The sequence below is a fragment of the Nonlabens sp. genome, assembly GCF_965660805.1.
Classification (GTDB): Bacteria; Bacteroidota; Bacteroidia; order Flavobacteriales; family Flavobacteriaceae; genus Nonlabens.
In genome coordinates, this window is sequence record NZ_CBFIBE010000008.1 from 1 (window position 1) to 57,671 (window position 57,671).

Annotated in this window: 55 protein-coding genes (1 of these 55 running past the window's edge); 27 read left to right on the forward strand and 28 right to left on the reverse strand. The window is 36.5% G+C overall.

Annotated features, from left to right (window positions below):
- Positions 1-483 precede the first annotated feature (483 nt).
- The 10 genes from ACTF48_RS03520 (at position 484) to ACTF48_RS03565 (ending at position 11,475) form a co-directional block, all read left to right on the forward strand.
- Complete coding sequence (locus ACTF48_RS03520; RefSeq protein WP_438961757.1) at positions 484-2,598, forward strand: hypothetical protein; 2,115 nt, start codon at positions 484-486, stop codon at positions 2,596-2,598.
- A gap of 12 nt (positions 2,599-2,610) precedes the next feature.
- Complete coding sequence (locus ACTF48_RS03525; protein WP_438961758.1) at positions 2,611-3,420, forward strand: PoNe immunity protein domain-containing protein; 810 nt, start codon at positions 2,611-2,613, stop codon at positions 3,418-3,420.
- 117 nt (positions 3,421-3,537) lie between these two features.
- Complete coding sequence (locus ACTF48_RS03530) at positions 3,538-4,032, forward strand: hypothetical protein (protein WP_438961759.1); 495 nt, start codon at positions 3,538-3,540, stop codon at positions 4,030-4,032.
- Positions 4,033-4,139: 107 nt separating this feature from the next.
- Entirely contained in the window at positions 4,140-4,964 is an 825-nt protein-coding gene (locus ACTF48_RS03535) for a hypothetical protein (protein ID WP_438961760.1), read from the forward strand.
- Positions 4,965-5,060: 96 nt separating this feature from the next.
- Positions 5,061-6,515, forward strand: a complete 1,455-nt coding sequence (locus ACTF48_RS03540) for a lipopolysaccharide biosynthesis protein (protein WP_438961761.1) — start codon at positions 5,061-5,063, stop codon at positions 6,513-6,515.
- Entirely contained in the window at positions 6,515-6,949 is a 435-nt protein-coding gene (gene dut, locus ACTF48_RS03545; protein ID WP_438961762.1) for a dUTP diphosphatase, read from the forward strand. Before ACTF48_RS03540 ends, dut begins: the two co-directional genes overlap by 1 nt.
- A gap of 149 nt (positions 6,950-7,098) precedes the next feature.
- A complete protein-coding gene (locus tag ACTF48_RS03550; protein WP_438961763.1) occupies positions 7,099-8,115 on the forward strand; it encodes a sugar phosphate nucleotidyltransferase in 1,017 nt (338 codons plus the stop codon).
- A gap of 19 nt (positions 8,116-8,134) precedes the next feature.
- Entirely contained in the window at positions 8,135-9,514 is a 1,380-nt protein-coding gene (locus tag ACTF48_RS03555) for a tetratricopeptide repeat protein (RefSeq protein WP_438961764.1), read from the forward strand.
- Positions 9,515-10,270: a DUF4292 domain-containing protein gene (locus ACTF48_RS03560; RefSeq protein WP_438961765.1), complete on the forward strand. Its 756-nt coding sequence runs from the start codon at positions 9,515-9,517 to the stop codon at positions 10,268-10,270.
- Positions 10,270-11,475, forward strand: a complete 1,206-nt coding sequence (locus ACTF48_RS03565; protein ID WP_438961766.1) for a murein hydrolase activator EnvC family protein — start codon at positions 10,270-10,272, stop codon at positions 11,473-11,475. The genes ACTF48_RS03560 and ACTF48_RS03565 overlap by 1 nt, the downstream gene beginning before the upstream one ends.
- A 70-nt stretch (positions 11,476-11,545) precedes the next feature.
- Here the strand turns inward: ACTF48_RS03565 and ACTF48_RS03570 are convergent, their stop codons facing one another.
- The 3 genes from ACTF48_RS03570 to hemA all read right to left on the reverse strand — a co-directional run bounded on the left by ACTF48_RS03570 (position 11,546) and on the right by hemA (position 14,496).
- Positions 11,546-12,112, reverse strand: coding sequence for a CvpA family protein (locus ACTF48_RS03570; RefSeq protein ID WP_438961767.1), 567 nt, complete (start codon positions 12,110-12,112; stop codon positions 11,546-11,548).
- Positions 12,113-12,290: 178 nt separating this feature from the next.
- Positions 12,291-13,244, reverse strand: a complete 954-nt coding sequence (hemC, locus tag ACTF48_RS03575; protein ID WP_438961768.1) for a hydroxymethylbilane synthase — start codon at positions 13,242-13,244, stop codon at positions 12,291-12,293.
- Positions 13,234-14,496, reverse strand: coding sequence for a glutamyl-tRNA reductase (gene hemA / locus ACTF48_RS03580; protein ID WP_438961769.1), 1,263 nt, complete (start codon positions 14,494-14,496; stop codon positions 13,234-13,236). Before hemA ends, hemC begins: the two co-directional genes overlap by 11 nt.
- A gap of 190 nt (positions 14,497-14,686) precedes the next feature.
- Here hemA and ACTF48_RS03585 point away from each other — a divergent pair, with 190 nt between their 5' ends.
- On the forward strand, positions 14,687-15,562 hold the full coding sequence (locus tag ACTF48_RS03585) for a helix-turn-helix transcriptional regulator (protein WP_438961770.1): 876 nt from the start codon (positions 14,687-14,689) through the stop codon (positions 15,560-15,562).
- Between the two features lie 95 nt (positions 15,563-15,657).
- On the opposite strand, the gene ACTF48_RS03590 is transcribed toward ACTF48_RS03585, so the two are convergent.
- From ACTF48_RS03590 to metG, 3 genes are all read right to left on the reverse strand, one after another.
- Positions 15,658-16,209, reverse strand: a complete 552-nt coding sequence (locus ACTF48_RS03590) for a hypothetical protein (protein ID WP_438961771.1) — start codon at positions 16,207-16,209, stop codon at positions 15,658-15,660.
- Positions 16,210-16,301: 92 nt separating this feature from the next.
- Positions 16,302-17,564 (reverse strand): cystathionine gamma-synthase family protein, encoded by a 1,263-nt coding sequence (locus ACTF48_RS03595; protein WP_438961772.1) that lies wholly within the window; start codon positions 17,562-17,564, stop codon positions 16,302-16,304.
- Positions 17,565-17,753: 189 nt separating this feature from the next.
- Complete coding sequence (gene metG, locus ACTF48_RS03600) at positions 17,754-19,835, reverse strand: methionine--tRNA ligase (protein WP_438961773.1); 2,082 nt, start codon at positions 19,833-19,835, stop codon at positions 17,754-17,756.
- A 156-nt stretch (positions 19,836-19,991) separates the two neighbouring features.
- On the opposite strand from metG, the gene ACTF48_RS03605 reads away from it, so the two are divergent.
- Complete coding sequence (locus ACTF48_RS03605) at positions 19,992-20,882, forward strand: S66 peptidase family protein (RefSeq protein WP_438961774.1); 891 nt, start codon at positions 19,992-19,994, stop codon at positions 20,880-20,882.
- Between the two features lie 2 nt (positions 20,883-20,884).
- On the forward strand, positions 20,885-21,247 hold the full coding sequence (locus ACTF48_RS03610) for a YraN family protein (protein WP_438961775.1): 363 nt from the start codon (positions 20,885-20,887) through the stop codon (positions 21,245-21,247).
- An 84-nt stretch (positions 21,248-21,331) separates the two neighbouring features.
- Here ACTF48_RS03610 and ACTF48_RS03615 read toward each other — a convergent pair whose 3' ends face one another.
- Positions 21,332-22,396 (reverse strand): endonuclease/exonuclease/phosphatase family protein, encoded by a 1,065-nt coding sequence (locus ACTF48_RS03615; protein WP_438961776.1) that lies wholly within the window; start codon positions 22,394-22,396, stop codon positions 21,332-21,334.
- Between the two features lie 125 nt (positions 22,397-22,521).
- On the opposite strand from ACTF48_RS03615, the gene ACTF48_RS03620 reads away from it, so the two are divergent.
- Together ACTF48_RS03620 and ACTF48_RS03625 are read left to right on the forward strand one after the other, a co-directional pair.
- Positions 22,522-25,359 (forward strand): carboxypeptidase regulatory-like domain-containing protein, encoded by a 2,838-nt coding sequence (locus ACTF48_RS03620; RefSeq protein ID WP_438961777.1) that lies wholly within the window; start codon positions 22,522-22,524, stop codon positions 25,357-25,359.
- A gap of 32 nt (positions 25,360-25,391) precedes the next feature.
- A complete protein-coding gene (locus ACTF48_RS03625; RefSeq protein ID WP_438961778.1) occupies positions 25,392-26,843 on the forward strand; it encodes a DUF5689 domain-containing protein in 1,452 nt (483 codons plus the stop codon).
- A 274-nt stretch (positions 26,844-27,117) separates the two neighbouring features.
- Here the strand turns inward: ACTF48_RS03625 and ACTF48_RS03630 are convergent, their stop codons facing one another.
- Entirely contained in the window at positions 27,118-27,297 is a 180-nt protein-coding gene (locus tag ACTF48_RS03630; protein ID WP_438961779.1) for a hypothetical protein, read from the reverse strand.
- Positions 27,298-27,495: 198 nt separating this feature from the next.
- Between ACTF48_RS03630 and ACTF48_RS03635 the strand changes: the two genes are divergently transcribed.
- Positions 27,496-29,445: a tetratricopeptide repeat-containing sensor histidine kinase gene (locus ACTF48_RS03635; protein ID WP_438961780.1), complete on the forward strand. Its 1,950-nt coding sequence runs from the start codon at positions 27,496-27,498 to the stop codon at positions 29,443-29,445.
- A 132-nt stretch (positions 29,446-29,577) separates the two neighbouring features.
- Here the strand turns inward: ACTF48_RS03635 and ACTF48_RS03640 are convergent, their stop codons facing one another.
- The 3 genes from ACTF48_RS03640 to ACTF48_RS03650 all read right to left on the reverse strand — a co-directional run bounded on the left by ACTF48_RS03640 (position 29,578) and on the right by ACTF48_RS03650 (position 33,674).
- Complete coding sequence (locus ACTF48_RS03640; RefSeq protein ID WP_438961781.1) at positions 29,578-31,455, reverse strand: OmpA family protein; 1,878 nt, start codon at positions 31,453-31,455, stop codon at positions 29,578-29,580.
- Positions 31,456-31,477: 22 nt separating this feature from the next.
- Positions 31,478-32,395, reverse strand: coding sequence for a PorP/SprF family type IX secretion system membrane protein (locus tag ACTF48_RS03645; RefSeq protein ID WP_438961782.1), 918 nt, complete (start codon positions 32,393-32,395; stop codon positions 31,478-31,480).
- A 289-nt stretch (positions 32,396-32,684) separates the two neighbouring features.
- The gene (locus ACTF48_RS03650; protein WP_438961783.1) at positions 32,685-33,674 is read right to left on the reverse strand and encodes an endonuclease/exonuclease/phosphatase family protein; all 990 of its coding nucleotides are present in this window, start codon (positions 33,672-33,674) and stop codon (positions 32,685-32,687) included.
- A 144-nt stretch (positions 33,675-33,818) separates the two neighbouring features.
- Between ACTF48_RS03650 and hflX the strand changes: the two genes are divergently transcribed.
- Positions 33,819-35,042 (forward strand): GTPase HflX, encoded by a 1,224-nt coding sequence (hflX, locus tag ACTF48_RS03655; protein ID WP_438961784.1) that lies wholly within the window; start codon positions 33,819-33,821, stop codon positions 35,040-35,042.
- 195 nt (positions 35,043-35,237) lie between these two features.
- On the opposite strand, the gene ACTF48_RS03660 is transcribed toward hflX, so the two are convergent.
- From ACTF48_RS03660 to ACTF48_RS03710, 11 genes are all read right to left on the reverse strand, one after another.
- On the reverse strand, positions 35,238-36,179 hold the full coding sequence (locus ACTF48_RS03660) for a DUF3078 domain-containing protein (RefSeq protein ID WP_438961785.1): 942 nt from the start codon (positions 36,177-36,179) through the stop codon (positions 35,238-35,240).
- A gap of 89 nt (positions 36,180-36,268) precedes the next feature.
- Positions 36,269-36,778, reverse strand: a complete 510-nt coding sequence (locus ACTF48_RS03665; protein WP_438961786.1) for a DUF2480 family protein — start codon at positions 36,776-36,778, stop codon at positions 36,269-36,271.
- A 3-nt stretch (positions 36,779-36,781) separates the two neighbouring features.
- Positions 36,782-37,102, reverse strand: coding sequence for an iron-sulfur cluster assembly protein (locus ACTF48_RS03670; protein WP_006796533.1), 321 nt, complete (start codon positions 37,100-37,102; stop codon positions 36,782-36,784).
- Between the two features lie 2 nt (positions 37,103-37,104).
- The gene (locus tag ACTF48_RS03675) at positions 37,105-37,530 is read right to left on the reverse strand and encodes a SufE family protein (RefSeq protein WP_438961787.1); all 426 of its coding nucleotides are present in this window, start codon (positions 37,528-37,530) and stop codon (positions 37,105-37,107) included.
- On the reverse strand, positions 37,530-37,922 hold the full coding sequence (locus ACTF48_RS03680) for an META domain-containing protein (RefSeq protein ID WP_438961788.1): 393 nt from the start codon (positions 37,920-37,922) through the stop codon (positions 37,530-37,532). The genes ACTF48_RS03675 and ACTF48_RS03680 overlap by 1 nt, the downstream gene beginning before the upstream one ends.
- Positions 37,923-37,958: 36 nt before the next feature.
- Positions 37,959-39,176, reverse strand: coding sequence for an aminotransferase class V-fold PLP-dependent enzyme (locus ACTF48_RS03685; RefSeq protein WP_438961789.1), 1,218 nt, complete (start codon positions 39,174-39,176; stop codon positions 37,959-37,961).
- A gap of 9 nt (positions 39,177-39,185) precedes the next feature.
- Positions 39,186-40,499, reverse strand: a complete 1,314-nt coding sequence (sufD, locus tag ACTF48_RS03690; protein ID WP_438961790.1) for a Fe-S cluster assembly protein SufD — start codon at positions 40,497-40,499, stop codon at positions 39,186-39,188.
- A gap of 116 nt (positions 40,500-40,615) precedes the next feature.
- Positions 40,616-41,368, reverse strand: coding sequence for a Fe-S cluster assembly ATPase SufC (gene sufC, locus ACTF48_RS03695; RefSeq protein WP_438961791.1), 753 nt, complete (start codon positions 41,366-41,368; stop codon positions 40,616-40,618).
- 31 nt (positions 41,369-41,399) lie between these two features.
- Complete coding sequence (locus tag ACTF48_RS03700) at positions 41,400-41,801, reverse strand: component of SufBCD complex (protein WP_438961792.1); 402 nt, start codon at positions 41,799-41,801, stop codon at positions 41,400-41,402.
- A gap of 25 nt (positions 41,802-41,826) precedes the next feature.
- Positions 41,827-43,275, reverse strand: coding sequence for a Fe-S cluster assembly protein SufB (gene sufB, locus ACTF48_RS03705; RefSeq protein ID WP_438961793.1), 1,449 nt, complete (start codon positions 43,273-43,275; stop codon positions 41,827-41,829).
- Positions 43,276-43,327: 52 nt separating this feature from the next.
- Positions 43,328-43,657 carry a HesB/IscA family protein gene (locus ACTF48_RS03710; protein ID WP_438961794.1) on the reverse strand — a complete coding sequence of 110 codons (330 nt, stop codon included), beginning with the start codon at positions 43,655-43,657 and terminating at the stop codon, positions 43,328-43,330.
- Between the two features lie 187 nt (positions 43,658-43,844).
- On the opposite strand from ACTF48_RS03710, the gene thiL reads away from it, so the two are divergent.
- Positions 43,845-44,888 (forward strand): thiamine-phosphate kinase, encoded by a 1,044-nt coding sequence (gene thiL / locus ACTF48_RS03715; protein ID WP_438961795.1) that lies wholly within the window; start codon positions 43,845-43,847, stop codon positions 44,886-44,888.
- On the opposite strand, the gene ACTF48_RS03720 is transcribed toward thiL, so the two are convergent.
- Both ACTF48_RS03720 and ACTF48_RS03725 read right to left on the reverse strand, forming a co-directional pair.
- Positions 44,885-45,124: a hypothetical protein gene (locus tag ACTF48_RS03720; protein WP_438961796.1), complete on the reverse strand. Its 240-nt coding sequence runs from the start codon at positions 45,122-45,124 to the stop codon at positions 44,885-44,887. The genes thiL and ACTF48_RS03720 overlap by 4 nt on opposite strands.
- A gap of 93 nt (positions 45,125-45,217) precedes the next feature.
- Positions 45,218-45,961: an alpha/beta fold hydrolase gene (locus ACTF48_RS03725; protein ID WP_438961797.1), complete on the reverse strand. Its 744-nt coding sequence runs from the start codon at positions 45,959-45,961 to the stop codon at positions 45,218-45,220.
- Positions 45,962-46,106: 145 nt separating this feature from the next.
- On the opposite strand from ACTF48_RS03725, the gene ACTF48_RS03730 reads away from it, so the two are divergent.
- Complete coding sequence (locus ACTF48_RS03730; protein WP_438961798.1) at positions 46,107-46,700, forward strand: TetR/AcrR family transcriptional regulator; 594 nt, start codon at positions 46,107-46,109, stop codon at positions 46,698-46,700.
- 78 nt (positions 46,701-46,778) lie between these two features.
- On the opposite strand, the gene ACTF48_RS03735 is transcribed toward ACTF48_RS03730, so the two are convergent.
- Positions 46,779-47,195: a hypothetical protein gene (locus ACTF48_RS03735; protein ID WP_438961799.1), complete on the reverse strand. Its 417-nt coding sequence runs from the start codon at positions 47,193-47,195 to the stop codon at positions 46,779-46,781.
- A 125-nt stretch (positions 47,196-47,320) separates the two neighbouring features.
- On the opposite strand from ACTF48_RS03735, the gene ACTF48_RS03740 reads away from it, so the two are divergent.
- Entirely contained in the window at positions 47,321-48,244 is a 924-nt protein-coding gene (locus ACTF48_RS03740) for a histone deacetylase family protein (protein WP_438961800.1), read from the forward strand.
- A 1-nt stretch (position 48,245) separates the two neighbouring features.
- On the opposite strand, the gene ACTF48_RS03745 is transcribed toward ACTF48_RS03740, so the two are convergent.
- Both ACTF48_RS03745 and ACTF48_RS03750 read right to left on the reverse strand, forming a co-directional pair.
- The gene (locus tag ACTF48_RS03745) at positions 48,246-48,674 is read right to left on the reverse strand and encodes a hypothetical protein (protein WP_438961801.1); all 429 of its coding nucleotides are present in this window, start codon (positions 48,672-48,674) and stop codon (positions 48,246-48,248) included.
- A gap of 211 nt (positions 48,675-48,885) precedes the next feature.
- A complete protein-coding gene (locus ACTF48_RS03750; protein ID WP_438961802.1) occupies positions 48,886-49,989 on the reverse strand; it encodes a TolB family protein in 1,104 nt (367 codons plus the stop codon).
- A 36-nt stretch (positions 49,990-50,025) separates the two neighbouring features.
- Here ACTF48_RS03750 and ACTF48_RS03755 point away from each other — a divergent pair, with 36 nt between their 5' ends.
- Positions 50,026-51,267, forward strand: a complete 1,242-nt coding sequence (locus ACTF48_RS03755; protein WP_438961803.1) for a M28 family peptidase — start codon at positions 50,026-50,028, stop codon at positions 51,265-51,267.
- A 427-nt stretch (positions 51,268-51,694) separates the two neighbouring features.
- Positions 51,695-53,902 (forward strand): TonB-dependent receptor, encoded by a 2,208-nt coding sequence (locus ACTF48_RS03760; protein WP_438961804.1) that lies wholly within the window; start codon positions 51,695-51,697, stop codon positions 53,900-53,902.
- Between the two features lie 126 nt (positions 53,903-54,028).
- Here ACTF48_RS03760 and ACTF48_RS03765 read toward each other — a convergent pair whose 3' ends face one another.
- Positions 54,029-54,457: a Rieske (2Fe-2S) protein gene (locus ACTF48_RS03765; protein WP_438961805.1), complete on the reverse strand. Its 429-nt coding sequence runs from the start codon at positions 54,455-54,457 to the stop codon at positions 54,029-54,031.
- A 196-nt stretch (positions 54,458-54,653) separates the two neighbouring features.
- On the opposite strand from ACTF48_RS03765, the gene greA reads away from it, so the two are divergent.
- The 5 genes from greA to ACTF48_RS03790 all read left to right on the forward strand — a co-directional run.
- A complete protein-coding gene (gene greA / locus ACTF48_RS03770; protein WP_438961823.1) occupies positions 54,654-55,133 on the forward strand; it encodes a transcription elongation factor GreA in 480 nt (159 codons plus the stop codon).
- 74 nt (positions 55,134-55,207) lie between these two features.
- Positions 55,208-55,600 (forward strand): HIT family protein, encoded by a 393-nt coding sequence (locus ACTF48_RS03775; protein WP_438961806.1) that lies wholly within the window; start codon positions 55,208-55,210, stop codon positions 55,598-55,600.
- Between the two features lie 128 nt (positions 55,601-55,728).
- Complete coding sequence (locus ACTF48_RS03780; protein WP_438961807.1) at positions 55,729-56,139, forward strand: BrxA/BrxB family bacilliredoxin; 411 nt, start codon at positions 55,729-55,731, stop codon at positions 56,137-56,139.
- 150 nt (positions 56,140-56,289) lie between these two features.
- A complete protein-coding gene (locus ACTF48_RS03785; RefSeq protein ID WP_438961808.1) occupies positions 56,290-57,039 on the forward strand; it encodes a lysophospholipid acyltransferase family protein in 750 nt (249 codons plus the stop codon).
- Between the two features lie 99 nt (positions 57,040-57,138).
- Positions 57,139-57,671: the 5' portion of an acyl-ACP desaturase gene (locus ACTF48_RS03790; protein ID WP_438961809.1), read on the forward strand. Its footprint extends 472 nt past the window's final position; the window shows 533 of its 1,005 coding nt (coding positions 1-533); it begins with the start codon at positions 57,139-57,141; its stop codon lies off the right edge, out of view.

Here is a 57,671-nt window from a genome sequence, read left to right on the forward strand (position 1 = left end):
TAGTATCTTTAGCAGTAATCGCTATGATCATCATAAATCAAGTGGTGAAAGAGCGTCGTTTTTTAAAACAGCTTTTACGATAATTAAATCGGTTATGCTGAATTTATTTCAGCATCTTCTATTAGAATAATTAAAAGTCTTTCAGTAATGAAGGGCTTTTTCATGTTTACAAAACGTAGTGTATTTTTTATATGAGATCTAACTGAAGTTTGGAACGATTTAAATATTTTATTTACCTAATCTGTTTTCTTAATTCTAAAATTAATTCATCTTTTTCATCAATTCTCTTCTCGTATTGCTCTACAATTTTTTCTGAAAGAAAATTTATAGTATCTGCGTTATAAACCTGTCCGTTATTATTTTCAAGATGATTGATATAGCTCATTTCTTTTACTGTCCTTTTTTCTTTTTCAAAGTTGTGAAAAGGAAGAGGTTCTACAATTAGAAAAGGAGAGCTTAAACTTCCCTAAGTTAAAAGGTAAGGTGGTAAGTGTTGAAGAGCTACTTAGAAAACCTGAGTTAGAAAATAAAATTCTTAGTTTATCAAATAGCTTTTCTAGGAAATCTACTGGCTCTAACTCAATTCAAATTGATACGACCCATATAGAAATGATACAGTCTGACCAATTCACGGCATATACGTTTCCGATTGTACAAGACAGTATTGAAAAGCAATCTGTTTTGAGTAATTATATGTTGACTATAGTTAATGACAGCTTGCAAGTACAGAGTCTAGTCAGTTATCCAGTGTTGTCCAATCGAGAGTTAGATATGCAAAATATTCATTTTGAACAGGTTTGGGGCGACTCTTTAATTTCTCAAACTAGGTTCAAATGTGGTGGCACCCAAACTATGTGGTATTCATATGAAGATTGCTATGTGGTTAGATGTGGGCTGTCAGGCAATCATGGTCCTGGTGAACCTTGTGACGATGGTGAACAGAGAGGTGGTGTAAACTGTGTCACAAGATGGGCGTCTTTCACTGTATTAGAAGCTCCATGTGGCGGTGGTGGTGGCGGTTCAGGCGGTGGCGGTGGTAGTTCTTCCGGAGGCACAACAAACCCACCTAGAAATAATCCTCCTATCGATTTATTGATTCCAGTAAATCCTGTGGGATATATTGAACTGATAGATGACGCCTTTAGTAGAATCAATAACCAACTGATATTGACACCAGAGCAAATCACTTTTTTACGTGATGATGAAAACGCTCACATTACGGACGCTATTGACGAATACTTAGATGAGCAAAGCCTCACTATCAATCAAGAGGGAAAGGATGCAATTTTAAATGCGATTGATGTGTTGAGCGGTGAGAAAACGGTAAATGATCTCTCATCAATTCAAGATCACCGAACTTTTAATGAAATAGCGGGAAAGTCACTTAGTAATCTAGAAACAGAAGAATTTAATGATTTTGGAGAAGCAATGTCAAATTATGATGCAGAAGACGAACTGGATCAAGCAGAGTGGCTGCAAGTAAGTACTAAGGTTATTAACATTTATGAGCTTGTGAATACTCAAAAAAATGATTTATCCTACGATCCTGCTATTGGAGACCTTAATTTCTCATTTGCCCAACAAGATCAAATGCAACAGCATCTTCTTTTCATAGGACTCTTACCTGAATTAAAATCCTTGATAGATGAGTACCTTCCACAAACTGCCGAAGAATGGAAAGCATTATTAGAAATAATGGAACCTATTTTATGGGAAACCTTAATTGAATTTATACCTGGTGGTGGAATTGCTATAGCTGTAAACGATATTGTTAATGAAATGCAGCTTACTCCACCAGATTATACAGTCATAACACTGTCTGTAGCATCTATAGTGGCTGAGTTTATTCCATGGGCAAAGGTAGGAAAAGCAACAGTTAAACTGTTTAAAAATATTGCTAAGGCTGCAAAAATCTTTAGGAAAGTAGCTAATATCCTACCATCATTTAGAACGTTGTACAGTCGTGGTTTTAAAATTGACTTAGATGGTGATGATCTCAAGTTAATTAATTCTAATCCCGATCCTGGTCAACTTATTCCTATTAGTTCTACAACACCTAGTGGCGGCGTTATTATTGCAAAAGGTGATGATGTCGAACGAGTCGTTATAAATATAGCTGACGAAGTAAATGATAGGCAGCGCACAATAACTAATCAATGGGAAAGTACAATAGGATCTCAAAGTAATAAAAGAAAAGGAAATTTTGGAGAAATGTCTACAGATCTAGATCTAGCTGAAAAAGGTTACATACCTTTACATACTAGAATAGATGATATAGATGCATCGGGTCATAATGGTATAGATGCTGTTATGGAAAAAGATGGACAGTTTTTTATTGTAGAAAGTAAATTTTCATCTACAACAACACCATCACTTAATCCACCTAATACAAACACAGGTCTACCGAAACAAATGAGTGATGCTTGGATACAAAGACCAGGTGAATTAGCTAGTGCTTTGAATGGGAATTCTGTTCTAGCTGCAAATATCATAGCTGATGGTTATAAGAGAATTGTTGCAACTCACGGTCCTAATGGAAATTTAATTTATAAATTGGTAGACTCTAACGGAGTTATTGGAAATGTTTGGACTCCTTAAAGCCTTTTAATAATGAGAGATAAACTTAAGAGTAAAGAATATTTTGAAGACTTTGTTGATGAACGATATAAATTAAATAAAAATTTGTATGATAGATTAGACAATAATCAGATTAAAATTGATAGAATAGTTCCTGTAAAAAACTTAATGGCATCGCATTATCTTCATATTCTGTCGGCAAAATATTCTTTAGGTATTTTTCCTAACGAAGAAATTAGTTTGGATATTTCCAAAGGAATTAAATTACTTAACGAATCAATGATTAATAATCAAGGTAAAGTTCATTTGAAGGATAATATTTATTTAAATCAATATTACGTTCCTACATATCAAATAATTTTAAATTATTTCTCACTTGCTTATTTATTGGAAATTCCAGATAGTGATTTTCAGATTTTAGTTAATATCACTGATCGAGACAACATCAGTGATAATTTATATGAGTTTATAATCAAAGCTAGGTTCCCAAATAGAGTACAAAAGCGATCAGAAGAATATGATACAGAACATTCTGTAATACTAAAAGTGTATAATAGGCTACGCAAAGCAACAAAAGAAAAAGATAAAGTAGCGGCTGCTCGATTAGTGAAACAATTTTTAGAAAAGGATTATTATCACAAGCATATGAATTTATATAACAGCCATAATAGTAAAGCAAATATTTATTGTGGTTACTGGAGTTTTGAAGCAGCTGCTGTAGTTAAAATTATGGGTTTAGATGATAGTAGTTTTATAGATAACCAGTATTACCCTAAAGATTTAGTACATCAATTACCACTAACTAAAGAGAAAAAAGGATGGTTGGGTAAACTGGGTTTTTAATTTAGAAATACTTTGTGAAAACTAAATTACAAGAAAGCCTTTCAGAAATGAAGGGCTTTTTTACTTCTATAAAGGTTCATGGCACCACATTTGAACAACAATCCTTAAATTACACCCATGAAAGTAGTATACATCATCCTTGCTCTAGCCTTAACCTCATGCGGTGTACAAAAAATGAAACAAACCTACAGCGGTACAGACTTTTCAAAATCTGAACAGCCTTATGCTCAAGAATGGACTGGTGGAGCACCAGGATCTGGTAGTGGCGTGACCTTATACTTTCCGACTAAGGTTGTAGGGAATTATGAAGTAGCTGCGATCTATTTTCGCAACAGCGTGAGTAAAACGATAAGTTACACAGCCGAGGATCGTTTGATGATGGTCACTCGTTTCCGTACCGATTTTAATAGTCGCAAGGATTTAATAATGGATAAAGATGCTAGTAAAGAGATGCAAAATAAAGCACCAAGCTTAGAAGAATTTCCTTTTGAACTTAAAGATAATGAGGCTGTTATTGAACTTAAAGACAAAAACAGCGATAAACTTACTTATATTAAAATTACTAATATTCAAGAACGTTCACAACTCGCTTTACCGTCTATGCCACAATAAGTAACGAGCTCAAAAGACCGATTCACTCAATCAAATACAGCAGGCGCTCATTCTAGTTATGAACGCCTTTTTTATGCGCTTAAGTTTGGCTCATAAAATTTATAACTATGAAAAATTTATTGAGAATAACCATCGTGGTGTTAGCCTTTTCGGGAATTGCAAATGCTCAAGGAGCTGTCATTGCAGAAGAAATAAGAAGTTATATGAACGCAGAGTCCAGCGATGAAGTGATTGAAGTTAAAGATAAAGCTGGTAAAACACATTACGTGCGCAGTGCTGCTACCACATCTACACATCATATAGGTGGACAAAACACTTCTACAAACACGGTCGTTTTTGACGCCTTTAACGCGCATCCAGAATGGCAAAATATGAATGTAGTCGTGGACTGGACCGGCAGCATGTACAGCTATGTAGGTCAAGTGGTGCGCTGGCATCATTTAAATAAAGACAAGCAACTCATCAATAGTATGGTACTTTTTAATGATGGTGACGATAAGTTACGTCAAGGAAACAAGCACAAACCAGTAGGCTCTACAGGTGGTATTTATTTCCCAGATCATTTAGAGATCGATAGTTTTTTAAAAACCGTAGCGCTGGCCGTAGATAATGGCGGTGGCGGAGACGGACCTGAGAATGACGTTGAAGCCATTATCGCTGCACAAGCTCATGATCAAACTGGCAGCGACTTTGTGCTCATTGCAGACGGCACAAGTATCAGAGACATTGCTTTGGTGAATCAAATCAAACGACCGGTACACGTCATTTTGTGCGACCACGTTACTCCAGATTATATTACCCTAGCTCGTGCCACTGGTGGTAGCATCACTTGGCCAGGCGGTTATACAGATTACAGCAATCAGTGCGCCACACATCAGGTTACTCATTGTAACCATCATCACACGCATGACGTAGCCTGTCATGTTCACTAAAATATAAGGATTTACTAATTACGCTTTCGCGAAAGCGTAACATTGTACAAGCCTGTGATTATAACTACCTTTATACACTTATAATCACAGGTTTTTTTGAGCTCTATCAATCGTCTTTTTAAACACACCTTTGTCTATGGTCTAGCGACCGTACTGCCGCGATTATTGACGGTATTATTAACACCATTACTCACCAATTATCTACCGAGTAAGGCAGATTTTGGGGAACTTTCAATTATTTTTTCTTGGATCATTATTTTCAATGTACTACTCACTTATGGTACAGAAACGGCCTTTTTTAGATATTTTACCGAGACTCAAGATAAAACTAAAGTATTAGGAACAGCTATAGGAACTTTACTGGGTAGCACCTTACTTTTTGTGATAATTTCTTTTTTGAGCTTAGATTATATTGAGGTTTGGACAGAGAAGTCTGCAAATTATTGGAAATGGGTCATAGGCGTTCTTGCTTTTGATGCTCTTGCGGTAGTGCCATTTGCCTACATGAGAGCGCAAGGAAAAGCTATGAAATATGCCGTTATTAAAATGGTGAACGTAGTGATCTCTGTAGGTTGTACAGCCCTATTTTTGATATGGTTACAAGAGATTTCGGGATTGAGAGATATCTTGCCTAGTGATAAGATTGAACTTTATTTCATAGCCTTTTTTGGTGCAAGTGCGCTTACGTTTTTAATGATTTGCAGACCATATTTCAGCAAATGGAAATTTGATGTTCAGCTGTGGAAAAAGATGCTGCGTTATGGATTCCCGATTCTTATTGCAGGACTAGCATTTGCCATTAATGAGACCTTTGATAAAATTCTATTAGAATGGTTGCTTGTGGACAATGCAACTGAACAGGTAGGAGTTTATACAGCTTGTTATAGACTGGCAGTAGGAATGACTTTATTTGCTACAGCATTTAAACTAGGTGTGGAGCCCTTTTTCTTTAGTGAAGCAGGAAACGACAGAGCACCACAACTTTATGCCCAAATCACTAAGATGTTTGTGATTTTAGGCTCGCTAGCGTTACTGGTTTACATCATTCTAGTAGATGTTATCAAACCACTTTTAATTACCGAAGAATACTACGAAGCTATGGACATCGTTCCATTGATATTAATCGCTTATCTGTTTTTTGGAATTTATCAATCCATTTCGGTATGGTATAAGGTGACCGATAAGACTAAATATGGAGCTTATATCTCTGTTCTGGGAGCTGTTCTTACCATAGTTATGAATGTGATATTAATTCCGCAAATAGGTTATATGGCGAGTGCGATTACCACCTGTGCGGCTTACGGATTGATGATGATGACTTCTTATTTAATGAGTAGAAAACACTTTGCCATTCCATATGACGTTAAGAATATGTTGCTTTACCTAGCAGTGGCTATAAGTTTATCGCTGGTGTTCTTCTATTATTTTAGAGAATTATTGGGAATAGGTAGCTGGAAATTATATCTTGTTGGAACTATTATGACTGTTGTACTTGCTGGACTTATTTGGATTCGCGAAAAAACATTTATTAAAAATTTGATCAAAAAATAATGACTATAAAAATTATCAATAAATCGGCACATGCTTTACCTCACTATGAGACTGAGGCTAGTGCCGGAATGGACTTAAGAGCAAATCTAGAAACGCCAGTAATTCTAGAACCTTTGGAGCGCGCTATTATTAAAACAGGCTTATTTATTGAATTACCTATAGGTTATGAGGCTCAAGTACGACCTAGAAGTGGTCTCGCTGCTAAGAAAGGAATTACAGTCCTTAACGCTCCAGGAACCATAGATGCAGATTATCGTGGTGAAATAGGTGTGATTCTTGTAAATTTATCAAATGAAGCTTTTACCATAGAAAACGGTGAACGCATCGCACAACTCGTTATTGCAAAACATGAGCGTGCCGAGTGGCACAAAGTAGAAGAATTGAGCAGTACAGAACGTGGAGCAGGTGGTTTTGGTAGTACTGGAGTGAAATAAAAAACCCAGTTCCCGCGCAGGCGGGAACCTCAAACAATAAAAAACCAACAGCAGGTTAGACAGCTTGCTGCAAAAGAAATAACAAACAGTGATTTTTTAATCAATCACATCTATAAAATTAGATTCCCATTTTTATGGGAATAAAGCTTATGAAAATAATTGTACCTATGGCTGGACGTGGTTCCAGACTCAGACCACATACCTTAACCGTTCCTAAACCATTAATCCCTATTGCAAACAAGCCTATCGTTCACAGACTAGTGACTGATATTGCAAATATTCTAGAAGAACCAGTGACCGAAGTTGCTTTTATTCTAGGCGATCCAGCATTTTTTGGAAATGATGTGGTAAGCAGCCTGGAAGAGTTAGCGACTAGTTTAGGTGCCAAAGCCAGTATTTATAGACAAGGAGAACCACTAGGAACTGGTCACGCCATAATGAGCGCAGCAGACTCACTTACGGGACCTGCCGTAGTGGCTTATGCAGACACACTAATCCGTGCAGACTTTAAACTAGATCCAGCTGCCGATGCTGTGATATGGACTAAGCAAGTAGATCAACCAGAAGCCTATGGAGTCGTAAAATTGAATGATAATGATGAAATTGTAGAGCTGGTAGAAAAACCAGAAACCTTTGTCTCTGATCAAGCAGTAATAGGTATTTATTACTTTAAAGAAGTAGGTGAACTCAAGAAAGAACTACAGTTTGTGCTGGAAAATAACATCATCAACGGTGGAGAATACCAGATTAATGATGGTATCAAGCGCATGATGCAAAATGGTAAGGTGTTTAAAACCGGTACCGTAGACGAGTGGATGGATTGTGGTAATAAAGCAGTTACCGTAGAAACTAACACGCGCATCATCGAGTTCATGAAAAAAGATGGCAGTGATGAGATCAACACAAATCCTACCCTTGAAAATGCTAAAATCATAGAACCATGCGTTATAGATCCATCTGTAGTGATTAAAAACTCAACGGTTGGGCCACACGTTTCTATAGGAGCAGGAACTGTAATTGAAAATTCTACGATTAAGAATTCATTAATACAGTCTCATTCTTTAATTAAGAATGCTACATTAGATGATGCTATGATAGGAAATCACGTTACTTATGATGCAAATTATAGCAAAATAAGCATAGGTGATTATTCCACAATGGAATAATTATTGAATTTAAAAACACATGAAAAAATACATAACCATTCTTTTGATTCTAGCCGCACTATCATGGAGCGCCACTTCTCACGCACAAGAAGCTGTAGAAGCCGTAGAGGAGAATCAAGATGATTTAGGTGATGTTTCAGACAGTTTTAAGGATACCTTTTTTAATGCACTGGCAGAAAAAGCAAAGGGTAATCACGATCGTGCAATCACCATGTTAGAAAACTGTGCTACCATGCAACCTAGCTCTGGAGCAGTACAGTTTGAGCTGGCTAAGAATCATTTTGCAAATAACGCTTTCGCGAAAGCGGAAACCACCATCAAAAAAGCCCTAGAACTATCTGGTGATAATGAATGGATACTCGACTTATTATTTGAGATCTATGATGAACAGAAGGAATATGAAAAAGCCGTTCCGGTGATGGAACAACTTGCAAAAATCAATGATAATTATGAGGAGTTTTTACCATCATTATATTACCGTATAGGAGATTATGATAAGGCGCTTAAATCCTTAAACGCCATAGATGCAAAACAAGGAAGTGAAGATTCACGCAGGAACGCGCTACGTCGCAGCTTAGAATCCAGACAGCAGCAAGAAGTGCGCAATGATAATAACATCGAGTCGCTAGAAGCTGAGATCGCTCAAAACCCTAAGAACAAGCAAGCATATATCAACTTGATTTATATGCACAGCCGCAACGGTGACCATGATGCAGTGTTTGAAGTCGCACAAGATTTTGAAAATAATGTTACAGATAGCGATGCCGCACATCTAGCGCTCTATAAAATTTACTTTGAAAACAACCGTCTGGAAGAAGGAAAGGAGAGTTTAGAAAAAGTTTTAACGTCTAATAAGATTGATCAAAAAACTAAAATGAAAGTCTTACAAGACTTCATAACCATGACCGATGGTAATTTAGAACTAGAAAATACTGTTACAGACGCGATCAACTGGCTCGCAGATGATGTAGAAGACCCTAACGCTTATCGAGCTATGGGAGATTTTTACCTTAAGAAAAAAGATGCGGCACAAGCTATAGCCTTTTATGAAAAAGGACTGGACCTGGATGATAATAACATAGATTTATTAAAAAGTGTAGCCTTGTTAACTATAGATCTTAAGGATTTTAACAAGACCATTAATATTACCCAAGCGGCTATAGAAAAGTTCCCAGCGCAGCCGCTGTTTTATTTACTTCAAGGTGTGGCACATAATAATTTAAACGCACCAGATCAAGCTATAGAATCCATAGAAATGGGACAAATTTACTTGCTCGACGAGCTCAAGTTAGAACAAGACATGTACAAGCAGCTTGCTATTTCTTATGACTTAAAAAGTGATGCCACAACCGCTTCTAAAATGAGAACCAAAGCTCTAGAACTTTCTAAAAAATTATAAATGAAAGGATATAACATTCTTTATTGCTGCATCGCAGCACTCATAATAAGCTGTGGTGGAGTTCAAAAAGCCGCAAATACCGCCAGCGCTACCGCAAAAAAATCGAGCGTAGTAAAAGCGCATACAGCAGCTCGTACAGATTTTAAGACCATGCAATCGCGCCTTTCTGTAGATTATAAAGATGAACGACAATCACGTAGTGTAAATGTGGATTTGCGCATAGAAAAAGGAAAAAAAATCTGGATGAGTGTAAAGTTTCTAGGTTTTACAGCTGCCAAAGTGTACATCACTCCAGATTGGGTTCAGTTTTATGAAAAATTAAAAGGACGTTCTTTTGATGGTGATTTTTCGCTGATCAGTGACTTTCTAGGCGAGCCGCTGGAATATGACCAGTTAGAAGATTTATTACTCGGTCAGGCGGTAGAATCATTGCAACCTCATGAATTTTCTATAGTAGATAATCAGTATCAATTTAAACAAGGATTGCTCATTGAAAAGTTGTTCCAGCTGCGACCTTCAGATTTTAAATTGAGCCAGCAATCTATTACTAAACCGTCAGAAGATAGTTTTTTAATCATCACCTATCCAGACTATCAAGTAGTGGAAAAACGCATCATACCGCTAGAAGTAAAAGTAGATGCAAAACGCGGTAAACGTTTCTCTCAAGTAAGTCTAGAGTTTAAAAACGTAGAGTTTGATCAAGACTTATCGTTCCCGTTTTCTATTCCGTCTAAGAGTAAACCCATGAATTTGTAATGGTTAGAAAAGGTCTATTATTTGGTTTGATGTTTATGTGTTTCGCTTTCGCGAAAGCGCAATCACAAAAAGCACAGCTAGAAGCAAAAAAGGCAAAAATTCAAGCCGAAATCAATCAGTATACCCGTTTACTATCTGGTGTAAAGAAGGAAAGTAAAACGATGGTACTGCGTGTAGAAACCATCGATAAGAAAATCGCAAGTACTCAAGAACTTATTAATATTACTAATAAACAAGCTAACTTAATCACGCGTAGTATTAAAAGAAATACTGACGAAAATGCAAAGCTGAAAAAAGAAATCAAGGCACAAAAAGACGAATATGCTCGCATGATTGTAAAGGCTTATAAGTCTAAAAATGAACAAAGCAGATTAATGTTCTTGCTCTCATCAGAAGATTTTTTGCAAGCTTATAAAAGAGTGCAGTACCTAAAATCCTATGCAGACTACCGTAAAACACAAGCCGATGAAATTACCGCAAAATCCAAACGACTGGAAGAAATAAACAATGAGCTCGAGCTAGAAAAAATGCAAAAACAAGAAGTCCTTAAAGTAAATAAACAACAGCGCATCGCTTTACAAGAAGATAAGCAAGAGCAAGAAAATTTACTAGCAGTGGTGAAACAGGATGAGAAGAAATATGCTCAGGAAATCAGAGATGCCAGCAAGGAACGAGCAAGAATAGATCGTCAGATTAAAAAGCTTATTGAGGCAGATATTGCTGCATCTAATAAAGGTAAAACAGGTGCGGTAAAAGGTAAATTCTTCCTTTCACCAGAAGCAAAAGTGCTGGCAAATAACTTTAAATCTAATAAAGGGAAACTACCATATCCAGTAGATAAATTTATTATTTCCCGTACCTATGGAGACCAGCCACATCCAGTATTAGGTGGTATCAGAATTTCTTCTAACGGGTTGCGTTTTCAAGCTCCTGCAAACTCAGTGGCCAAGGCTATTTTTACCGGTAAAGTCGTTAGAGTTCAAAAAGCCGCAAACGGAATCCTATCAGTTTATGTAAGACATGGAAATTACACTTCTATTTATGATCATTTAAAAAGCGTATCTGTGCAAAAAGGAGATCAAGTAAGTACACGAGATGTTATAGGAACTGTATTTACAGATAACTCTGGTGTTACAGAGTTACGCTTTGTACTCATGGAAGACAGCCACACGGTAGATCCTTCTCGCTGGTTGTTGAGGTTTTGATAATTCTATGAATACGTTTTAAATTCAAACTATTAGTAGAGTCTACAATACTAAATTGAATTTATAAAAGCTAGAAGTTCCTAGAGGTATTTGTAGAATCTACTGCAGTTTCATTTTTATCTCGATCGCCACGTATCCTGCGATCTACACGATCTGCTTCTTCTAGAATTTTAGGAAGTAAGAATGGAGCAAGTGGTTCTATATGCTCATAAACCATGCTTTCTTCTGTGGTTTTATCGCCTAACAAGTTAAATTCTCCAGAGGCTGTTTTAATAAACATTAAAACCACACTGGCTAGAAATCCCATTTTTATAAGTCCAAATGCGCCACCAGCAAGCTTGTTTAAAAAGCCTAGCTTAGCGCTTTTCATAATTTTAGTTATGAGTTTACCCGCATAGCTTATCACAAAGATGATGGCTACAAAAGTGATGACAAAACTGGCTACAGTAATATAGGTCTCTTCCCATTCAAACTGTTTGCGCAACCAGTCACCGGCATAGTTTGAAAAGTAAATAGCTCCATAAATCGCTGCAATTAAAGCGAGTAGTGAAGTAAGTTCTACAAAAAAACCGTTTAAGTAACCTTTCCAAAGCCCTATTAACAGTACTATACAAATGACAATATCTAACCAATTCATAAGTGTAAATATAATGAGAACAGTTGAAACAGGTCTTTAGTTTTAAAGTCTTCAGTCCACACTCCTCAGTATTAAAGTCGTTAGTGAAATGCCATTGAGATCTGTCATTGCATGCGACTACATATAATTATAGTTTAGAGCGACGCAATCTCTTATTTACAGCAGTAAATTAAACACACTACTTATCTAACTCTTCCTTAATGCTTGCCATTAAGGCTTTCCCACCTTGAGTTAGGATTTTTTGTGCCTGCGATTGTGCAAAAGCGAGACCACGATCATCCTGTAGTTCTAGTAATGGCACTCTTTTTTGAACTTCTAGTCGCTCTTTCCCATCTATGCTTAATAAACAGCCTTTAAAATGAAGTGTGTCCTCGTAAATTTGAGCTATGGCACCTATGGGTGCTGTACAGCCACCTTCTAGCTCTCGTAAAAATTTACGCTCTATATCTACACATAATTGTGTAGGCGCATGGTTGAGGTGAGCCATAGCTTCCAGTACAGCGGTGTTATTTCCCATGGCGGCTACCATCATCGCACCTTGAGCTGGAGCTGGGATAAAACTGTCTAAATCTGAATATTCAAAACCATAATTACCTTTTAATTGCGACAGTAAACCTATACGGTCTAATCCAGCTTTGGCAAAAATAGCTGCGTTCCACTCTTTATTGGCGTGTAGTTTAGAAAGACGAGAATTTACGTTACCACGCAAATCTACTACGTTATGATGTCCATACATATCCAGCCATTGTGCCTTACGGCGCAGGCTACCTGTGGCGATAGTCATAACCTCATCTGGATTAAAGTTAGACTTGTACACGATGATGTCTTTTTGAGAGGCGCGCTCTAGAACAGCAGCTTGCACCATACCTTTAGGCAGTTGCGTAGGAACATCTTTAAGGCTATGTACAGCGATGTCTATAACTCCTTTTACTAAGGACACATCTAGTGTTTTAGTAAAAATACCTGTAATTCCCATTTCATATAAGGGTTCTGTAAGGTTGAGGTCGCCTTGGGATTTTACAGGAAGTAATTCAGTGTTATAACCTAAAGCTTGTAACTGTGATTGCACTGTAGTTGCTTGCCACATAGCAAGTTGTGAGTCTCTTGTGCCTATTTTTATCTTAAGACTCATAAGTAGATCCTTCTAATTTAAATACTTTGTTGAGTAGTGTTATCGCCTCTTCAGTACTTTCTTCTTCATTGCGCAGGTGGTTTGCAAAATGACCTGCAATCTTCTGAATGATACGGTCTGCGATCAGATCTGCTTGTTCTGGGTTGAAATCTGCAATTTTTGTGCGACTATTTTTAATCTCTGCCTCTTTGAGTGTAGAGAGTTTGTTTTTTAAAGCCTGCATGGTAGGTGCAAACTGTCTCGAGTCTTGCCACTGTTTAAAATCGGCATGGATTTCTTTAATGATTTGATGTGCTTGAGGTATAAAATTTTCTCGGTTAGAAAGTGTTTTATGAGTCACTTTAGAAAGTTCATCTAAGTGAATTAAAGTCACATTATCTAGCGCTTTTACATTCTCATCTACATTTTTAGGTATCGATAAATCTAGAATTAATAATGGCTTAGAGGTATGTATTAATTGCTTAGAAATGGTAGGTTTTTGAGCACCAGTAGCTACTATAAGAATATCTGAATGTGCAATCTCTTCTTCTAGCTGTGCATAATCTTTAACAACTAGGTCAAATTTCCCTGCGATACGTTCTGCCTTATCCTTAGTGCGATTTATAAGAGTGATTTCTTTGTTTTGAGTATGTTTTACAAGATTATCACAGGTGTTACGACCTATTTTACCGGTTCCAAAAAGTAATATTTTTTTTGCGGGACCACCTGCTGGAAAGTTCTCTAAAATGTACTGCGCACTAGCAAAACTTACTGATGTGGCACCGCTACTTAATTCTGTTTCGGTTTTAATGCGTTTACTAGCTTGTATAACACAATTGAGCAATCGCTCCATATATGGGTTAATCAAATTCAGTTTTTTAGAGCGTTTAAAAGCCATTTTTAACTGACCTATGATTTCAAAATCGCCCAGAATCTGACTGTCTAATCCAGTACCTACAGTATAGAGGTGATCACAGGCTTCTTCATTTTTCTGAATATAGGCTATTTTTTGAAACTCCTCAACGGTTCCATGAGAGTGTTCACAGAGTAATTTTATCAACTGAAAAGGATGTTGCGCAAAACCATATAACTCTGTGCGGTTACAGGTAGAAATGACCGCTAGTGATGGGATACCTTCTTCCTTGGCTTGTAGTAATAGATTGTGAATAGTCTCTTCATTCATTGAAAAAAGACCACGCATCTCAGCATCGGCTTTGCGATAACTGATACCTATACTATAAAAAGAAAAATGTTTGGGCTGTAGGGCCGCCATATACTCATACCTAATGAGAAACAAAATTATATCACTCTTCTTAAATAAAATAACGCCATAGGTTCCAAATTAAACGCAATGGGTTATTTTTGTATAACCATGGTGTTTTTCCCTTCAACATAGGGCGTTTATGTCGCTTTCGCGAAAGCGTAACACCACTATTTAGAGTGATTATAAATAGCAATGAAGTATGGAAAATATCGCTAAAGGTGCCGCTGAGGTCACTTTAATTGAAGACGGATTTCAAGTCTTAAGATTGAAAAATGATACTGATGATAGTGCTCACTTTCATCACGATGTGGATAATAGTTTTATTCAATTTCATTTTTGTTTAAAAGGACAAGTAGAGCTGGCTTTTAATGAAGGTGGTTATAAGCTAAATCTATCAGAACAAAACAGTTACCTGCTTTATAATCCTTCTAGAGATTTACCTATTAACCTGGATTTAAAAGGCCATACTTGGTTTATTTGTGTGCTTGTTTCTATAAAAAAATTCCATTCTCTGTTCTCACCAGATGCGCAACAAATCAGTTTTTTAAGTGCAGAGAACAAGGATAAAAAGTATTATGTAGATGGTAGTATATCGCCATCTATGGCGGTAGCTCTACATCAACTGATGAATTATAACTTAAATGATGCTATAAAGAGATTATATTTTAAGGGGAAAAGTTATGAGTTAATGTCGCTTTATTTTAATAGCCCAGAAGATGCAGATGTGGAGGCGTGCCCATTTCTGGTAGATGAGGAAAATATGCGTAAGATTAAAAAGGCTAAGGAAATTATTATTGAGCGCATGACCAGCCCGCCATCCTTAAATGAACTTTCTATGGAAATAGGTTTGTCTCTTAAAAAGCTTAAAGAAGGTTTTAAAGAAGTGTATGGCGATACCGTTTATGGTTTTTTACTAGATCATAAAATGAATTATGCGAGACAACTTTTAGACAGCGGTCAGCATAATGTAAATGAGGTAGGTTTAAAGGTAGGCTACAGCACAGCGAGTCATTTTATAAGTGCCTTTAAAAAGAAGTATGGGACAACTCCTAAGAGGTATTTAACAGGTAAGTAATACCAAAAGGAATAATTAAATAGTCTAAAAGATTTTTAATATTAACGGCATTATAAACACAAATTGGTATAAAACACTTGAGCTATTCAGAAATACTATTTCTCTTTCAACAACTCCAGTATCTCCTTATAGGTCTTTTCATTATCAGGATTTGATTTAAGATAATCATATACCTTTTGAATCACAGTGGTAGAAGCGCCTAAATTTTCAAAAAGAGTAAGGTCTTGTTCCCAGTTTTTAATAGTTCCAGTAGTTTGACCTAGCTCTTCACTAGCCATAGTAACCTCGCGTATTTCTTTGTAAACAGCGGCTTTTTTAAACTTTAGAATCTCTGTGTAAACATCACTGAAGGTCATTTGTTCTACCTTCTTGTGTTTAGAAATACGTGTGAGCATGGTGTTAAAAACATCCATGTCACTAAAAAAGGTGACATCAAAATCATCCAGGCCACATGGTCTCAGCTTTGCTATTTCTTTAAAAAGAACGTTTTCATGAGTAAAAGAACCATCCAGCATGAAATCTAATTTTTTAACCAGCTGCATTTCACAAGCCTGTTCTGATGATATTTCTAGAGGACTGGATTGTGGCAGTTGCGCTTGTACAGCAATAACAGTAAATAGTGTTAAAACAGATAAGGTCTTTTTCAAGGTCAATTTCATTTGATGATATAACGTGTGGTCGTAATTCTTAGTACCTGAGGCAAAGAAAATGCCAAAACTAAAAACCTACAACTAAACTATTATTTTTCTGTAATTTCTACAGCTTCTAGCGCTTGTCTTAAATCTGTAATTAAGTCATCGCTATTTTCTACACCTATGGATAAACGCACTAAAGAATGGGTAACACCTATAGCTTCTGCATGGTCTTCATCTACTCCTGCATGGGTCATGGAACGTGGATGCTCTGCTAGAGATTCTGTTCCACCTAGACTTACGGCTAGACGTATCAATCGCAAAGAGTCTAAAAACTGAAAGGCTTCTTTCTCACCACCGTTAATTTCAAAACTTATCATAGCACCAGGACCGTCATATTGCTTTTTATAAATTGCATAATCTGGTGAGTTTTGATCTATTAAACCTAGATAGTTCAGCTTAGCTACTTTAGGGTGGTTGTGTAAAAAGTTAGCCACTTCAATAGCATTGCGCTGTTGTTGCTCCATTCTTATTTTAAGTGTTTCAAGACTACGCATTAACATCCAGCCGGTATGAGGAGAAGCCATGTTTCCTAAAAAGGTGCGCAGTACTTTAACACGTTGCATAATTTCAGCATTACCTAGAACTGCTCCGGCAATGAGGTCGCTGTGACCACCTATGTATTTAGTAGCGCTATACATTACGATGTCAGCACCCATTTGTAAAGGATGTTGCCATAATGGTCCCATATAGGTATTATCTACACCTATTAATACTGGTTTTTCTTCAGTAGAAAAATGATCTGCAATCTCGCGACACATTTCTATATCGATCAGTGAATTAGTAGGATTTGCAGGAGTTTCTATATGCATTAAGGCTACTTTATCTGCATATCCAGCATCTTCTACAAGTTTTATAATCTCTTCCTTACTCATTCCAGATTTGAATCCTAAGGAGTGAATACCATATTTAGGTAAAAAGTGGTTGATGAAGTGGTCTGTTCCTCCATAAGTAGGTGAGCTGTATAAGAGCACTTGTCCAGGTTCTAAAAACTCCATGAGCACCGTGGAAATCGCACTCATTCCACTTTCAAAAACGGCACAATCATCTGCCTGGTCCCATAAACATAAACGGTTCTCTAGTATTTCTAAATCTGGATTATTAATACGGCTGTAAATTAAACCCATTTCTTCACCAGGTAACTTTTCTCGCTTACCATAAGCAAGTTCAAAAAAGGCTTTTCCTTCTTGAGCCGTTTTAAAGACAAATGTAGAGGTTAAAAATAGAGGACATTTTATAGCGCCTTCAGATAGTTCAGGCTTGTATCCATAGGACATCATTAGGCTTTCGGGCTTCATAGAATCTTTCATAAAATGGGAAATTTAAAACTGGGCACAATTTACTTTTTTTTGCGGACTCCATCGATTTCGTAAGCTTATTTTTTACAAACCACAATTTTAAGCTCAAATAATATGAATTCTTTAATTAATGAGCGCTATTTGAATAACCGTTATTTTCTTAACGGCAAATGGTATGCTGCTATTAGTAAAGGAACTAAATTATGCAATAGTCGCTCCATTCACCACCGCGTCATCAGGATTTACAAACACTAGTTTTCCTTCAGGATCTTCGGCAAGGAGAATCATTCCTTGAGATTCTACACCACGTAGTTTTCTTGGTGCAAGATTTGCGAGTACGGTTACTTTGCGACCTACTAACTCCTCAGCACTGTAGTGTTGTGCAATTCCAGAAACGATGGTTCTTTTATCGATTCCAGTATCTACCGTCATGACCATTAATTTGTCGGTTTTAGGCATTTTTTCGGCAGTAAGAATTTCTCCTACGCGCAGGTCCATTTTCATGAAGTCATCGTAATTAGTCTCGTCTTTTTGTGGCATAAGATTAGGTGTTGTCCCGGCTGAGCCGAGATTTGCTGCTTTAGTAGCTTGTAATTTATCGAGTTGTGCTTGTACTTGCTCGTCTTCTATTCTAGAGAATAGCAGTTCAGCTTTATTTATTTTGTGGTTGGATGGTAGTAGTGGTTCTGTACTAGCTACTCGATCCCAACCAGAAGATTCCGCATCTAGTGCAGAATAGTCAAGCATATTTTTAAGTTGGGCTGATGTATGCGGCAAAAAAGGCTCACTTAATATGGCAAGTGCTGTGGTCAGTTGCAAGCATACATACATTATATTTTGAACCTGTTGTGGATCATTTTTAATGAGTTTCCATGGTTCTAATCCTTCTTCGGCAATGTATTTATTTCCTAGACTGGATAAATTCATGAGTTCGTTTAAGCTTTCGCGAAAGCGGTATCTCTCCAGACTATTTCCTATGTTCTCTGGGAATTTTTTAATCTGATCGAGTAGTGCCAGATCTCTTTCTTGAAGGTTTGCGGTTTGAGGAACCACTCCATCATAATATTTATTAGTGAGTACAATTACACGATTGACAAAATTCCCAAGATTTGCAACAAGTTCATTGTTATTTCTAGCTTGAAAATCTTTCCAGGTGAAGTTGTTATCTTTAGTTTCTGGAGCATTTGCGGTTAAAACATAACGCAATACATCTTGCTGTCCTGGAAAATCTTCTAGGTATTCATGCAACCACACGGCCCAGTTTCTAGAAGTAGAAATTTTATGGTCTTCCAGATTCAGGAACTCGTTTGCAGGAACATTATGGGGCATGATGTAATCGCCATGCGCTTTTAACATCGCTGGAAAAATGATACAGTGAAAAACAATATTATCTTTACCTATAAAGTGTAGGAGCTTTGTATCATCTTTTTTCCAGTAATCTTCCCAGTTTTTACCTTCTCGAGCTGCCCATTCTTTAGTAGCTGAGATGTAACCTATAGGTGCATCAAACCACACATAAAGCACTTTACCATCGCCTCCATTTACTGGAACTGGAATTCCCCAATCCAGGTCTCGAGTCACCGCGCGTGGATGTAAACCGTCTGTAATCCAGCTTTTTACTTGGCCTACTACGTTTGCTTTCCAGTCCTTAGTATGTCCTTCTACGATCCATTCATTGAGCCAGTCGCTGTATTCATCTAGTGGTAAGAACCAGTGTTTTGTTTCTTTTAACTCTGGAACATTACCTGTGATGGCACTTTTAGGGTCTATAAGATCTGTAGCGTTATGTGAGGTTCCACATTTCTCGCACTGATCTCCATAAGACTCTGTGTTACCGCATTTAGGACAAGTTCCTATTACAAATCGATCTGCTAGAAACTGATCAGCTTCTGGATCATATAATTGCTCAGTAACTTGCTCAACAAATTTACCGTCATCGTACAATTTTGAAAAAAAATCACTGGCTGTTTGATGATGAATAGATGCGCTGGTACGACTGTAATTATCAAAGGTGATTCCAAATTCTTTAAAAGAGTCGCCTATGATTTTATGATAACGATCTACTAATTTTTGCGGTGTGATCCCTTCCTTTTTTGCCTTAATGGTAATAGGCACTCCATGCTCATCACTACCACAAATAAAAGCAACATCGCTGCCTTTCAAGCGCTGGTAACGTGCAAAAATATCTGCAGGAACATAAACTCCTGCGAGGTGACCTATGTGAACTGGACCGTTAGTATATGGCAATGCTGCCGTAATCGTATATCGTTGTTTACTGCTCATGAGCTTATTTTGAGAGCTGCAAATTTACGATTTATGATACAGTAAAAAACCTTTTATGCTGGTATGATTATATGGAGTTGGCTTATATTTAAGACCTCGATAAGCTTATTAGAGATTCCTCTAATGTCTTGTAAAAATTGAGGGCTATATTTGAGTATGAATACATTAACTAAAAATTCCCATATTAGAATCCTTTGTACGGCAAGAAGTGCTCAAAAAGTAGATTTAAAACCTGCTCAAGACTTAATGGAGTCATGGGATTTGAGAGTGACTTATGGAAAAACCATCGGTGCTATGCATCATCAAATGGGTGGTGATGTTCCATTAAGAATTATGGATTTTCAAGAAGCGCTGGATGACGAGGATATTGATGCGATATGGATCGCTCGTGGTGGCTATGGTACTGTTCAGCTCCTGGATTATATTGATTTTAACGCTTTCGCGAAAGCGAATTTAAAAAAACTCATCATAGGCTACTCAGACGTTACCGTATTGCATGGTCATTTGAATACTTTAGGAATATCAAGTCTGCATACTTTCATGCCGCTGGAACTTAAAAACAAGCCTACAGCAGCGATTGATAGTTTTAAAAATGCACTTTTAGGTCATGAGCAAGTAGTTTCTATTCCCAATGATGGTGGCTTATCCATTCAAGAAATAACTGCTCCAGTGGTAGGAGGAAATCTCTCTATTCTATATAGTTTGCTGGGATCTAGTAGCTTTCCTAAAGCCAGTGGCTGTTTTCTTTTTATAGAAGATATAGATGAATACTTATACCATATAGAGCGCATGATGTATGGATTAAAACGAGCTGGGCATCTAGATAACCTTAAAGGAATTATAGTAGGTGGAATGAGTGATATGAGAGATCATGAAATTCCTTTTGGTAAAAATGCACAAGAAATAATCACTGACATGACGGCTGGTTATGACTATCCATTAATTTTTAATTTTCCGGCAGGTCATATTAAAGACCATCGCACGCTCAAATTAGGAGTAGAAATGATGGTAACGATTACAGAAAAAGCAATAACCTTTACCTACTAGCTATGGCACAACATAATGAACTAGGAAAGGAAGGAGAAAAACTAGCGGTGGCGCACTTGCTTGAAAAAGGCTATGATATTCTTACTACTAATTATGTTTATTTAAAAGGTGAGATAGATATCATCGCTCAAAAAGGAAATACGATTGTTATTGTAGAGGTGAAAACCCGTTCCACACCAGAATTTGGCGATCCTCAAAGTTTTTTAAAACCTGCGCAAATAAAAAGATTAGTCACTACTGCAAATCATTACATAGAGCACCATGCTGGTGATGATATAGAAGCAAGATTTGACATCGTAGCTATTATTAAAAATAAGGCAGGCACTCAAATAGAGCATCTAGAAAATGCTTTTTATCATTTTTAAATGAGAAAAGCAGCCTAAAGAGACTGCTTTAATATTCTGAACAGAAGTAATACCTATTTAACTCTGAAAAAAATTATATAATATTTACTTCGTCTCTTCTTTAATGAGGTACACATAAACCGGAAAGTGATCGCTAAATCCATTAGTGAAATTTCCGTTATTATAACTACGTAAAGGATATCCTTTATAACGTCCCGTTTTATTAGTCATAAAACTAGGGTTATAAATACCTGCGTGGTAGTAAAAGTAGCCGTTTTGATTTGCTTGTTTTAACAATGGGTATGTCATCATAATCTGGTCAAAGATGTTTCCCGCATCACGATAAGCAAGTGTGTTAAACCCATCTTTCAACATTTGAATGTAAGGGTTATAGATCATTTGAGGTTTTACATCTTCTTGCTCTTGTTGTGCATTTAAGGTCTCAATCACACTCACATTAGTAGGGTCATCATTAAGATCTCCCATGGTCATGATTTTTGCCATAGCATTTGAAACATGCAACGAGTCTATAATCTTTTGATTTAAAGCTGCAGCAGCTACACGGTTAGGTCTACTGCGCTGCTCACCACCACGGCGTGATGGCCAGTGGTTTACTATAAAGTGGATAGGATCTCCATTAAGTTCTCCACTTACCACTAGTTGATCCCTAGTATAAATACGATTACCACTGCTGGTACTATTAATCATTAAACGACGCGATTGAGAATTATTTACTTTAAACTCACTTTTCTTGTAAAGTAACGCAACGTCTATTCCTCGCCTGTCGGGTGAATCATAGTGTTCAATTCCATAATCATAATCTCTTAACAACTGGTGGCTGGCAAGATCTTCAAGAACTTTGCGGTTTTCTATTTCACAAACTCCTAGAATAGCCGGTGCGGTCCCAGACTTATCAGCTCCTATTTTTCTAATGACACGAGCCATGTTTGTTAATTTTTTTTGATACACATCTTCTCTTAACCCTTCGGCCATTTCCATCATTGGACTAGCTTCATCGTTAATAGTCGTGTCATCTTCAGTGTCAAAAAGGTTTTCTAGGTTGTAGAAGGCTACCGTCTGAATTTTATACTGTTTTGCGTCCTGTTGTGCTTGTGACGCTTCCGCAAAAGCGAAAAACAAAAAAACACTGGTAATAAAGTACTTATACATTTTTTAAATAACTTAGATTAACATTATGTAAACATTTATACAAATGATGCGCCAAAGGTACAGTTAAGATAAGAAAAACGTACTTTTGCCGCGAATTAATAATATTTTATTAACAAATAACTCTTATGAACAAACAAATTAGCAAGCTGATTCTATTGCTATTACTGGTCTGTAGCTCCATTACGAGTGCTCAAGTGGTAAAAGGTCGAGTAATTGATGAATCAACTGAAGAACCTATTAAAGGAGCGCTGATAGAAATTTTAGGAACTAAATTTACTGCAACTACAAATATTGATGGTTTCTTTACTTTTGACTCTGGAATTCCTGTAGGAGATCAAAAACTGCAAGCCAGCGCAGCAGATCATTACAACCGTACCTTACCTATTATAGTGAGTACTGAAGTACCTGTAAACTTAGATCCTCTATACTTGAGAGTAGATTTTAGTGATCAGGATCAAACGGCTGGTATCATTTCTCTTACTGAAAACGATCTCTCTGATGATGCAAATGCAGCTAATAATATGTCTGGATTATTGCAAGCCACCAGAGACCAGTTTTTAAGAGCAGCAGCTTTTGATTTTAGTGCTACATTCTTTAGACCTAGAGGTTTAAATAGTGAAGATGGTCGTGTTCTTATTAATGGAATGACTATGAATAAATTATTTTCAGGTCGTCCACAATGGAGTAACTGGGGTGGTGTAAATGACTTACAGCGCAACCAGGTATTCAGTATGGGACTTGCTCCAGCAGATAATACATTTGGTGGATTAGGTGGTGTGCAGAGTATAGATATGCGAGCTTCTCAACAACGTGAAGGAACGCGTCTTTCTTATGCTGCTGCAAATCGTAGTTATGCCGGTCGTTTTATGGCAACTTATAGTAGTGGTCTTAAAAGTAATGGATGGGCATATGCAATTACAGCATCGAGACGTGCTGGTGAGGAAGGATTTATAGACGGAACCGTTTATGATGCAAACTCCATAGCACTGTCTGTAGAAAAGAAGATTAATGAACGTCACTTTTTAAACTTTACAGGTATTTATACACCTAACCGTCGTGGACGTCAAGCTCCTATGACTGAAGAGATTTTTAACCTTAGAGGAAATACTTATAATCCTAACTGGGGATTTTTTGAAGGGCAAAAGCGTAACAGTCGTATCAGAGAAATAGAAGAACCTATTTTAATGTTAAACCATAACTGGAAGATCTCTGATAAAGTAAAGTTGAATACAAACGTGGGATATCAGTTTGGTAAACTAGGGAACACACGTATAGATAATGGTGGTACTCGCTTAGTAACACTAGAAGGTCAAGATTCTTATATAGGTGGTGCTAGGAACCCTAATCCAGATTATTACCAAAATCTACCTAGTTACTTTTTACGTAATGGCCTGGATTATGAAAACGCATATCTTGCTCAACAAGAGTTCCAAAGTAATGGTCAGTTAGACTGGGAAACTCTTTACAGAGCAAATGCCTCTTTCACTCAACAAGGTGGAACAAGCGTTTATGTTATTCAAGAAGATCGTATAGATGACGATTTGTTTATGGCAAATTCTATTCTTACAGCAGATTTAACTGATAATATTTTATTTACCGGTGGAGTAAGCTACCGTAACTTGAAAAGTGAAAATTTTGCAAGTGTTAAAGATTTACTAGGTGGTGGTGGTTATCTAGATGTGGATTTCTTTGCACAGGAATCTCAAGAAGTAAACCTAGATCAAGCTGCACAATCTGATGTGAACAATCCTAATCGTATCGCAAGAGAAGGTGATCGTTATAAATACAATTATGATATTTTAGTAGATGAGGTAGATGCCTTTGCTCAAGCGCAGTTTAAGACTAAAAAAGTTGACTTTTATGTGGCTGGTAATATCACTCAGACATCTTATCAAAGAGATGGTAAATTTAGAAATGGAAACTTTAATGCTTTTGAGAATAACTCTTATGGGAAAAGTGAACAGTTGAACTTTACAAATTTTGGTGTTAAAGGTGGCGCTACTTATAAGTTAAGTGGAAAAAGCTTTATCGATTTTAACGGAGCTTACTTTACAGACGCTCCTACTATAAGGTCAGCCTTCCCTAATGCCAGACAAAATAATAATTCTGTTACAGGATTAGAGTCTCAAACCGTTTACTCTACTGATTTATCTTATATCTATAGATCACCTATAGTTAAAGCGCGTTTTACAGGGTACTATACTCAGTTCCAAAATGGAACAGATGTAGGTTTCTATTTTGTTCAAGGAGTTTCTGGGGTTCCAACTCAAGATGGAAACTCTTTTGTCCAAGAAGTGATGACTAACATAGATCGTCGTAATATAGGTGGAGAAATAGGACTAGAAGTACAAGTTACTCCTACTATAAACTTAAAAGGAGCGGCAGCTTTTGGGACAAACACTTTTAGCAACAATCCTAACCTGTATTTAAATAGTGATGACTTCCCTAATCAGGATATTACATTTGGTGATGGAACTACTAAGTTGAAAAATTACCACGTATCTGGTGGACCAGAACAAGCGTATCAAGTAGGTTTTGAATATCGCGATCCAGATTACTGGTGGATAGGTGCAACGGCAAACTTCTTTTCAAATTCTTATGTAGACGTAGCTGCATTAAGAAGAACTGAAAACTTTGTAACTGATTTAGACGGCTTAGCTATTGCTAATTATGATGAAGAAATCGCAAGAGGTTTATTAAAACAAGAAAAATTCAACCCATACGAACTTGTAAATGTGGTAGGTGGTAAGTCTTGGAGAATAGGTGATAAGTTTGTAGGTTTCTTTGCGACTATTAATAATGTACTTGGTAAAGAGTTTAGAACTGGTGGTTTTGAACAAGGGCGACTAGCAAATTACCAAGATGTCCTTGATGACAGAAACAACCCTATTGAAGTATTTGCACCACGTTATTTCTATGGAAATGGACGTACTTATTACCTAAACGTTTACCTAAGATTTTAATAAAATTAATGATGAAAAATAAAATAAATAATATGAGAACTTTTCATAAAATAATAGCGCTAGCGTTTATCGCAGCCATCACATTTTCTTGTGTAGGAGATGATGATTTTACAGCACCCACTTTTAACGACACAACACCTGTTGAAGTAAATGGTGAAGTATTAGAACTAAGCACAATTGCCTCTCAGGTTGCACAAAGCAACACTGGAACAGTAACTTTTGAACAAGTGCTCAATGGTGATGGGGAACTAGTAGATGCTTATGTAACTGGTTATGTAATATCTGATGATCAAGGTGGAAACTGGTTTAAGGAATTAATTATTCAAGATCAAGCAGAAAACCCAACAACTGGGGTAGCTATTTCTATAGATGTAAATCCTTTATTTACTCGTTATGAATTTGGAAGAAAAGTTTTCTTAAAACTTACAGGTTTAACCGCTGGAATATCTAATGGGGTAGTTACCATAGGAAAAGCTGGTACTGGTGGTGACATTGAAAGAATTGCAGGATCACAAGAAGGTGAATTTATTAAGAGAGATAATGTAGTAGAAACAATTGTTCCTTTAGAGTTAACATTTGATGAGTTTATTGAAGATGTGACTGAGTTATTATGGATTAGAGTAAGTGATGTTCAATTTATAGTAGAAGATATAGATCGTTGTTTTGCTTGTGAAGCTGGTGACAGTTTTGATGGTGAGCGAACTATTAAAAACTGTATCGATGATTCTACCGCTAATCTTTTTACAAGCACATTTTCTGACTTCAAAGCGCTAAATATTCCCGATGGAAAAGGTACTATAGACGCTCTTATTACTAGAAGTTTTGATGATAGTGAATTTGTTTTATACGTTAATACACCTGAGAACTTTAATATGCCAGGAACAGATCGTTGTGATCCTATTCCTTTTGTTTTAGGAACGCCTATAGATTGTGCAAGTGCGAGCGCTCCAGGAGCTAACACGATCTTGTCAGAAAATTTTGAAACACAATCTACCGGTGCTGCAGCTATGCCAGCAGGATGGTCTAATGTTCAAGAGGCTGGTACTGAAACCTGGGAAGTGTATACTTCTGGTGGTTCTAATCCATCCTTGGGAAAAAGTGCACGTGTAGGAGCATATAATTCTGGTGATTCTTCAACGATAAGCTGGCTTGTAACACCTAGTATAGATTTTGACGCACAAACTGGAGAAGTATTCTCTTTTGAAACATCAAACAGTTTTTCAGATGCTTCAGAATTATTAGTTTTATTTTCAGCAGACTGGGATGGAACTGATGCTAACATTAATGCTGCAACCTGGCAAGAAATAGAAGATGCTTTTGTTGTTCCAGATAATGAGCTTTTTACTAACTGGGTTTCTTCTGGGAATGTGTCTCTAGACTGTGTTTCTGGAACGGGTCATATTGCATTTAGATATAAAGGTTCTGGAGATAGCGCCTTTGATGGAACTTATGAACTCGATAACATCTCTTTAACGAGTAACTAATTAGTTAACCTTTTCGCTTTAAGCGAAAACATATCATAAAAGCCTATTGTAATTTACAATGGGCTTTTTTGTTGATGATATTTTAATGAACTCCAAATTTATTTTTTACTATGCATTAATTCAAAAACATCTTCACCATGATATGGCGGTGGTGATGATACATTTTTTCTAAATGTCCTAAGAGTATTCTTATCAAATACAATGTGTTTAATAGTACTATTTGTTACATCATTTTTATAAGCTCCTGGTGACATAATAGCTTTAAAATAACCACCTATTTATAAGCTGTCTGCTGCTTTATACTAGTTAGGTGCATAAATACCGTTACAGTAAAGAAAATTGCTCTAGGGCTAGTTAAAAAGAGTTGACGACCTGTTAAACTATCTTCTACCGTTAATAGATAGGCTTTAGAGCCTTTATGAATCTCTTCTAGTTTTAGCGTTCTAGTTTGCATTGCACTAAACAGCTCTTTAAGCTCTTGTTTATTAGTAGCAGATTTACAACTAACGTACAGCAAAATAATCAGAGCAAGTATACTGATTTTAAGATAACGATATATGATCATTTATAAAAAGGTGTAAAAAATCCTACACTGATCATTTTTTTATACTTTTGATGAATGAAACTAATTCATTCACAAATATTTGCGTTTTTGAATCCAAAAACAGCGATAGTCCTAATAATTGCTATTTTATTTTGCTCATATACCCCTTTACATAGTCAGGTTAAAAAGGATATTGAAAAGCAAGATGAAGCAGCCAATTTATTAAAAGAACTGAAAGGTACTAACATTGAAGATATCGACTTCTATGATATTGATATTGACAATCTTTACAAATTAAACACTTCTTTTAAGGAATCAAAAGCGAGTAGAGATAAAGCCTTAATAGCCTTATATTTAGGGGTTTATTACTACAGAGTAGAAGAAAAATACACAAAGAGTCAAGAGTATCTATATGCCTGTCTATTACTAAACGGGTTTTTAACTTTAGATGAAAAGGATTTGACATACACATTGCTTGCCGATTTAGAAAAAATTCAAAAAAATATTCCTAACGCTCTATATTTTTCTAACAAAAGGCTTGAAACTACCTATCAAAAAAAAGATTTTGACAAAATTTATGCAGCCGAAATAGGCATTGCAGCCGTATACAATCTAATTCAGGATAATGTAAACGCAAAAATACACCTAAACAAAGCACAAGAGCTAGAAGAGAAAATATCAGAGTATGATATTAATAGAGTTTGGTTTCGACTTCATTCTGCCTATATGTATAGATATTCAAATGAATTGGGCGCATCAAAAAAATATTTTAATGAAATATTTAATTACTCTTACTTAGACTCAGCACCTTTTCTCATCCCATACGTGTATGAAGAGTACGGTAGATATTGGGAAGCAAAAAAGGAAACAGATTCAGCTATTTACTACTTCAAACGTTGTTTAAAGTACTCTAATAGTGACGTAACAAATGATAAATTCCCTCTAGTGCCATCATACTCCGGTTTAGGAGATTTATATTTAAAAAAGGGAGACACCTTACAAGCTGTACACAATTACAAAAATGCACTTAATACAGGTATAAAACATGACATCTATGACCCTACCTATTTGGTAGCAGAGAAATTGTTTAAAATATTACCTAAAAAAGAAATAGATAATCTAGAATTAAAAGATTATTTAATTGCTTCATACACTAGAAGAAATACAATGCTTGAAGGGTCTAAAAGCTTTGTTAATCAATTTAATGAAATCAAAGAACTTGATGCTAAAATTGAAAAGGCGAAAAAAAAACAAGAGATATTAAAACTTAAAGATGAACAACAAAAAATACTACTACGTATTAGTATTATAGGGTTTATACTAATTATAGTTTTTTTGGTTTATTACTTTAGAAATAAGGCTAGACTTAAATCCAATGAAATAAAAAAGTTAAAAGCAGAAAGTGAATTAACTGAGTTAAATGCCATAATCAAGGGAGAAGAAATTGAGAGAAAAAGAATTTCTGAAGACCTTCATGATAGTATAAATGGTAATTTAGTGTCCGCTAGTTATTTGATTAATAAAACGCTAGATAGTGGAGATACACAGGACAAAACCCTCAATGACGTAATTACTATTTTACAAGACACAATACAAGATGTTAGAGATATCTCATTTAACCTTTCTCCTGCTTATACAGTTAATAATAGTTTAGAGTCTATGGTAAAATACTCCTGTGAGAGATCGACCAATGCGAGCGATACAGATTTTCATTTTCATTGTTTTGGAGAGCCTGTGAAATTTAATAAAAAAACGGTATTGTTAATTTATAGAGTCATACAAGAAATTGTATTAAACATAATTAAACATGCACAGGCTAAGGATGCAATTATACAATTTCACTATACCCATGATGATAAACTAGATATAACTATTGAAGATGATGGAAAAGGATTTGACGTGAATAAAAAATCTCTCGGTATAGGAATGATAAATATAAAATCTAGACTAGAATTAATTAAATCAAGTTATACTATAAAATCTAACCATGCAGGCACTAGTTTTTATATATCCATCAACTTAAAAAATGAATTATTTTTTGACACTTATAGTTATTAAGACATTATAAATACATGTTGGTATAAAATGTAAAAGTATCGTGTTGCCATTATTTAAAAAACAGGTATAAAAAATCCCACCTCAGTGAAGAGATGGGATTTAAAGCATTGGTTAGTTAGTTATGCTTAGTAATTATCTCTTTGTGATCGTAAATTCAGATCTACGAGACTTTTGATATTCTTCTTCAGTACAACGCTTATTGGCACAATCCTCCACAGGGTTTGCTTCTCCACGACCTTCAGCCGTTAAACGAGAAGCCTCTACACCTTGAGATACTACATAAGCTACAATAGATTCTGCACGGCGCTGTGTAAGCGATAGGTTATAAGAATCTGGACCTCTAACATCAGCATAGGTCTCTGCCTTTACTTCTAGTTCTGGGTATTTCTTCATATAAGAAACTAAACGATCTAATTCAAGAGCTGCATCTGGACGTATAGTAGATTTATCTAGATCAAAGTATATCTTATTTAAGATAATTTTCTCATCTACCACTGGTGGATCTGGAATAATAGGTTCCATATTTACAGTAACCATAGCAGTTTCTTCTTCTGCTACACTTAGATCAGATTGACCACTTTCATATTGATCTTTAACACCACGAGCAACCAGTTCTTTGTTACACTCTGTTGTGAACATTGCTTTTCCTTCAGCATCTGTAGTCTGACTAGGTGTTGCGTTACCATCTGCATCTTGTAAGGAAACGATTGCACCTGGGATAGGTAGGCCAGTGGTTGCATCTACAGCCGTTACCGTAACTGCTACTTCACAAATATCGATACGATTTACAGAATAAATATCATCACTTCCTTTACCACCTTTACGGTTAGAAGAAACAAACCCTTTACCAGTTTCCTCTGAGTAAGTAAATGCAAAATCATCCATTACAGAGTTTACTGGAGCACCTAAGTTAGAAACCTTTCCATCTTTATATTTAAAAACGTCTAAACCACCTAAGCCTAGGTGACCATTACTTGAGAAATAAAGTGTTCCATCTTCAGCAACCCAAGGGAATGAATCATCTCCTGAGGTGTTCACCGTAGGTCCTAAATTTACTGGATTAGATATTTTACCATTTTTGAGTTGTGCTTTATAGATGTCTGATCCACCTTGTCCTCCAGGAGCTTCACTTGCAAAGAAAATGGTCGTACCATCTAAAGAAATACTAGGATGACCTACACCATATTCTTTACTTTCTAAAGAAGTGGTTCTCACATCTCTCCATTCTCCACCTGCTTTAAGAGCTCGGTAAATATTTAATTTGCTCTCACCATCACTTGCTTTTTCATAATCGCCATTTAGGTAATCTATACGAGTAAAGAACATGTACTTTCCATCTGGTGTAATGTCTAGAGTACCTTCATGGTACTTAGTATTTACTTCACCACTCAGAAGTTTACCTTCACCTGGCATGCCGTTTTCATCTACACTTGCCTCATAAATATCTAAGTATGGCTCTTTATTCCAGGCATAATTTGCGCGTTTATTGTTACGAGCACTTGCAAAATAAATTTTGTCACCTATTTTCTGAGCCGCAAAATCACTAGATTCACCGTTAAGAGGTAGCGCATCTACTGTGTAAGCAGGATTCATACCTGTAATATCTGTAAGATAGTCAGGATTTGCTTTAAACGCCATGGCACGATTATCATTAGGAACCATTCCGGCAAATTGATTCATGACCGTATTAGAAAGATCATATTTCTCGTTAGCCTTTAAGGTTTGTGCATATCTGTAAAGCGTTTCGGCCTCAGGCTTTCTTTTAGTAGCTCGTTTATAGTACTGTTCAGCACTTTTAAATTGACTATTAAAGAAATAGGAGTTAGCTAGATTAGTATACACATGTTGAGAACGTTCTCCTTTTTTAATGAGTTTCTCATATGCTTTTGCTGCATCTACATAGCGCAGTTGCTCATATAGCTTGTCAGCTTTTTTAGTTGCATCGTTTTGTGCATTTACTTGAAATGAACCAGCGATGATAATTAAGAGTAGTAAATATATTTTTTTCATGATATTCATTCTTTGCTAGTTATTAGAAGAAACGTGGTGATTGCATCACTTTACGTGGGAAATTCAAGTCATAAGTCAAGAAGATCTCATGAGAAGAATTTGCTGCTACTTGTATATCTGATACCACGCGGTCATAAGCATAACCTACCTTTACATTATCAGTGAGTTGCATACCTACTAGACCACTAAAAGAGTCTTCATACCTGTAAGAGACACCTACTTCAAACTTATTATTAAATAACACATTTGTATTTAAGTCAAAACTTATAGGAGCATCAAAAGCGCCTTTAACTAAAGCATGAGGCTTTAATTTAATATTCTCATTAATATCAAATACATATCCACCCGTTAAGAAAAAGTGTTGTGTCTCAGAACCGAAGGTTAATCCATCTTGATCTAAATGCGTGCTATTTAACATATTAGGAACAGAAAAACCGGTGTACCAGTTGTCTCCATATAGAAAAGCTCCAGCTCCTAAGTTTAAGTATTGCTCATTTAATTGCTCGCTGAATAGTGGATCACCAGGCTGCGTGGTATTCACAAAATTAAGACTCACATCGTGGAAAGTTACACCTGCTTTAAGACCTAAGGCAAGAGTCGTTTTCTTTCCTACTTGTAACTTATAAGAGAAATCTCCATAGAAGTTTTTCTCTTTAACTGGTCCTATTTGATCAGATATTACAGAAAGTCCTACACCTACTCGATCTCCTATAGGAGTACTACCAGAAAAGGTAAGTGTCTCTGGAGCTCCAGTAACACCAGTCCATTGTTGACGGTAAAGAGTGGTAAGAGTTAAGCCATCTCTTGTACCAGCATAAGCTGGATTGATGACGTTTTGGTTGTACATATACTGTGTGTACTGAGGATCTTGTTGAGCGTGTAGCACGCTGGTTCCAGACAAGACAAGGAAAATCCCCATGGCAAGTAATTTTCTCATCATTATAGAGTTAAGTTTTTGGGTTGCACTAGTTTGTTTTTAAAGTTCTAAATATACTACTATGTCCACTAATGTGGTATAAATAGCACTTGAAAATGTTATTATTTCGCTTTCGCGAAAGCGTCACCTTTAATTTAGTACTTGATTATCAATTCATAAGAGCTAAAAGTAAGACAATTAAATTTTTCCAAGCGTTCCTTAGAACATCGAATATAGAAAAAATAGATAGCGATTAGGGTTTAACAAATTCATAATAGATTAAAAGCAACCTTTTACAGATGAAAAGCCTTTCTTAGTTCCGGCGTAATATCATAAATACGGGAAAGTGATCAGAATAGCCTCCTTTATAAGTACGCCCCACAAAAGTGCGAGCTGGTTGCCCTCGATACTTTCCTTTCCACTGTCTTAACATAATGTCATCAAAGATATCTGCCTTATGAAAATAAAGCGCCTCTGGAACATCATTTATAAGACTGTCGCTTACCATAATTTGATCAAATAAATTCCATTTAAAATTATAATTTAAACTACCTCGATGGAATTTCTTGAGTGGAGCTGTTACGTTTTGAAAACCGTAAGGTAAAATCTCATTGCGTATACTGTCATTTTCTGGGTCATCATTAAAATCACCCATGATGATTATATTAGTTCCTTCTAGTAAGTGCTTTTCTTGATTTTTTCTTTCTTGATGAGGATCTACTTGACGCACATGTTCCATAAGCTGCTGCGCCACGGCCACTCTTTTCTCATTTGTAGAGGCCGCTCCATCCCTACGCGACGGCCAGTGGTTCACATAAATATGTAATGGCATACCAGATAAAAATCCTTTTACATATAATATATCACGTGTACGATCTGGTTCATCATTAGGCATAGTAACATCTACAGCTATAGGAGTAGAATATTCAACGGTAAATAGGTCTTTGCGATAAATCATGGCAACATCTATTCCTCGTTCATCGGGACTATCATAGTGTATAATGCTATAGTCTGCTTTTAACAGCTTGGGCTGCTGGATTAAATCTTCAAGTACTTTTTTATTTTCAACTTCGGCAACACCTATTATAGCAGGTAATTTACCGGTTTGTAAAGTTCCTATTTTAGATATAGCATCGCTCAGTTTTTGTAATTTTTTTTGATAGCGTTGAGGTGTCCAGTCTTTGCGTCCATGTGCTGTAAAATCATCATCTAATATGTGCTTATCATTAAACACGTCAAATAGATTTTCAAGATTATAAAAGGCTACGGTATACTGTTCAAATGCTTGTTGTGAAATGGCCAATAGTGTTCTTTTTTACAGAACCCAAAGCTACTACTTCACAATGGATATACGGCTTGAACAAGTTAGTAATCTTTTAAGCTTTTACTAATTATAAAGCTCCTGTCGCGCAATCTATTATCTTTGTTCTATCATACAAAAACATTAATGTTAGAAAGAGAATCACACGAATATGAAAAAGCCATTCTAGTAGGAGTGGTTACCCAACAACAGACAGAGGAAAAATTAAAGGAATATCTCGATGAACTGGAGTTTCTAGCTTATACTGCTGGAGCGACTGTACACAAGCGATTTTCTCAAAAAATGCAAAAACCTAATCCTAAAACTTTTGTAGGATCTGGTAAGATGGAAGATATTAAAGCTTATGTAGATTCCCATAACATTGGCACGGTCATATTTGACGATGAGTTAAGTCCTGCGCAACAAAAAAACATCGAGAAAATACTGGAGACTAAAATCATAGATAGAACGTATCTTATTCTAGACATATTTGCTCAACGTGCTCAAACCAGTTATGCTCGCACACAAGTAGAACTAGCGCAATATGAATATTTACTACCTCGATTAGTAGGTTTGTGGACTCACCTGGAACGACAGAAAGGTGGTATAGGTATGCGTGGTCCTGGTGAGACAGAGATTGAAACAGATAGACGAATCGTGCGTGACCGTATTTCTTTACTTAAAAAGAAACTCCTTACTATAGATAAACAAATGGCTACCCAGCGTGGTAACCGCGGTAAAATGGTGCGTGTTGCTCTAGTAGGCTATACTAACGTAGGGAAAAGTACTTTAATGAATGTGATTTCAAAGAGTGAAGTCTTTGCAGAGAATAAACTATTTGCCACCTTAGATACTACGGTGCGTAAAGTTGTAGTAAAGAATCTTCCATTTTTACTCACAGATACGGTAGGTTTTATACGCAAGTTACCTACTCAACTGGTAGAGTCTTTTAAATCTACTCTAGATGAGGTGCGTGAATCTGATTTATTATTACATGTGGTAGATATTGCTCATGGGAGTTTTGAAGATCACATAGCATCAGTAAACAAAATTCTGGATGAAATAGATGCGGTAGATAAACCTACCATTATGGTTTTTAATAAGATAGACCAGTATGTTCCAGAAGATTATGACCCAGAAGACCTCTTAGAAGAAAGAACCAGTGCGCACTATACACTTGAAGAATGGAAGAAAACATGGATGGCAAAGATGGGTGAGAATGTAGTCTTCATATCGGCCATTGAAAAGGATAACATAGAGGCTTTTAAGAAAAAAGTCTATGATCAAGTGCGTGAGATTCACGTAAAACGTTTTCCTTATAACGCTTTTTTATTTCCCGACTGGGAAGAGTTTGTAACAGAAGAAGAGTAATACCATATTGAATTTATTAAGACATTAGAAACATAAATGGGTATAAGATTTAAGGGTATAATGACCTTTATAATATTAAACTAGAAAACCCTTCATCATTTGATTGATGAAGGGTTTTTAAATGAATAGCTGTTGCTGTAAGACCTTATAAAATCAATTTGGTATTACATACGGCATTTAAAAAACAATATAGTATTAGAAACTATAGTTCAAACCTAGCAACCAGTAAGACTGTAAATCATTATCTACATTATCAAAAGTCAAGGTAGCTGGATCAATCATGGTTCCTTCAGCTTGTGTTTGAGCAAAATTCACCGCTTCTTGATGATTACCTCTTAAACCAAACTCAAATCCTACACCTATGTTTTTCCATAAGGTGTAACCAAAAGAGTTGATCCAAGTGAAATTAGAAAGATTAGAGCTATCATAGCTCTGGAAGGTAGAGAAGTTACTTTTGAAGTTTACTTTCCCTATTTTTCTAGTATAGTCTGCAACTATTTTTGCACCTAGTGAAGATTCAAAAACGCTCTCACCATTGCTAAATACAATGTTATAGTTCAACGGGTGAAACACAACTACTAAGTTCTCTACTGGAGTCCAAGTTCCACCTATACCTATATCTAAATAGCCTGGATCGTTAAAGTTATTAAGTACGGTAGTTCTATATTCACCTAAAGTAGAAACAGCAAGTTTTTCACTCAGCTTATATCCATATAAAGACTGTATGTTAAAAACATCAGTACTTTCTTGAAAGCTGTCATCATCAGTGTCTGTTGTTTTGTCATCAAACTTCACCCACTGAAGATTCACATTTAAATTGTTTCTCCAGAAATATTTTTCTTCTTTAAGATTTGCAAATGCGTTTAAGGTTGCCCCTATATTTCCTGAGCTTACATTAGGAGTTCCTTGAGAATACCACTTATCAAAACCAGATAAGTTTGCACCTATAGTCCCAAAAGCTCCTTTTTTCCATCCTGGAAGTGCATCTATTTGAGCTTGAATAGCATTTGCTCTAGCTTGAATAGCTGCTATAGAATCTAGTTTAGTTGCTTTTAGAGCCTTTAGCTCCTCTTCAGTCTGCGCATAAGTACTCATGGTACATAAGGCTATTACTAAAAGTAAAATTATTTTTTTCATGATATGATTTTGAAAATTTACGGCGCGAAATTACTATTAAATAGAAAAAGCTTACTTCTTAAAAATAAAAAAGAGCTAATATAGATGAACTACCTTTTTTTCTTATAAACTGGCACTGCACTACAGGCTTCGCCGTACATTATAGATCGAGCGATTCCTTGTAATTGATCAGTAATCATCATGTAAGCTGCTAGCGGGACAGGTTTATTAGAACATCCTTTAATAATTACGGGTACATTCTCATACACTGACAGGTCTAGAGCATTTATGATAGGTCTATAAACAGCTGTTTCTAGATCTTCTGGTGATCCTAGCACCACTTTTTGGGCTATACCACTCAATTCTGTCTGCAGTAACATCCACGCCCATTGTGGTATAATAGCATCAGTAGAGCAGTTTACGGCTACATAGTGATCTTTATAAATGGTAAAGTCTGTGTTTTTTAAGCTTTCGCGAAAGCGTGATTCCACCAGCACTATTCCTTCCATGAGCCATTGAGAAATGTCAATCTCACTGCGTGTTCCTTCAGGATAATAATCTTCTAAGTCAATAGTTTTAAGCTTAGAATTTGCGACTCTATTAATGATCTCGCCTTCCATGTTCTAGAGCATTCCTAGTTCAAGTTTAGCCTCTTCACTCATTAAGTCCTTATTCCATGGTGGATCAAAGGTGATTTCTACCTCAGCGTCATTCACTTCTTTAAGTGTCTTCACTTTTTCTTCTACTTCTACGGGTAAGGTCTCTGCTACTGGACAGTTAGGTGAGGTTAAGGTCATGAGTATTTTCACGTCTGCATCACTGCTTACCATAACGTCATAAATGAGACCTAGCTCATAAATATCTACTGGAATCTCTGGGTCATAGATGGTTTTTAATACCTTAACTACTTTTTCTCCTATTTCTTGTCCGTTAATCTCTTCCATAATTAATTTAATTGAGATTGATATGCTACTGCATACATTTTAAGTTGTTTGATCATGGAAACTAATCCATTTGCTCTAGTAGGTGAAAGGTGCTCTTTAAGCCCTATTTGATCTATAAAAGCGGTATCGGCAGCAATGATATCGGCAGGTTTCTGGCCTGACCATGCTCTTATAAGAATCGCTATGATTCCTTTAGTGATAATCGCATCACTGTCTGCGCTAAATTTTACTGTATCTTCTTCTAGATCTGCGTGTACCCATACTTTAGACTGACAACCTTTAATAATATGATCATCAGTCTTGTATTGATCATCTATCACGGGAACACTTTTTCCTAAATCGATCATGTACTCGTAGCGGTCCATCCAGTCGTCAAACATGGAGAACTCTTCTACGATTTCATTTTGAATTTCTTGAATACTCGCCATTATTTTTTTACTGCTGTAATTATTATAAGTCCTTTATCGTTTAACAACTGTAGCCCTTTTTTAGTGGGAATTACTTGAGTTACCATAGACAGGTGCTTTATGTAATCGTTTTCCACTTGTGCCACATCCACACAGTACATTTTAGTACTCATTAATGGCCCTATTTTTACTTTACTGTTTTCTAATATTTCAAATGTACCGCTATATTTATTACAAGCAGATCTTCCTGAAACAAGATTTTCTTTTCCCATTTTTATGGTTAGAGTAATGTCGTGCTCAGAGTAATCATTTTCTCCTACCATAATCACGTCATAATCTCCTGTAATTTCTTGCTCATTACAACTGGTTAAAGTAAAAATACTTAGGGCAAAAAGTATGGTGTAATATTTCATCTTTTAATTCTTAAAGGTTTTCTTTCTAAGACCTTCTTAGGATAGCATGCGTACTGCACGTTGCAAAGCCTGTACCATAATATCTATTTCTTCTTTAGTATTATAAAAGGCAAAGCTTGCTCTTACCGTTCCTGGTATTCCATAGCGCTCCATAACGGGTTGTGCACAGTGATGACCTGTTCTAACAGCAATACCTAGCTTATCTACGATGGTTCCTATATCATAAGGATGCAGGCTGCTTACATTAAAGCTGATGACAGCAGCCTTACCAGCCACATCTCCTAGAATCTCTATTCCATCTATGGATTTTAATTGCTGGGTTCCATAGATTAGTAATTCATGTTCATATGCAGCGATATGATCCATTCCTATTCCACTAAGGTAATCTATAGCAGCTCCTAGAGCGATTCCTCCACAAATATTAGGTGTTCCAGCTTCAAATTTATGAGGCAATCCAGCATAAGTAGTATGCTCAAAAGTGACTTGATCGATCATCTCACCACCACCTTGATAGGGTGGTAGTGCGTTTAAAGCTTCTTCCTTACCATATAAGATTCCTATTCCTGTAGGACCGCACATTTTATGACCTGACATGGTGTAAAAATCTGCGTCAAGCGCTTGCATATCTAACTTCATATGGCCACAAGATTGTGCGCCGTCTATTAAGGTCTTGGCTCCATATTTATGAGCGCCTTTTATTATTTCTTCTACAGGATTAGTAACTCCTAACGCATTTGAAACATGGTTTACTACTACAAAGGCTGTTTTATCATTCAGTAACTCATGGTAAGCACTCAGGTCTAGTTTTCCATTATCCAGCACCGGTATTACTTTTAAAGTCGCGCCTACACGTTCACAAAGCATTTGCCAGGGAACAATATTAGAATGGTGTTCTACAGCGCTTACTATGACCTCATCACCTTTCTTGACAAAAACATGAGCACCACTAGCCACCGCATTAATACTATGGGTGTTCCCTGATGTAAAAATGACTTGTTTAGCTTCAGGAATGTTAAAAAAAGCTCTCGTTTTTTCACGAGCAGCTTCAAAAAGATCTGTCGCTTCTTGACTCAAGGCATGCACACCACGGTGTATGTTTGCATTATGCAAACTGTAATATGCTACGATTTTATCAATCACCTGTTTAGGTTTTTGAGAAGTCGCCGCATTATCAAAATAAACTAACGGTCGCCCATTTACCTCACGATTGAGGATAGGAAAATCAGCTCTTATTTTATGAATGTCTAAAGACATATAAATTTTTTATAAATCAAACCCTATCTCTACACCTAATTTCTTTGCAATCAACTTAGTGATACGAGATTTGATTTCTGGAATTTTTACACTTTCTAAAACACTATTTGCAAAGGCAAACATTAATAGCGCACGTGCTTCTTTTTTACCTATACCACGAGATTGCATGTAGAATAAAGCATCTTCATCTAGCTGACCTATGGTACAACCGTGAGAACATCTTACATCATCTGCAAAAATTTCTAGTTGTGGTTTTGCATTTATCGTTGCTTTATCGCTTACAAGAATGTTATTATTTTGCTGGAAAGCGTTAATTTTTTGGGCTATTTTATCGACTAAAACCTTACCATTAAAGACACCTACAGCTTTATCATCAAAGATCTGTTTGTACTCTTGATAACTCTCACAGTTAGGTGCTGTGTGATGTACTAAAGTAGAATGGTCCACATGCTGTTTTCCTTCTATAATAGTCACTCCATTAAGTAAAGAATTACAGTGCTCACCGCGCTGGTAAAAGTTTAAATTATTTCTAGTCAATCCACCACCGAAAGAAAAGGTATGCAGGCGCACTTCACTATCTGATTGTTGCTCTACGCTGGTGTGATCTATTAAAGAAGCGTTTAAATGATCGTTCTGGATTTTATAATAATCCACCATCGCACGTTTATCTGCAAAAATCTCTGTAACGCTATTTGTGAGTACATCATTCTCGCTCAAACTCTGGTGACGCTCTATGATTTGTACTTGAGAATTCTCTCCTGCGACCACAAGGTTGCGTGGTTGTGTCATTAAACTACTTTCATTTCCTGTAGAGAAATACACAATTTCAATAGGCTTTTCTACAGCTGTGTTTTTTCCTATATGAATGTATGCGCCTTCTCTAGCAAATGCTGTGTTAAGAGAGGTTAAACCATCTTTAGGAGCTAGCTTATTATAAAACGCCTCAATAATTGGGTGATACTTAGGATTGTTTAATGCACTAGACATTAAACATACATCAAATTTATCGTGAGTGGTTTGTGAAAGGTGTGAGCTATAAATACCGTCTATAAAGATGACCCTATATGCATCTATTTGATGCACTAAATATTCCTTAATATCTCCATAAGAAATGTTTGTTTCTTTTTTTGGAAACAAGCTGTAATCCTTATTAAAAACTGACTTAAGTGATGTGTATTTATAAGCTTCTTCCTTGCGTTGTGGTATTCCCATTTCTTCAAATGTAGCCAGCGCCTCATTACGCAATTGGTGCGCATAAGTCTCTGTATCCAGCTCATTTTCAAAAGCGATGAAAGAAGATAATATTTTGTCTTTAAAACTCATTTTTTTTGTTTTTAGGCTTTTTTATTTTTTTCTCACCGCGATTCTTGTGGTGAATACGCTTTTGCGAAAGCGAAATAAAAAAACATGCTCTAATCACTAGATCTTAGTCTAGTGAACTATGCCTCTACTTCTTCTTTAATCCAGTCATAACCTCGCTTCTCTAATTCTAAAGCGAGTTCTTTACCACCAGATTTTACGATGCGACCCTTATAAAGTACATGTACAAAATCAGGCACGATGTAATCTAATAAACGCTGGTAATGCGTGATCACAATCGTTGCATTATCCTTACTACGCAATTTATTTACACCGTTTGCCACGATACGTAAAGCGTCTATATCTAATCCAGAGTCTGTTTCATCAAGAATGGATAGTTTAGGATCTAGCATAGCCATTTGAAAAATCTCATTACGCTTTTTCTCTCCACCAGAAAACCCTTCATTTAAAGAACGTGATAAGAACTTGCGATCTATTTCAAGCATCTCAGATTTTTCACGGATTAACTTTAACATTTCTCCAGCTTTCATTTCTTCTTTACCTTGAGCTTTGCGAGTCTCATTAATGGCAGTCTTCATGAAATTAGTAACTGATACTCCAGGGATTTCTACAGGGTACTGGAATGATAAAAACACACCTTTGTGTGCTCTTTCTTCTGGATCCAGTTCAGAGATATCTTCATTTTCTAATTCTATGGAGCCACCGGTCATTTCATACTCTTCACGACCAGCAATCACGTTTGCTAGTGTAGATTTACCAGAACCATTAGGCCCCATAATCGCATGAACTTCTCCTGGTTTTACCTCTAGATTAATTCCTTTTAAAATTTCCTTGTCCTCAATAGAGGCTTGCAAGTTTTTTATCTGTAACATAGCTGTTCTTTAACTTCTTGTGTCTGTATTATTATATAGGTGCAACTACGGCAGCACTAGATGCTGGTGTTACTTCCTTTATTTCTTTAATGATGATCATTTCTTCCCAGCCTTCACCGGTTTCTAGTTTTAACGGGTTAGGGACTACCTCACCTTTAATAACCACGTTTACCATGTCAAATGTTGTTTTTTTGAGCGGTGTAGCTAGGTCATTAAGCTCATGCATTTTATCATCGATACGCACGGCATAGATTTCATTTTTAGTAGTAAGCACTGCTGCATCTGAAAGGTAGATAAATTCACCTTTAAAGGTGTTTTTATCTTCTACAACCTCTACTGTAGATACTGGCTCAACTTCACCTGACGGTTTTTCTTGATTCTTACAAGCGATGGTTGTTATCGCTATCAAACATAAAACGAGGAAACGCTTCATAATTAAATGGTTTTTTGAATTAGTTTTATCCTACAGAGCCTTCTAGACTTATTTCTAATAGTTTTTGCGCCTCTACGGCAAACTCCATAGGGAGTTTATTAAGTACATCTTTAGAGAATCCATTAACGATTAGTGCTATGGCTTTTTCTGTATCAATTCCACGCTGGTTACAGTAAAAAATTTGATCTTCACCTATTTTACTTGTGGTAGCCTCGTGCTCTATTTTTGAAGAACTATTGCTGTTTTCTATGTACGGGAATGTGTGCGCTCCACACTCGTTACCCATTAATAAACTATCACATTGTGAAAAGTTACGTGCGTTAGTAGCTCGCGAGTTTATTTTAACAAGACCACGATAAGAGTTTTGAGATTTTCCAGCACTTATTCCTTTAGAAATAATAGTAGACTTAGTATTCTTACCTAGGTGTACCATCTTAGTTCCAGTGTCTGCTTGCTGGAAATTATTAGTTACTGCGATAGAATAAAATTCTCCTACTGAGTTATCACCTTTTAAAACACAACTAGGGTATTTCCAAGTCACGGCACTTCCTGTTTCTACTTGTGTCCATGAGATTTTTGCGTTTTTCTCGCATAATCCACGCTTCGTCACAAAGTTAAAAACACCACCTTTGCCTTCGGCATTTCCAGGATACCAGTTCTGTACGGTAGAATATTTAATTTCAGCATCATCTAAGGCTATGAGTTCTACACATGCAGCGTGCAATTGATTTTCATCACGGCTAGGTGCGGTACAACCTTCTAAGTAGGAGACATAACTTCCTTCATCTGCAATAACAAGGGTTCTTTCAAACTGTCCTGTTCCTCCTTCATTAATACGGAAATAGGTAGAAAGCTCCATAGGGCACTTCACGCCTTTAGGGATGTAGCAAAAAGATCCATCAGAGAACACTGCGCTATTTAAAGCGGCATAGTAATTATCTTTTTGCGGTATTACCGTTCCTAAATATTTCTTTACCAGTTCTGGGTGCTCTTGAATCGCCTCAGATATAGGGCAAAAGATAATTCCTTTCTCTGCAAGTGTTTCCTTAAAAGTAGTTGCTACAGAAACTGAATCTACTACTATATCCATGGCTACACCAGCGAGTTTTTTTTGTTCATCTAGGGAGATCCCTAATTTTTTAAAGGTCTCCAGTAATTCTGGGTCTACTTCATCTAGGCTATCGTATTTAGGCTTAGAATTAGGAGCGCTATAAAAAGAAATCGCCTGTAAGTCGGGCTTGTCATAGGTTACATTTGCCCATTCTGGCTCTTCCATTTCTATAAAGTTGCGGTAAGCTTCTAGTCTCCAGTCCAGCATCCACTGTGGTTCATTTTTCTTTGCAGAAATAATGCGTATCACATCTTCACTTAATCCTACTGGGATTTTATCTGATTTTATATCGGTATAAAAGCCGTACTCATACTCCTTATTCTTGAGCTCTTTTTCTAATTCTTCTTCGGTGTACTTTGACATAATTTTCTTTTAATTCCGCTTTCGCGAAAGCGTAACAATAACTTTGAACTATCTAAAGAGAAAAACTCTCTCCACATCCACAAGTCCTCTGTGCGTTTGGATTGTTAAATACAAATCCCTTACCATTCAAACCGCCGCTAAATTCTAGGGTAGTTCCTACAAGGTATAAGAAACTTTTTTTATCTACAACAATGCGCACATCATTTGCTTCAAATATTTTATCTGTGTCTGTAGTTGTTTTATCAAAAGTGAGGTCATAAGATAATCCACTGCAACCACCACTTTTTACACCTACTCGCACATAATCTTTATCTATGGTAAAACCGTCTTCACTCATTAATTGAGCAAGCTTCGTTTTGGCCGTATCTGACACGTTTATCATATGCTTAAATCCTTATTTAAAATGGTTACAAATATACAACAGCCATTCCTCAAGATGAAGCTAAACAATTCATAAAACATTATGATGGCATGCAGTTTCTCTATAGTTTAACAATTCTTTAAAAGTTTGATGGATAATGCTAGGGTTTGCAATAGCTTAGAACAAGAAATGATTGTAATTTTGCAGCATGATAGAAGATAAAAATCCGCAGCGCACGTCGATTGAAAATTTAGGCGAATTTGGTCTAATAGATCACCTAACAAATAATGTAGAACTTACTCAAGACTCTACAGATCGAGGGATAGGTGATGATGCTGCCGTTATTACTCATAATGATTCTACTGTGGTTACTACAGACATGCTCATGGAAGGTGTCCATTTTGACCTGAGTTATGTACCTTTAAAACACTTAGGTTATAAAGCGGTTATGGTAAATCTGTCTGACATTTATGCCATGAATGCAGTTGCTACGCAAATCACGGTTTCCATAGCGATGTCTAATCGTTTTCCAGTGGAAGCAGTAGAAGAATTATATGACGGTATTAAACTGGCTTGTAAGGTTTATGGTGTAGATCTAGTAGGTGGTGACACTACAGCTTCTCAAACAGGACTAGTAATTTCAGTAACAGCTATAGGTGAGCAAAAAGCAGAGGATATCGTTTATCGCTCTGGTGCTGGAGATGGAGATTTACTGGTAGTCACAGGTGATGTGGGCGCGGCATACATGGGGTTACAAATCCTGGAACGTGAAAAAGCTGTTTACAAAGCAAATCCTAATAGTCAACCTGATATTGAGGCTTACAGTTATTTACTAGAACGACAACTCAAGCCTGAGGCGCGCAAAGATATTTCTAAACTTCTAGCAGATCTAGACGTAAAACCTACCAGTATGATCGATGTGTCTGATGGATTGAGCTCAGAAGTTATTCATTTATGTAAGAACTCTGAAATAGGAATGAAAATTTATGAAGAAAAGATCCCACTGGATCCTACGGTTATTAACGCTTGTGAAGAATTCAATTTAGATAGTACTACTATTGCATTAAGTGGTGGTGAGGATTACGAGTTGTTATTTACGGTAAAACAAGAAGATTTTCCTAAAATAAAAGCAAATCCTAGCTTGAGTATAATAGGTCATGCAGTTCCTCAAGGTGAAGGGATCCATTTAATCACGAGATCAGGTGAACAGGTTCCCATTCAAGCAATGGGATGGAATAGCTTTAAAGGTTAAAGGCTTAATTCTCTGCGATTTCTTTTTACCGCAAGTTTACTAAGAGCAATGTTGATACGAGTGTATTTATCGTTGAGCGGCACCACATTTCCATAAATGTTAGTAGTCATTTTTTTACCACATTTAGCACAGCACATTTCTTGAACACGTGAATTAACTTGATGAGTCACTTTTAAGGTGTGACCCGTAATACTGCAAATAGCAGCCGCTTTAATAGGTGAGAAATTCTGGGACATAATGTCTAGTAGTTTAGATACAAAACTGATTTATATCTAGTTAACTAGAGATTATGCAAATTAAGTTTTTTTAATCATCGTTAAAACGCTTAATTAATCGACAAAGCGCAGGTTTTGAATTAAATCTACGGGATGAGTAAGTAATAGCATGTGACCACCTGTAAAGGATAGTCCCTTTAATCCCTGAGTTTTTATTTCCTTTTCAATGAGTGATTTATCTATTACCGTATCTCTATCTCCATAGAGGTAGTTCACACGTACGGCATCATCAAGCCATACCGATGGTCTGTCTCGCATGGCGCGTAACGCTGCCAGCACACTTTTTACAGTCATGTTTTTTGCACTTACCTTCATAGCCTCAATAATTGCTTGATGTGACTCATGTTCTTCTTTAGTAAATAAGTTATTAATGGCCATAGAAACATAGGCATCTTGAAAACGGTCTATGAGTTGAATTGCTCGATTACGCATTTGTTTACGTCCTGGTAGATCAGCACCGGCTATACTATTAACTAATGTTAATGAATGGAGTTGGGAAGGATACTCTTTTGCAAAAGCGGCTCCTACATAACCGCCCATGCTATGACCTACAAAATGGACTTTTTCAATTCCTTGTTGTAAGAGCTGTTGGCTTATCTCAAGGGCTAGAGATGCGATAGAATATTCACTTATAGAAGGTGATGCTCCATGACCTGGAAGTTCCACAAATAAGAGATCATATCGTTTTTCTAATGCCGCAGCAACAGTATTCCATTGACTCTTACTACCTAGAAAACCGTGTAGCAATAGTACTACAGGTTTGTTTTCGCTTTTAAAAGAATAGGTCATTTTACGCATGGTGGCAAGATAATATCTATGGCTGGTGTTAAAGTAAAAGGCAGTTCTTTTTATTTATATAAATCTGTTTTGTGGTTTATAACTCTTTAAAAATATGATACTAAATAGTTGAAAAAAATGATATACCAAATGGTATCTTTACCTTATGAGAAACCCACAGCGTACTAAGCAAATTATTATTGAACATAGCGCTAACCTTTTTAATACCAGAGGTTATAAAGCCACCTCGTTAAGTGATATTACCACTGCTACTGGTTTTACTAAAGGAGCTATTTATAAGCATTTTAAAAATAAAGAAGATCTAGAGCAGCATGCTCTACGCAGTTTAAGTAAACAAATGTTTGATATTCTTAATTCAAAAATCAAAACTGCTGAAAATTTTCAATCAAAAATTGAAGTTGTCTTTATCTTTTTTGAGAATTATTTTGAGAATCCGCCCTATGAAGGTGGATGTCCTTTAATGAACAGCGCTTGTGAAAGTGATGATCTTGATGCTGGGTTAAGACAGCAGTCTTTTGGTATGCTTGTTACATTTAAAACCACGATTGAGCGTATTTTTAATAGTGCTCTCAAAAAGGGCACTCTTAAAAAAGATACTGATATAGACCTATTAACTCATCTCTTCATTGCTACCCTAGAAGGTGCCATTATGATGAGTAAGTTAGAGCGCAACAACCTAGCATTAAAGAAATGTATTTCTTATTTGAGAACTATTGTTGCTGGAATCACTGTTAAATAAAGAGCTGTAATTTTTACTTAAATAAAAACCCCAAGGCTTTTAAAAAACCTTGGGGTTTACATTTTTATGTAAAAGCTATTATTTCAACATAGCCTGAGCTTCTTTTATGACTCTAATCGTTCTTTCTTTAAGCTCCACGATTTCTTGATTTTCCTTTTCTAGAATATCCAGCTGTTTTACAGCTGCTTCTAGGTCATTAGGCAATTTATAGTCATAAGGAAACTTCTCTGAATAGTCTCTCATCCATACCATCATATCATCATGCGCTTTTTGAAGCTCTCCTTTTTTAGACATCATAACATCTGTATTTGTGGAGTCCATCTTTTGAGTTAATTGATTACTCAAGTCCATTAAATCACCCATTTTAGGCATGATCTCATCGTGCGCTTCCATAGCTTGTTGCTTGAGATCATCAAAAGCAATTTGCTGTTCTTTAAGTCCATTATCACAAGAAATGAATAATAGAGCGGCTAGGAGTACATAAAGTGATTTCATAGTTACAAGATTTATACTGCAAAGATACTAACGCATATCAATTAAAAACAGACTTTTCTCATAAAAACGATGTAAGCCGCAAGTGTTTATCGCTACTTATATTTGCAATCGACCAGCACCGTTTTATGTTTCCCATTGCATTTCATTCTATTTACAAACATCCACTGCCAGAAGGGCACCGTTTCCCTATGGTAAAGTATGAATTGTTACCTCAACAATTACTACTAGAAGGAACCGCAGTAGAGCGTGATTTTTTTGAACCTAGCCAGCTTTGTGAAGATGAAGACGTACTGCGTGTACACACAGCAACATATCTCGATGAACTCAAAACTTTAAGCTTAGAACGCAAAGCGGCTCGCAAACTTGGTTTTCCTTTAAGTGCTCAACTAGTGGAACGAGAATTGCGCATCGCTCAAGGAACTATAGACGGTTGTCTCAAAGCGATGGACTTTAAGGTGGCTATGAACATTGCCGGTGGAACGCATCATGCTTATACAGATCATGGCGAGGCGTTCTGCCTCTTAAATGATCAAGCCATAGCCGCAAGATATTTACAACATCACGGGTTAGCAGAAAAAATTCTTATCGTAGACTTAGATGTTCATCAAGGAAACGGAACAGCACAAATTTTTCAAAATGATGATAGTGTCTTTACTTTTTCCATGCACGGTGCCGGTAATTATCCTTTTAAGAAAGAGCAGTCTGATCTCGATATCGCTTTGCCAGATGGTACTGATGATGAGCACTATTTAAGTGAACTCAAAAATATCTTGCCCGATTTGATCTCTCAAGAACAGCCCGATTTCATTTTTTACCTCTGCGGTGTGGACGTCGTTGCAACAGATAAGTTAGGCAGGTTAGGCATGACCTTAAATGGCTGCAAGAAAAGAGATATGTTTGCTTTGTCCGCTTTCGCGAAAGCGAGAACACATAAAAATAACCGTATCCCAGTACAGTGCAGTATGGGTGGTGGCTATTCTCCAGACATTAAAACCATTATAGAAGCCCATGCCAATACTTTTAGGGTAGCGCGTGACGTGTTTTATTAGGTTAACGCAGCCATGATTTGGACTTTGCACTGCGTGCAAAAAGCCATAATGATATAGACATGATAGGTACAACCAGAAAGAAAAATTTATCAGAACCGTTGATGATATCCCAAGCTCCATTATATACATTAAAACAAGTCGTGATGATGACTGCAAAAAGAGATATTAATGACATTAACACCGCATACTTTCTTTTAAAAATGAGCAGGATACAGGCCAGTAAACCAGCAAAAACAGCAACTCCATATATATAAATGTACCAAGATGGTCTAGATAAATATAACTCCTGTTGTTGCTCATTCATTTGTTCTAATAATATTTCTGAGGCAGCTATTTCTGTAGACCAAGCACCTATTCCCATTAAATTCCAAAGGAGAAAAATAATAACAAGTACCCAGAACCACAATTGAGGTTTTGAACTGTAAGGCATAATTAATTGTTTTTGAATTTATTTATCTAAAGTTAATAAATAATTATACAATATGTTATAAATCTTACATATATAATATTAAAAAGATAATTTATGTTTTCTTTTTTGTGATTATTCTCCCAGTAATGATATGAGGAATCCCGCTTTTGCCAAAGCGAAGTAAAAATAAAAACCAGCTGAACTCACAGCTCAACGACTCAACAACTCATGGCTAATCTTGCCACTCAGCAATAAAAAGGTTAGTATCGCGTCCACCACCATTATTGCGATTAGAAGAAAAAGCTAAGTACTTTCCATTATTAGAGAAAACAGGGAATGCATCAAAAGTCTCTCCATGCGTGATGCGTTCCAGACCAGTACCGTCAGTATTAATCATGTATAAGTTAAAAGGGAAACCACGCTCTGCTTCAAAGTTTGAAGAGAAAAGCACGCGCTTTCCATCAGGTAAAAAGAAAGGCGACCAGTTAGCATTTCCTAGTTGGGTTAATTGACGTAAATCAGATCCATCTGCATTACAAATGTAAAGTTCCATTTCTGTAGGTTGTACCAGTCCTACAGCAAGTAAATCCTTATATTCTTTGATTTCTTCATCAGTTTTAGGTCGTGAAGAGCGGAAGATTAACTGTGTGCCATCTGGAGAGAAAAACGCACCACCATCATAACCTAACTCATGCGTGATTTGCTTGACATCGCTACCATCTATATTCATGGTATATAATTCTAAATCACCACTACGATCGCTGGTAAATACGATTTTATCACCTTGTGGCGATACCGTAGGCTCTGCGTCATAGCCTTTTTCGTTAGTTAGTTGTGCTGTGATATTTCCATCAAGATCAGCCACAAAAATGTCGTAGCTATCATATATAGGCCATACATATTTACCGTTTTCCTTTAATGGAGTATCAGGGCAATCATCACTTTTTAAATGCGTGCTGGCATAAATGATATGCTCATTATCGGGTAAGAAATAAGCACAAGTAGTTCTTCCTTTACCTGTTGAGATCATAGGTGGCACGCTTTCGCGGAAGCTGTCTCCATTATTCATTAGGAACATTTGATCACATCCTACGTCCCAAGCAGCGTTATTGCTTTGGAAAATAAGTTGCTTATCATCAAAACTCCAGTAAGCCTCAGCATTATCACCACCGAAAGTTACCTGATACATATCCTTGAAATGTGTCTCGCCTTCCATGATTAATGGATGAGTTGCAGTTTCATTTTCTGATGTTGTAGCTGTGTTTTCAGTACTTTTTGCAGCCTCTTTACAACCTACAAATGAGATTATTGCGATAAGAAATAGGAGTGTTCTCATGGATGATTTATTTTTGTGCAAAATTACATCGTAGATATGAGAATCGCCATACTTTTAATTACCATTTGTCTATTAGCCTCTTGTAAAACAGAGCCTAAAATGCTGGAACCAGTAATCGGTGACATGAAAGAAGATGTCGTTTACCTAGCTTCAGACTCATTACATGGTCGTGCAACAGGAACTTCTTATGAATTACTTGCCGCAGACTATATCGCTAAGCGCATGAAAGAATCTGGATTAGAACCTAAAGGAAATGCGGGAACTTATTTTCAGACTTTTTCTTTTAAGCCATCTAGTGATCCACATCAAGAAGCGGCTTTTACAGACGAGAAAGGCGATGAGTTTCTTACCGGAACTAACGTGATAGGTTACATAGATAATGGAGCAGCACAAACGGTTGTGATAGGAGCGCACTACGATCATCTAGGAATGGGCGGTGAAGGTTCCCTATATCGAGAAGGACCAGCCATCCATAATGGTGCAGATGATAATGCTAGTGGTGTGGCCATAATGCTAGACCTAGCTTATGACTTAAAAACCAGCGATAAAACGGGAAATAATTACCTTTTTATGGCATTTTCTGGTGAGGAAATCGGTTTATTAGGTTCTAATTACTTTACTAAAAACTCGACAATTGCCTTAGATTCTATTACCTACATGATTAACATGGACATGGTAGGACGATTAAACGAAGAGAATAAACTGGCCATTTATGGCACAGGAACATCACCACGATGGAATCAAATTATTAATGCTGTAAACAAAGATTTTGAACTGGCACTAAGTGAAAGCGGTGTAGGTCCTAGTGATCACACTTCGTTTTATCTCAATGATATTCCGGTATTACATTTTTTTACAGGACAGCACGAGGATTACCACAAACCAGGTGATGATGCTGATAAGTTGAATTATGCTGGTATGGAAAAAATATCTGACTATATTTTCAGTATCATTAGTGAATTTGATACCGCTGGGAAACTAGCCTTTAGAAAAACTAAAAACGAAAGCGAAGAAGTGCCACGTTTTAAAGTAGGTTTAGGAGTCGTTCCAGACTATTTATTTACAGGAAAAGGAATGCGCATCGATGGCGTGAGCGAAGAAAAACCAGCACAAAAGGCAGGATTAATGAAAGGTGATATAGTCGTTAAACTAGGCGATAGCACAATAGTAGATATGATGAGCTATATGCGCACACTAGCCACTTTTGATAACGGCGATACAACTAAAGTTACCGTAGATCGTGATGGTGAGATGGTGGAGAAGGAGATTACATTTTAAGATAATTTGTTTAATTATAAAGCTCCTTTCCGGATCCCTGAAAATATATTCTTGTAAATTTCTGGGAAGGGAAACGTGGATAAAATGAGCAAATCAATCTTTAATCGTAAATGTTGAGAGCCTTTTTTCTTTTAGTTTCAATTTTTCAAGTTCAGATTTAACTTCAAGTTCAATTTCATTCGTAACTTTGTCCCATCTCAAGGGGTGCTTTTTAAGTTGCAATAGTATTGTAATGAAAAGGGCTGAGATTATACCCGAGGAACCTGGGCAGGTAATGCTGCCAAGGGAATAGATTTAAGTTTTTTGGTATTCGCTTTCGCGAAAGCGTAATTCCTAAGACTTTTTTCAAGAGAATCCTCTCAATCATTTTATTATTAATCAAACCGAATAAATGCCCCTTTTATTTGAACTTTAAAAGGAAGTTCTTATGAAACATTTAGGTCGCGTTTTAATTGCAACGGCACTGGCAACAACCAGTCTTGCAATAGCGCAAAACACACAAGAAATAGACACTACAAAAGCTGAAGCACTCGATGCAGTACTCGTTAAAGCAGTACGTGTAAATGCAAAATCACCGATCACACACAGCAACCTTTCTAAAAAGGAAATTGCCAAACGCAATTTAGGTCAGGACATACCACAACTGCTTAACTTTTTACCATCTGTGGTGACCACCAGTGATGCTGGTGCTGGAATAGGTTACACAGGATTGAGAATACGTGGTGTGAGTTCACAATCTACTAACGTTACCATTAACGGTATTCCATATTCTGATGCTGAATCCTTAGGGACATTTTGGGTGAATCTAGGAGATTTTGCAAGTTCTGTAGAAAACCTGCAAGTACAGCGTGGAGTAGGAACGAGTACTAATGGTAGTGGTGCTTTTGGCGCGAGTATTAATTTATTAACCGATGCTTTTTCAAAAGAAGCAAGTGGTGAAATATCAAATTCCTATGGTAGTTTTAATAGTAGAAAACATACCGTAAAATTTTCTACAGGATTAATAGGTGCAGATGCTGATCGTGGTCGAGGCATTGAAATTGCTGGACGGTTATCAAACATCGAGTCTGATGGTTATGTGGACCGGGCTTCTACAAGTTTAAAGTCTTATTTTCTACAAGGAAGTTATGTAGATGATAATCGATTGATAAAAGCTATCACCTTCGGTGGTAATAATGTGACCTATCAGTCATGGTTTGGAATAGATCGTACTACGTTGAGAGAAGACAGAACCTTCAACCCAGCTGGTATCTATGAAGATGAAAATGGAAACACAAAATTTTATGATAATGAAGTAGATGATTATCGCCAGGATCACTACCAGTTGCACTGGAATGAGAAATTAAATAGAAACTGGTCTACAAACATAGGATTGAATTATACTTATGGGCGTGGTTTTTTTGAACAATTTAGAGAAGATGATGATTTTTCAACCTATGGTTTTGATGAACTTGTCGTAGATGGACAAACGGTAAATACTACAGATTTGGTACGCCGCAGGTGGTTAGACAATGATTATTACGTAGTGAATGCAAATGTGAATTATAAAAATAATTACATCGACTGGACTCAAGGTGTTTCTTTCAGTCATTATGACGGTGATCATTTTGGCGAGGTGATTTGGGCACGTTTTGCAAGTCAGAGTAATATTAGGGATCGTTATTATGAAGGAAACGGAAAGAAAAATGACTTATCCATATTTAATAAAGCTACAATCAAGCTTGATGAAAATATTCAACTATATGGTGATTTACAAGTCAGAAATGTTAATTACGAAACTTCAGGAATTAACTCTAATCTGACCCAATTTAATGTGGATGAAAGCTATTTATTCTTCAACCCTAAAGCTGGTGTGACTTATAGATTTAATGATAACAATGATTTTTATTTCTCTTATGCCAGAGCAAATAGAGAACCTACTCGAGATGACTTTGAAAACAATCCGGACATAAAACCAGAACAGCTCAACGATTTTGAACTAGGATGGCGTCATAAAAAAGGGAACTTTACCTTTAATGCAAACACCTATTTTATGCTCTATAACGAGCAACTGGTTTTAAGCGGTGCCATTAATGATGTAGGCGCACCCTTAAGAACTAATAGTGGAGAAAGTTATAGAATAGGTCTAGAGTTAGAAACTGTTGTTCCAGTAACAAAGCAACTTACATTACAATCTAATCTTGCCTTAAGTACAAATAAAAACAGAGAATTCATTCGTTCTTTTGATGGAGAATTACAGAATTTAGGAAGTACCGATATTGCTTTTTCACCTAATGTCATAGCCGCAAATGCAATCGTGTATCAACCCATAAAAGATTTTCAGATCTCGCTTTTAAGCAAGTTTGTAGGAGACCAATTTATGAGCAATACTGAGGCAGCAGAATCTAAGTTGGATAGCTTTTTCATCAACGATATAAACCTAACCTACACTTTGAAGACTAAATCGGTTTTTGACTCGATTGTTTTTACTGGTTTAGTGAATAATGTTTTTGATGAGAAGTATGTGTCTAATGGTTATTACTTCACTTTTGATGATGATTTTTCAAATCCAGGAACGATCTCAACGGTAGAAGGTGCTGGGTTTTATCCGCAGGCAGGAATTAATTTCTTAGCTGGTGTTACTTTGAAATTTTAAACGGTTATTTCAGTTATCAGTTATCAGTTATCAGTTAATGGTTATTAGTTTGGTGAGTTTTTTTACGTAGCAAAAAAACTGCGATTGCAAACTGCGACTGAGGACTGAAAACTAAATGATTGCGGGCTAATTAAATACTCTTATGATATTCCCACTGCGTTCTACACGATAAGCTTTAAGGCCATATTCTCCATTACCTTGAGTAGGCTGACCGTTAAAGATACTGTACTCATTATCATCATCAGGACATGGGCAGCTTGCGGTAATGCCTGATATGGTCATTTTTGAACAAGAATTAGGCGAGTGATTAGGATCGCTTAGTTCATAAGCAAAATATTGAGAGTTCCCTAAATGGTACACTACAATACCTCGCAAACCACCACTATTAACTACCACATAATTATTATCATATTTCAAGACACTATACTGTGGTAGGTTAGTGTTCAACTCAATTTGAAAGGCAATATCTACCAGAAAAGGGTTGTTGCGCCTTCCATCATCACTCGTACAGGAGAAAATGATAAACAGGACACTAAGAATAAACGCTTTGCGCATAAGACAGTTTCTATTAAAGACTTCAAATGTATAACGATGATATTGATATTTAGTATATTTGTTTTTGAAATCCCGCATTAATGGTGGGATTTTGCTATTTATAATCTCAAGACCATATTAGAAATGAAGGGTTTTGAGAATAACGCTTCCGCGAAAGCTGACTTAAAACAGCCTCATGGAATTAAAAAAGACACTTATGAGTAACGTAAATTATTATACAGAAGAAGGTTTTAAAAAACTGCAAGAAGAACTCAAGCAACTTAAGGATATAGAACGCCCTAAAGCTTCACAAGCTATTGCCGAAGCACGTGATAAAGGTGACTTAAGTGAAAACGCAGAATATGACGCTGCCAAAGAAGCACAAGGCATGCTAGAAATGCGCATATCTAAACTAGAAGCGGTAGTGGCAAATGCTCGTATCATAGATGAAAGCGATCTAGATATGTCCAAAGCACTGATCCATAGTAATGTGAAGATTAAAAACCTGAACAATAATATGACCATGAATTATAAACTGGTCGCACAAAGTGAGAGTGACATTACTAAAGGTTATATTTCTGTAGATTCTCCTATAGGTAAAGCACTATTAGGTAAAGAAGTAGGTGAAATCGCTGAGGCTGTCGTGCCGGTAGGAACCATAAAATTAGAAATACTAGAAATTTCTAGAGATTTATAAATGATCGTTTCATTAAAAAAATATCAGTAGCCATCACTTTTTCTAAGAACAGATTAATAGTAACTAGATCATAAATGAGCATATTCACAAAAATCATCAATGGTGAGATTCCAAGTTACAAAGTAGCAGAAAATGAAGATTTCATCGCTTTTCTAGACATTAATCCCAATGCACCAGGTCATACACTTTGTGTACCTAAAAAAGAGGTCAATAAAATCTTTGACTTGGATAGTGAGACCTATTTTGATTTAATGGATTTTTCTAGAGAAGTAGCCCTAGCCTTGCGAGAAGAAGTAACCTGCCAGCGCATAGGGATGAGTGTAATAGGACTAGAAGTTCCTCATGTACACGTTCATTTAATACCGTTGCGCGATATGGAAGACATGCGATTTATAAACAAAGTTTCTTTAAGTGATCAAGAAATGCAAGACATCGCTAGCCGCGTTAAGGCGCGATTTGATGCTTAAATAATATCAAACTTTGCAGGTCTTCAAGACCAGTAAGGTTTATTTATCAAATCTTACCATAAGATTTAATGATATCATTAACAGGTAGAATTAGTAGATAGGTTTTACCTTTGTAAAAAATAATAATTATGTACCCAGCAGAATTAGTTCAACCGATGCGTGATGATTTAGGAAACGCAGGTTTTGAACACTTATATACCGCAGACGCTGTAAAAAGCGCAATTAGTAAAGAAGGAACTACTCTAGTAGTAGTTAACTCAGTATGTGGATGTGCTGCCGCAAATGCACGTCCTGGAGCAAAAATGTCTCTAGAGAACGCAAAAAAGCCTGATCATATCGTAACGGTTTTTGCAGGTGTAGATCGTGAAGCAGTAGATGCCGCAAGAGCAGCGATGGTTCCATTTCCACCTAGTTCACCTAGTATGGCATTATTTAAAAATGGTGAGTTAGTACACATGCTAGAGCGTCACCACATAGAAGGTCGTCCAGCAGAAATGATTGCTGAGAATCTAAAAGAAGCTTATAACGAGAATTGTTAAAAGCAGTCTTTTTAATTAACAAACCCCAAAGGTTTTCAAAAACCTTTGGGGTTTTTGCTTTTCGATAATTAAGAATTATTTCGTTATGCATGCATATTAATTCTTATGCAATGCATAATAAATTAAAAGTTTTCAAATTACATTTGTGATATGCAAAAAATAATCTCGTATCCCTTAACGATACTACATTTTATCATCTTTTTCTTATTGCTGGTGATATTTCATCCCATACAGATAGTCTGTCACAAAATATGGGGTTATGACGCTCATAGAAAGAGTGTCGCAGTATTGAATTGGTTTTTAATGCAGTCGCAATTACCGTTGTTCAACACCTTTGAGTTTAATTTTAAAGAAGATCTACCCGTAGGGCCATCATATATTTTTGTGAGTAATCACCAGAGCATGTTTGACATACCACCGCTCATTTATCACTTACGTCACTACCATGCTAAGTTTATTGCAAAAAAAGAGCTTGCCAAAGGTATTCCCAGCATATCGCTTAACTTGCGCATAGGTGAAAACTGCGCCATAGATCGTAAAGATGCTAGACAATCCATTGCAGCTTTAATGAAATTTGCAAAAAACGTACATGATAAAAAGCGCAGTGCCGTTATTTTTGCTGAAGGTTCCCGCAGCCGTACTGGTGTCCCTAAACCTTTTAAGACTAAAGGTTTACTCACTTTGTTTAAATATATTCCAGATGCTGTTGTAGTTCCTATTACGGTAAACAATTCATGGAAAGTAGATCGTTATGGAAAATTCCCTTATGGAATAGGTAATAAAATATCAGTTACTGTTCATGAGCCCATTCCTATTGCTGATCGCAATGGAGAGGAAGTCATAGCTCAAACAGAATCTGTAGTACATGGAGCCGTAACAAGCACAGCTATAAAAACTTAAAACTTAACAAACTCTAAATTACTGATTATCGCAATTACGCTTTCGCAAAAGCGTATTAAATATAAAAACGCTTACTTTTAGAGTCTATTATATAAAATTATGAATACCAAGCCCCTAAAAAATATACGTATCGAGGTGATGCAATCGCTGGAAAGTAGAGTAGAGTCCTTTATGGACGAGTACTTAATTCCGGTAGATAAAATATGGCAGCCTACAGACTTTTTGCCTAATTCTCAAGAGGACAGTTTTTTTGATGAAGTGACTGAACTGCGTGAGCTTGCTAAGGAGTTACCTTATGATTTTTGGGTAGCACTAGTAGGTGATACCATTACAGAAGAAGCCCTACCTACTTATGAGTCATGGCTCATGGATGTAGAAGGAGTTAATCAAGTAGAAGGAAAAGGAAATATATGGTCTAAATGGGTGCGCCAGTGGACTGGAGAAGAGAACCGCCATGGAGACGTGCTTAATAAATATTTATACCTGTCTGGCCGCGTGAACATGCGTGAAATAGAAATCACAACACAACACTTGATTACAGACGGTTTTGATATAGGAACAGATCGAGATCCTTATAAGAACTTTATTTATACCAGCTTTCAAGAGCTAGCTACTTTTATATCACACAATCG

Coding starts and splice junctions, on each gene's coding strand:
- ACTF48_RS03675 (WP_438961787.1), bottom strand. CDS start 37,530: ATGGCGAGTATTCAAGAAATTCAAAATGAAATCGTAGAAGAGTTCTCC.
- sufD (WP_438961790.1), bottom strand. CDS start 40,499: ATGAGTTTTAAAGACAAAATATTATCTTCTTTCATCGCTTTTGAAAAT.
- ACTF48_RS03620 (WP_438961777.1), top strand. CDS start 22,522: ATGAACAAACAAATTAGCAAGCTGATTCTATTGCTATTACTGGTCTGT.
- ACTF48_RS03740 (WP_438961800.1), top strand. CDS start 47,321: ATGTTTCCCATTGCATTTCATTCTATTTACAAACATCCACTGCCAGAA.
- ACTF48_RS03725 (WP_438961797.1), bottom strand. CDS start 45,961: ATGCGTAAAATGACCTATTCTTTTAAAAGCGAAAACAAACCTGTAGTA.
- ACTF48_RS03760 (WP_438961804.1), top strand. CDS start 51,695: ATGAAACATTTAGGTCGCGTTTTAATTGCAACGGCACTGGCAACAACC.
- dut (WP_438961762.1), top strand. CDS start 6,515: ATGACTATAAAAATTATCAATAAATCGGCACATGCTTTACCTCACTAT.
- ACTF48_RS03780 (WP_438961807.1), top strand. CDS start 55,729: ATGTACCCAGCAGAATTAGTTCAACCGATGCGTGATGATTTAGGAAAC.
- ACTF48_RS03730 (WP_438961798.1), top strand. CDS start 46,107: ATGAGAAACCCACAGCGTACTAAGCAAATTATTATTGAACATAGCGCT.
- ACTF48_RS03765 (WP_438961805.1), bottom strand. CDS start 54,457: ATGCGCAAAGCGTTTATTCTTAGTGTCCTGTTTATCATTTTCTCCTGT.
- ACTF48_RS03530 (WP_438961759.1), top strand. CDS start 3,538: ATGAAAGTAGTATACATCATCCTTGCTCTAGCCTTAACCTCATGCGGT.
- thiL (WP_438961795.1), top strand. CDS start 43,845: ATGATAGAAGATAAAAATCCGCAGCGCACGTCGATTGAAAATTTAGGC.
- ACTF48_RS03585 (WP_438961770.1), top strand. CDS start 14,687: ATGGAAAATATCGCTAAAGGTGCCGCTGAGGTCACTTTAATTGAAGAC.
- ACTF48_RS03755 (WP_438961803.1), top strand. CDS start 50,026: ATGAGAATCGCCATACTTTTAATTACCATTTGTCTATTAGCCTCTTGT.
- ACTF48_RS03605 (WP_438961774.1), top strand. CDS start 19,992: ATGAATACATTAACTAAAAATTCCCATATTAGAATCCTTTGTACGGCA.
- ACTF48_RS03710 (WP_438961794.1), bottom strand. CDS start 43,657: ATGATAAACGTGTCAGATACGGCCAAAACGAAGCTTGCTCAATTAATG.
- ACTF48_RS03560 (WP_438961765.1), top strand. CDS start 9,515: ATGAAAGGATATAACATTCTTTATTGCTGCATCGCAGCACTCATAATA.
- sufC (WP_438961791.1), bottom strand. CDS start 41,368: ATGTTACAGATAAAAAACTTGCAAGCCTCTATTGAGGACAAGGAAATT.
- ACTF48_RS03630 (WP_438961779.1), bottom strand. CDS start 27,297: ATGCAAACTAGAACGCTAAAACTAGAAGAGATTCATAAAGGCTCTAAA.
- metG (WP_438961773.1), bottom strand. CDS start 19,835: ATGAGCAGTAAACAACGATATACGATTACGGCAGCATTGCCATATACT.
- ACTF48_RS03680 (WP_438961788.1), bottom strand. CDS start 37,922: ATGAAATATTACACCATACTTTTTGCCCTAAGTATTTTTACTTTAACC.
- greA (WP_438961823.1), top strand. CDS start 54,654: ATGAGTAACGTAAATTATTATACAGAAGAAGGTTTTAAAAAACTGCAA.
- ACTF48_RS03720 (WP_438961796.1), bottom strand. CDS start 45,124: ATGTCCCAGAATTTCTCACCTATTAAAGCGGCTGCTATTTGCAGTATT.
- hflX (WP_438961784.1), top strand. CDS start 33,819: ATGTTAGAAAGAGAATCACACGAATATGAAAAAGCCATTCTAGTAGGA.
- ACTF48_RS03660 (WP_438961785.1), bottom strand. CDS start 36,179: ATGAAAAAAATAATTTTACTTTTAGTAATAGCCTTATGTACCATGAGT.
- ACTF48_RS03745 (WP_438961801.1), bottom strand. CDS start 48,674: ATGCCTTACAGTTCAAAACCTCAATTGTGGTTCTGGGTACTTGTTATT.
- ACTF48_RS03670 (WP_006796533.1), bottom strand. CDS start 37,102: ATGGAAGAGATTAACGGACAAGAAATAGGAGAAAAAGTAGTTAAGGTA.
- ACTF48_RS03665 (WP_438961786.1), bottom strand. CDS start 36,778: ATGGAAGGCGAGATCATTAATAGAGTCGCAAATTCTAAGCTTAAAACT.
- ACTF48_RS03645 (WP_438961782.1), bottom strand. CDS start 32,395: ATGATGAGAAAATTACTTGCCATGGGGATTTTCCTTGTCTTGTCTGGA.
- hemA (WP_438961769.1), bottom strand. CDS start 14,496: ATGGCGGCCCTACAGCCCAAACATTTTTCTTTTTATAGTATAGGTATC.
- ACTF48_RS03785 (WP_438961808.1), top strand. CDS start 56,290: ATGCAAAAAATAATCTCGTATCCCTTAACGATACTACATTTTATCATC.
- ACTF48_RS03535 (WP_438961760.1), top strand. CDS start 4,140: ATGAAAAATTTATTGAGAATAACCATCGTGGTGTTAGCCTTTTCGGGA.
- sufB (WP_438961793.1), bottom strand. CDS start 43,275: ATGTCAAAGTACACCGAAGAAGAATTAGAAAAAGAGCTCAAGAATAAG.
- ACTF48_RS03640 (WP_438961781.1), bottom strand. CDS start 31,455: ATGAAAAAAATATATTTACTACTCTTAATTATCATCGCTGGTTCATTT.
- ACTF48_RS03685 (WP_438961789.1), bottom strand. CDS start 39,176: ATGTCTTTAGACATTCATAAAATAAGAGCTGATTTTCCTATCCTCAAT.
- hemC (WP_438961768.1), bottom strand. CDS start 13,244: ATGAGTCTTAAGATAAAAATAGGCACAAGAGACTCACAACTTGCTATG.
- ACTF48_RS03735 (WP_438961799.1), bottom strand. CDS start 47,195: ATGAAATCACTTTATGTACTCCTAGCCGCTCTATTATTCATTTCTTGT.
- ACTF48_RS03625 (WP_438961778.1), top strand. CDS start 25,392: ATGAGAACTTTTCATAAAATAATAGCGCTAGCGTTTATCGCAGCCATC.
- ACTF48_RS03555 (WP_438961764.1), top strand. CDS start 8,135: ATGAAAAAATACATAACCATTCTTTTGATTCTAGCCGCACTATCATGG.
- ACTF48_RS03775 (WP_438961806.1), top strand. CDS start 55,208: ATGAGCATATTCACAAAAATCATCAATGGTGAGATTCCAAGTTACAAA.
- ACTF48_RS03595 (WP_438961772.1), bottom strand. CDS start 17,564: ATGAAAGATTCTATGAAGCCCGAAAGCCTAATGATGTCCTATGGATAC.
- ACTF48_RS03700 (WP_438961792.1), bottom strand. CDS start 41,801: ATGAAGCGTTTCCTCGTTTTATGTTTGATAGCGATAACAACCATCGCT.
- ACTF48_RS03550 (WP_438961763.1), top strand. CDS start 7,099: ATGAAAATAATTGTACCTATGGCTGGACGTGGTTCCAGACTCAGACCA.
- ACTF48_RS03565 (WP_438961766.1), top strand. CDS start 10,270: ATGGTTAGAAAAGGTCTATTATTTGGTTTGATGTTTATGTGTTTCGCT.
- ACTF48_RS03610 (WP_438961775.1), top strand. CDS start 20,885: ATGGCACAACATAATGAACTAGGAAAGGAAGGAGAAAAACTAGCGGTG.
- ACTF48_RS03615 (WP_438961776.1), bottom strand. CDS start 22,396: ATGTATAAGTACTTTATTACCAGTGTTTTTTTGTTTTTCGCTTTTGCG.
- ACTF48_RS03525 (WP_438961758.1), top strand. CDS start 2,611: ATGAGAGATAAACTTAAGAGTAAAGAATATTTTGAAGACTTTGTTGAT.
- ACTF48_RS03750 (WP_438961802.1), bottom strand. CDS start 49,989: ATGAGAACACTCCTATTTCTTATCGCAATAATCTCATTTGTAGGTTGT.
- ACTF48_RS03570 (WP_438961767.1), bottom strand. CDS start 12,112: ATGAATTGGTTAGATATTGTCATTTGTATAGTACTGTTAATAGGGCTT.